Below are 57,671 nucleotides of genomic sequence, written 5' to 3'. Positions count from 1 at the left end.
ATCGTGAAACTCAACACATTCGCGATTACTACGACACACTTTAGGAGATAACGGATGAAACTTGTCAAACGCTCCGACAGTGTGAGCAAAGAAACCAATCAGCTTGGCGTTTCTCGCCGTGCATTCATGAAAAACACCTCGCTTGCTGCTGGTGGTGCGGTTGTAGGTGCAAGTCTTTTTGCACCGGGCATGATGAAGAAAGCACAAGCTAAATCGGTGGATCCAGAAGCGAAAACAGAAGTAAAACGTACCATCTGTTCTCACTGTTCTGTAGGTTGTGGTATCTACGCTGAAGTTCAAAACGGCGTATGGACAGGTCAAGAGCCTGCATTCGACCACCCATTCAACGCTGGTGGACACTGTGCAAAAGGTGCAGCACTGCGCGAACACGGTCACGGTGAGCGTCGTCTGAAATACCCAATGAAGCTTGAAAACGGTAAGTGGAAGAAGCTTTCTTGGGATCAAGCGATCGAAGAAATCGGTAACAAGGTGATGGACATCCGTAAAGAGTCGGGGCCAGATTCCGTTTACTGGTTGGGTAGTGCGAAGCACAACAACGAACAAGCGTACATGTTCCGTAAGATGGCGTCGCTTTGGGGTACCAACAACGTTGACCACCAAGCACGTATCTGTCACTCAACAACCGTAGCAGGTGTTGCAAACACTTGGGGTTACGGTGCGATGACCAACTCTTTCAATGACATGCACAACTGTAAGTCGATGCTGTTCATTGGTTCAAACCCTGCAGAAGCGCACCCAGTTGCGATGCAGCACATCCTAATCGCGAAAGAGAAGAACAACTGTAAGATCGTTGTTGCGGACCCTCGTCGTACTCGTACCGCTGCTAAATCGGATCACTACGTATCTCTACGTCCGGGTTCTGACGTTGCGTTTATTTGGGGCGTGCTATGGCATGTCTTCGCGAACAACTGGGAAGACAAAGAGTTCATCCGTCAACGTGTATTCGGTATGGATGAAATTCGTGCAGAAGTAGCGAAATGGACACCAGCAGAAGTTGAGCGCGTAACTGGCGTTCCTGAGTCTGAAGTTTACCAAACAGCGAAACTGCTTTCTGAAAACCGTCCGGGTTGTATCGTTTGGTGTATGGGTGGTACTCAACACACGACTGGTAACAACAACACACGTGCTTACTGTGTACTTGAGCTTGCGCTAGGTAACATCGGTAAGTCAGGCGGCGGTGCAAACATCTTCCGTGGTCACGATAACGTACAGGGCGCAACTGACCTTGGCGTACTATCTGACACGCTACCAGGCTACTACGGCTTGTCTGAAGGTTCTTGGCGTCACTGGTCGAAAGTGTGGGAAATCGATTACGAATGGATCAAAGGTCGTTTCGATGACAACGCTTACGGCGGTCAAAAACCAATGAACAGTGCAGGTATTCCTGTATCTCGTTGGGTGGATGGTGTTCTTGAAAACAAAGACAACATTCGTCAACGTGAAAACATCCGCGCAATGTTCTACTGGGGTCACGCAGTTAACTCTCAGACTCGTGGTCCTGAGATGAAGAAAGCGATGCAGAAGCTGGATATGATGGTTATTGTTGACCCATACCCAACAGTTGCAGCGGTAATGAACGATCGTACTGACGGCGTTTACCTGCTTCCTGCAACGACTCAGTTTGAAACGCACGGTAGTGTGACAGCATCTAACCGCTCACTTCAGTGGCGTGATCAGGTTATCGAGCCATTATTCGAATCGAAACCTGACCACGAAATCATGTACCTGCTAACTAAAAAGCTAGGTTATGAAGATCTGCTGTTCAAAAACGTACGCGTCGAGAACAACCAGCCTGTGATCGAAGACATCACTCGCGAATTCAACAAAGGCATGTGGACCATCGGTTACACAGGTCAAAGCCCAGAGCGTCTAAAAGCGCACCAACAAAACTGGCACACATTCCACAAGACATCTCTGGAAGCAGAGGGTGGTCCTGTGAATGGTGAGACTTACGGTCTACCTTGGCCATGTTGGGGCACACCAGAGATGAAGCATCCAGGCACACACATTCTGTACGATACGTCTAAGACTGTTGCAGAAGGTGGCGGTAACTTCCGTACGCGTTTCGGTGTTGAGTTTGAAGGTCAAAGCCTACTTGCTGAAGACAGCTACTCAAAAGGCTGTGAAATCAAAGACGGTTACCCAGAGTTCTCTGACAAGCTAATCAAACAGCTTGGTTGGTGGGACGACCTAACGGCTGAAGAAAAAGCAGCAGCGGAAGGTAAAAACTGGAAAACTGACCTGTCTGGCGGTATTCAACGCGTAGCAATCAAGCACGGTTGTATCCCGTTTGGTAACGCGAAAGCGCGCGCGATTGTTTGGACATTCCCAGACCGCGTACCGCTGCACCGTGAGCCGCTATACACGCCTCGTCGTGACCTTGTAACGGATTACCCAACTTGGGACGACAAAGAAGCAATCTTCCGTGTACCAACGCTTTACAAGTCTATCCAGAAAGAAGACAAGTCTGGTGAATACCCAATCATCCTGACTTCTGGTCGCTTGGTTGAGTACGAAGGTGGTGGTGAAGAAACACGTTCAAACCCATGGCTTGCTGAACTTCAACAAGAAATGTTCGTTGAAGTGAACCCGAAAGACGCAAACGATCTTGGCTTCAAAGATGGCGATGACGTTTGGGTCGAAGGCGCAGAAAAAGGTCGCATCAAGGTGAAAGCGATGGTCACTCGTCGTGTTAAACCGGGTCTGGCGTTCATTCCGTTCCACTTCGGCGGTAAGTTCGAAGGTGAAGACCTACGTCCTAAGTACCCAGAAGGTACGGACCCTTATGTTGTTGGTGAAGCAGCCAACACGGCAACCACTTACGGTTACGACCCTGTTACTTTGATGCAGGAAACTAAAGTAACCCTATGTAACATTCGTAAAGCGTAAGGAGTCTGACAATGGCACGAATGAAATTCCTATGTGACACCAAACGCTGTATCGAGTGTAACGGCTGTGTTACTGCATGTAAGAACGAAAACGATGATGCACTTGAGTGGGGCATTCAACGTCGTCGCGTGGTAACACTGAACGACGGTGAACCAGGTGAAAACTCAATCTCTGTTGCTTGTATGCACTGTACAGATGCGCCTTGTATGGCAGTTTGTCCAGCTGACTGTTTCGAGCACACAGAAGACGGCATCGTTCTTCACAACAAAGATCTTTGTATCGGTTGTGGTTACTGTCTGTTTGCTTGTCCATTCGGAGCGCCTCAGTTCCCGAAACAAGCGTCATTCGGTGAGCGTGGCAAAATGGACAAATGTACTTTCTGTGCAGGTGGTCCAAACACAGAACCAGGTTCTCTAGAAGAGCGTGAGAAGTACGGTGCGAACCGTATTGCTGAAGGTAAGCTACCTATGTGTGCGTCACTATGTTCAACAAAAGCACTGCTAGCGGGTGATGCAGAGAAAGTTTCTGACATCTTCCGTCAACGTGTGGTTGAACGCGGTGCGAAAAACGCAGGTTGGACAGACGGTAACGATCTTTCTTACGACGCAACCAAAAGCTAAGTAGGAGAGACACATGTTAAATACTCTTAAACGTGCGTCTCTTGTAATGCTGTCTATGATGACAGCATTACTGCTGACCTTTGCGATGCCAGCGTCTGCGCAAGAAGACACTTCTCCAGTGGTACAACAGGAGATGACACAACTTGCAGGTGCAGACTTCTGGCGTCAGGTCAAAGAGGGGCAAGAAGGCTATACCACGTCGAAATCAGCGGAACACGGTGTGCTGATCAGTACTCCGGGTGAGACTTGGTACATTCTTAAAGAGAAATGGATGTCTCCTGCGGGCGCTGTCGCGATTTTCGGCAGTATCGCAATGGTAATCATGGCTTACGTATTCGTTGGTCCTTTGATGCTAAGCAAGCCACGTACTGGCAAGAAGATGAAACGCTGGTCTCGACTAGACCGAGCCCTACACTGGAGCATGGCGTTTACCTTCTTAACGCTGGCATTCAGTGGTTTGATGCTGGTTTACGGTAAGCACTTCTTGAAGCCGTACGTACCCACTGAGTTCTGGGGCTTCATTGTCATGTTGGCGAAGCAGTACCATAACTACATGGGTCCGCTGTTCTTCATCTTGCTGATGTTTGTTCTACTGAAATGGTGGCGAAAATCTATCCCTAACATGACAGACATCCGTTGGTTCATGAAAATGGGTGGCATGGTTGGTAAACATAAAGGCACGCACCCATCGGCTGGTTTCTCGAACGGTGGTGAAAAGGCGATCTACTGGTTGTTGATCTTCTTCGGTGCTATCGCTGCAGTGAGTGGTTTAATTCTGGATTTCCCAATTTTCGGCCAAACTCGTCGCGATATGGAATTATCTAACCTTGTTCACGCGATTTCGGCACTGATTCTAATCTGTGGCTTTATCTTCCACATCTACATCGGTCTATTCGGTATGGAAGGTGCGTTAGAAGGTATGGTTACCGGTGAAGTTGACGAAACATGGGCGAAAGAACACCACGATCTTTGGTATGAAGAAGTGAAATCCAAAGAAGCGATGGGCGAAACAGATACGGCAAACACGGAACCAAAAGGAGCGAAAGCGAATGAACAAACCTCATAACGGGATTTGGGTTGCGTACATCCTGAGCTGTTTGACTCCGTTTACGTTTTTGATCTCAGGCGTTATCGCAATCATTTACGCGGGCTACCGCTTGGATAAAGGCGAAGACAGTGATGTAGTGAACTCACATTACTACGGCTTGATTCGCACATTCTTCCTGTACTTCACGTTCTTTGTTGTATTGATCGTAACAGTGGCAACATCGAATGGTGTGTTGGTTGGCGTAAGTGACTATTGGGTACACAGCAGCTTGCTAGACACAGTGGCTTACTTCATCCCTTGGGTAGGTATGCTGTTCGCAACGCTTGCGATTCTAGTTTGGTTCCTACGTATGTACCAAGGTATGAACCAACTGCGTAACAATATGCCGCACAGACCGTCTACAGGTCCAAACCTGTAAACCGGAACCTTTGCTCAAAAAGCCTCGCCATCGCGGGGCTTTTTTATGCCTGAAAGACGGAACGACTCCATCAGTTTTTAAACAGAAATTAGAGGCAAATCAGCAGGCTTACGACCATGGTCTAATCCTTATTGCTATTGTTGTTTTTCTATCAGTGTTAAGCTTAATAAAAAAGAGCAACAAGGATCGGTTATGAATTTCCCATACAGAAATATTGTCGTACTTACTGGCGCAGGCATCTCGGCTGAGTCTGGTATTCAAACATTTCGAGCTCAAGATGGTCTCTGGGAGAATCACCGTATCGAGGATGTCGCAACACCGGAAGGCTTCTTGCGTGATCCGGATTTGGTTCAGAGCTTTTATAACCAACGTCGTAAAAAGCTACAAGGTGAAGATATCAAGCCGAATGCGGCCCATATCGCGCTAGGACGCTTAGAAGAGCAGTTGGAAGGCAAAGTGACTATCATCACTCAAAACATCGATAATCTGCACGAGAGAGGCGGTAGCGCTAATATCATTCACATGCACGGTGAATTGCTCAAAGCGCGTTGCAGCGAATCCAATCAAGTCATCGAGCATTCAGAAGACATTGAGACTGGAGAGTTATGCCATTGCTGCCAAATTCCGGCTCAAATGCGTCCACACATTGTTTGGTTCGGTGAAATGCCACTGCGCATGGGTGAGATATATGCGGCACTGGAAGAGGCGGATTTGTTTATTTCTATCGGTACTTCTGGTGTCGTCTATCCAGCCGCAGGCTTTGTACATGACGCGAAGATGCATGGTGCACATACGATTGAAATCAACTTAGAGCCAAGTGCCGTAGAGAGTGAGTTTGAAGAGAAGCGTTACGGTAAAGCAAGTATTGAAGTGCCAAAATTGGTTGACGAAATTCTTGCTCTGGAAAATGAAGCCAGCGCTTAATCAAACGGACAGAACCTTCATTTAAAAAAGGTATCGAGTGATTCGATGCTTTTTTTATTTTGAAACGTTGTATTCTGATGCTTTGCAATTCGAGCAGTATGGATTGAGCCACAAATAGCGATCTACAGATACAAGAAAAGCGACCGAAGCCGCTTTTCTAAACTATTTAGACAGACTGATTAGTTGTCTACTTTTAGCTTTTGGAAGTACTCATCGTAAAGCACGCTTGCTTCACCAACTTCGTCTTGCCATGTACCGCTGTCCATCACTTCTTGTGGTGGGAAGATGCTTGGATCGTTAGCAAATTCTTTCGGTAGTAGATCGTGCGCTGTTTTCACTGGAGTAGGGTAACCAATCTCTAGTGCAATCTTAGCTGCGTTCTCTGGACGTAGTAGGAAGTCGATCATCTTATGAGCTGCATCAACGTTCTTCGCACCAGCTGGAATTGCTAGGCTGTCCATCCAGAAGATAGTGCCTTTCTCCGGCCAGATGATGTCGATGTTCGCGCCTTCTTGACGAGCCATGTAAGCAGAACCATTCCAAAGCATACCAAGTGATACTTCACCTGCTAGGTATGGGTTCGCTGGGAAGTCTGAGTTAAATACCAACACGTTTGGCATTAGCTTTTTCAGTTCTTCGTAAGCCGCTTTGATCTCGTCTGGGTTAGTCGTGTTTGGCGAGTAACCAAGCTTAGTCAATGCAATGTGGAATACTTCGCGAGAGTCATCCATCAGCATTAGTTGACCTTCCCACTTGCTATCCCAGAAATCGTCCCATTTAGAAACCGATGACTTGTCTAGCATGTCAGCATTGATACCAATACCGGTCGCACCCCAAATGTATGGGATAGAGTAGTTGTTGTTCGGGTCGAACGGCTTGTTCAGGAAGTTAGTGTCTAGATCAGCAAAGTGAGACAGTTTCTCTTTGTCGATCTTTTGCAGCATGCCTTCTTTACGCATTTTAGATACGAAATAGGTAGACGGTACTACCAAGTCGTAACCAGAACCTTGAGTTTTCAACTTCGCGTACATGCTTTCGTTAGACTCGTACGTAGAGTAGATAACTTTGATGCCGGTTTCTTTTGTAAAGTCTTCAAGAACTTCGTTTGGAATGTATTCCGACCAGTTGTAGAAATACAGTTCTTGATCAGCAGCCATTGCAGGGGTAGCGATTAGCGTCGCCGCACACAGTGCGCTTGCGTAGAATTTACTTTTCATTTTATTTCCGTTTTGTTCAGCAACAGGACAAATCAATACTAGTAACAGATACTGGTTTGAGCCAAATTGCGATAAGCACAATCCTGTTTATTTGAGCGACGAAAACCAACATTACGACCCAAATAGGCAGTAATGCTTGAACTCGAGTCAAATAAACCTAGCAACATACAATTATATCAGTCAATTACAAAAATAGGCAGCGTATTGCTGCCTATTTTCATTTGGTAGATGGCTTATTAAGCAAGATCAGATTATTGACCCGCTTTAAGCTTTAGGAAGTAGTCTTCGTACTTCACTGTCATGTCGCCAACAGAGTCTTGCCATTCAACGCGGTCAAGGTCTTCTTGAGAAGGGAACAGTGGTGCAACGTCTTTGAATTTAGCGTTAGATTCTGCAACCGCCGTTAGGTAACCCGTATCCGCTGAGATTTGCTCTGCGATTTCTGGACGTAGTAGGAAGTCGATCATCTTGTGAGCTGCTTCTACGTTCTTCGCACCAGAAGAGATTGCGAAGTTATCAACCCAACCGATACCGCCTTCTTTAGGGAATACAAGTTTTAGGTTCATGCCTTCGTTTTGAGCGGCTGCTGCACTACCGTTCCAAAGCATACCAACGCCAACTTCGCCAGACATGTATGGTGCGCCTGGGTTGTCAGAGTTAAATACTAGAACGTTAGGCATTAGCTTTTGTAGCTCTGCGTACGCTTCATCGATTTGTTTTGGATCCGTAGAGTTACCTGAGTACCCCAGTTTGCGCAGTGCAATGTGGAACACTTCACGAGTGTCGTCCATCAGCATTACTTGACCTTCTAGCTCTGGCTTCCATAGGTCAGCCCAGCTTTGGAAGTCGTTTGGATCGTACATGTCTGCGTTAACCGCTAGACCTGTAATCGCAACAACGTGTGGAATAGAGTAGTCGTTATTTGGATCGTAAGGCTTGTCTAGGTAGTTTTTATCTAGGTTGCCGAAGTTTTTCAGCTTAGTCTTGTCGATCTTTTGTAGCATACCTTCGTCTCGCATCTTCGCTACGAAGTACGTTGAAGGTACTACTAGATCATAACCTTGGTTATGAGTTTTTAGCTTTGCATACAAAGTTTCATTCGACTCGTAAGTCGAGTAGATCACTTTGATGCCAGTTTCTTTAGTAAATTGCTCTAGGATATTACTGTTGATGTAAGGACCCCAGTTCATAAATACTAATTCTTTATCATCCGCTGCCGCTGTACCAGAGAACAGAGAAAGCGCACATGCACTACCAGCTAATAGAGTAGCCCATTTTTTCATTGACGTTAGCTCCAAACCAAACGTTGTCCAATTTTGGACGATAGATAGAAAAACAGAATGGCATGTAACCATTCTGTTTCGTGATGTTAACGGGTGCGGATTCTACTTCACTTTTTCTCTTGCTAGCAACTGAGAAATTACTACCAAGACCAAAGAAACAATCAACATCACCGTTGCTAGGGCGTTCACTTCCGGTGAAATGCCCACCTTAACCATTGAGTAAATCTTCAATGGCAAGATTTCGTAAGTTGGACCTGTTACAAACGAGCTGATAATTACGTCGTCCAAAGACAGGGTAAAGCTCAGTAGCCAACCTGCAGCAACCGCTGGTTTAGCAAGAGGAAGGATGATCTGTTTCAAGATAACCCATTCGCTTGCGCCAAGGTCTTTTGCGGCTTCCAACATTTTCACATCAAAGCCATTTAAGCGGCTGTACACTGTTACCACAACGAACGGTAGACAGAAGGTGATGTGAGCAATCAATAGAGTAAAGAAGCCAAGCTGTGCGCCTAATACTAGGAACAGCGCAAGCAATGAAATCGCCATTACAATATCTGGAGACATCATTACGACAAACAGCATGCCGTTTACCGCGCCTTTACCTTTGAACGAGTAACGGAATAGAGCAACAGCCGTCAAGCTGCCAATAATGGTTGCTGCTGTCGCTGAAAATACCGCTACGTTCAATGAATGCCAAGCAGCCTGCATTAGGCTGTCGTTATTTACTAAAGTTTCGTACCATTTCGTGGTGAAACCGCCCCATTTCATACCAAATTTGTTGGCATTAAATGAGTTAACAATTAAGACGATGATTGGCAGATACAAAAATGCATATACCAGCGCCATAAAGCTAAATCTAACTGTGCGTCCCATTAGTCTAGCTCCACTTTCTTATTCAATAGTTTGCCTGCTCTATAGTAAGCGTAAAGCATCACAGCCATTGCGAAGGTGAGGGCGATACTGGTCGCGGCACCAAATGGCCAGTCACGAGCGTTCAATACTTGGCTCTTAATGACGTTACCGATCAGTAGGTTCTTCGCACCGCCAAGAAGGTCAGAGATGTAGAACATACCTAGTGCAGGTAACAGAACCAACAAACAGCCACCGATAATGCCAGGCATTGTCAGAGGTAGAATAACGCGTGTAATGGTTTGAAACTTGTTCGCACCAAGGTCTTTTGCTGCCTCGATGTATGTGTTGTCTAACTTCTCGATTGCCGAGTAAAGCGGCAAAATCATAAATGGAAGCAAGATGTACACAAGACCAATCATTACCGCTGTTTCGGTATACATTAAACGCATCGGCTTATCGATGATTTCCATCGCCATTAACGACTTGTTCAAAATGCCTTGAGTACCTAGAACAATCTTTAAACCGTAAGTACGGATAAGAGAGTTAGTCCAGAACGGTACAATCACCAAGAACAACATGAACGGACGCCATTTTTCAGGCATTTTCGCTACGATGTAAGCAAATGGATAACCAATCACCAAACACAACAAAGTTGCGATGATCGCCATGTAGAAAGAGTGCATCAGCACCTTTGCGTACAAAGGATCAAGTAGGCGAAGATAGTTGTCGAATGTAAACGTTAATTCAATGAGGTTCGCTTCATCACGCGTCAAGAAACTTGTACCGATAATCATTAGGTTTGGTACTAACACAAACAGTGTTAACCAACCAACGATTAGGGTAATGATCGCGTTCTGAAGATTAAGCTTCTTGCTTATCATTTAGTACTACCTCCCAGCTCTCAACCCAAGTAATAGCGACTTTCTGGCCGAGAGAGTGGTCCACATCTGGATCATCTTCGTTAAAGAATTCGCTTACCATCACGCGCATGCCTGAATCCAATTGGATAACAGAATCAAGCGTCATACCTTTATAGGTACGCTCAGTTACGTGACCTACGATGCCTTTTTCTTCAGACTCTTTGATCTCTTCGATTCGTAAGTCTTCTGGGCGAAGTAGTACTTGTAGTTTGTCACCGGCTTGTGCTTCTTGATCGTAGTAAACAACGGATTCAACACCTTCAATCTCTGCACGAATACGTTTCTCGTCGATGCGATCTAGCATGGTTGCGTTGAATACGTTGATCTCACCGATAAAGCGAGCAACAAATAGGTTCTTAGGTTCTTCGTAGATCTCACGCGGAGAGCCGTCTTGTTCGATAACACCGTCGCGCATAACAATAATGCGGTCAGACATCGATAGGGCTTCTTCCTGATCGTGCGTAACGAAGATAAAGGTAATACCAAGTTGACGCTGAAGCTGTTTAAGCTCGATTTGCATTTGCTTACGTAGTTTGTAATCAAGTGCAGATAGAGATTCATCTAGCAGCAGTACTTTTGGCTTGTTCACTACCGCACGCGCAATGGCGATACGTTGTTGCTGACCACCAGAAAGTTGGTGAGGCTTACGCTGTGCCATTTTTTCTAGGCGAACCATGCGTAGCGCATCCATAACTCGTGGCTCAATCTCTGCAGCAGGTGTTTTCTGCATGCGAAGACCAAAAGCAACGTTTTCAAATACGGTCATATGAGGGAAGAGTGCGTAACTCTGAAATACCGTGTTGACGTGCCTTTGCTCTGCAGGAACCTGTGTTACATCTTGGTCATCTAATACGATTTGACCGTTATCTGCCGTCTCAAAGCCCGCGATCATGCGTAAAACTGTTGTTTTACCACAACCAGAAGGACCAAGAATCGTCAGAAACTCACCATGATTAACATCCAGATTTAAATTACCGATGATTTCCTTGCCATCGAAACTTTTGCTAATACCAGATAGACGAACTACTGGCTTTCCTGCTTGCTGTTTAGCGTTCAACGTCTGTATTTCTCCCACGTTCAAATTGGGTTTCGACCAATTGATGTGACATTAGTCATTCACTTTTGAGGCGCGCATCATAATCACCAAAATTGTGAAATCAAAGCATTTTCTTATCTTGAAACAGAAAAAATTTTGCAGGAAAAAGTAAACATTCCTTACCATACTGTTTTTATGGGGGTATTCAATTTTCCGCTATACATAAGCAAGGCATTAATTTCTTCAGCAAATGTTTTCAATTTCATGGATTTGCGAGTGGTTAATTATCGACCAAATAGCAGATTTTGCAAGTATTGAGGCCGACTTATGATTTTAGACATGGAAAGATTTCTTTATAATGACGCCCTTATTAATTAACTGGTTTTCCAGAAAAAATCTTACAAGTTAGCCTTGGATTAAATATGAACAACGATTTTGAGAAAGATTTCAATCTTGGAGGGAGTGTAGAGCGAGCTCTTTCTGGCAAGTATGAACTAAAAGCAGCAGCCGTTTTTAGTGAAGCTTGGCGCACCACCATTCAACAGTTTTTGTCCTTCTCACCTGCGATTATTCTTTTGCTTTTCGTACAGTTGGGTATCTTCTATATCGCACTGCAACTTCAACTGGGTGATCCAGGCGTAATCCTTGATGCTATTCAAGACCCAGAATCTTTCACCACTGACATCGTTTCCGCTATTTATGTGGCTAACTTTAGTTACGAAGTGATCAGCGCGCCAATTTATGCTGGTATCAGCTTAATGGCGATGAGCCACGTTGCTGGGTTACGAACCAAGATCCGTCATGTGGGCAAAGGTCTTCAGTTTACGGTACCAGTGATTCTAGCAACGCTGTTTAGCTTGATGATGCAGGGTGTGGCGGGAATGATTTTCCCATTGCTGTCTCTGTATCTTTCTTTAGCGTTTAGTCATTCTATCTTATTGATTTGTGAGAAAAGAGTGCCGCCAATGCAGTCACTTCTTTTGTCACTTCGTGCAATCAACAAGAAGCTTTTTGTCGTCGCAGGGCTTTACTTAGGCGTGATGTTGATGTTTATTGTTGCTGCAATGTTCTACGGAATTGGCTTGATCTTCGTGCTACCGTTCTTCTTCCATTTGAAGGGAATCCTGTACCGCGAGATGTTTGGTATCAAGTTAAAGATCGTAGCAACACAGCAAAATGATAACGATCACGATGGTAACTCTCAGGTGTTTGATGCCTAAATCTTTAAAATCAATGAGTTTACGAGTGGCGGCTATCACAATAGCCGCCACTTTTGTTTCTGTAGGACCATATTTGCACTACGACCGCGAATATCGTAATGCGATTGACTCGCAGGTGGTACATGGCCCGGTAACACACCCAGACTTGTCTAACCTCCCTTATATTGGTGACATTCCAGATTTCAACTCGATTAAGGACACGAAAGATAAGAAGACAGCGTTCTTCGACTTCCTTCGACCGAAAATAGCGTTAGAAAATCAACGAATCGAGAAAGAACGTGCATTCCTAACGTCTTTAAAAATCGGCAAGGTGAGCGCTGAACAAACCTCTTACGCTGAACGTTTGGCTTCGCTTTACTCTTACCCATTGCAAGAAGGCACGGTGACACAAGTTTGGCTAGATGAAATGTTCAAGCGTGTCAACGTGTTACCAGAGGCGCTGGTTTTAACCCAAGCCGCCAATGAATCTGCGTGGGGAACCTCTCGTTTTGCTACTCAAGCAAACAACTTGTTTGGTCAATGGTGTTATAAGAAGGGCTGCGGAATTGTCCCGGCACATCGTGGGGCAGGAAAAACGCATGAAGTAGAAAAATTCGACACAGTACAAGAGTCGGTGCACGGCTACTTTATGAATGTGAATCGCAACCGTGCTTACGCTGATTTACGCGACATTCGCGCTAACTTAGCAGGGAAACACAAGGATTTGTTATCTGTGGCGACGGCATCAGAGCTAACTCATGGTTTGCTCGCGTATTCCGAACGTGGCATCGCTTACGTTAATGACTTACGTGCGATGATTCGTCACAATAACGCTTACTGGACACAATAGAAGAAATAACGGATCGGATGAAGAAGTTAAGCCTAAGTTTACTAGGCAGTGCGGTACTGGTCTTAGCATCGCCTGCAACTCACGCGCAAGAATACATGTTTACGTATTCTAAGCTCTACACACAATTGAAGAACAATGCGAAAGAAGGACATGACGACGTTAAAGTCGGTGTCTTTTTTGTCGATGCGGAAACCAAGCAACTGTGTGATATAGAAAAAGCATGGATGGAAAAAGAAGAGCATTACGAAGAGTTTGTTATTCCGGCTTCTAAAGAGCTTCCCATTCCGATTGACAAGAACTTGAAGTCTGCGAACCCACTTGTCTTCGTCCAAACGCCGAAAGACACGCGATGTGATTACTCTTTAGTTGTGATGACTAAAGAGCCATTACAGGGTAACGTGTCTTACGAACAACTTACGCCATTGATGCCACAAATGCAGGCTTTGCTTGAAGATCTAGGCGGTATGTTTGCAGGTTGGTTCACTCCAGAGGTAAAAGGTGTGACCATGGAATTTGCGGATGACTTGAATGACACTATCACATTCTCCGATGGCACAGAAAAAGCCATTGTGAATGGTAAAGTTCAGGTGGCTTTGAGTGACATTGGGGTAGGAGGTCATATGACTTTGCCTCAGCCAACGACTCGTGTCCTACCTTATCTACCAAACGCGAAAAAATAATCGTGATTTGATTTTTGAAGAGCTGCAATTGCGGCTCTTTTTTATTTTTATTGCCCATCGCGCTGTTTTAGAGTGCATTTATTGACGACTCGGTCACACAAACATTTAATCCTGCGTAAAAAGCTCGTATAATCCACGCCCCATAGAAACCCATGTTAGGAAGCCCTAGTCGATTTATCGGCGATGTGAGAGCCCGCAATGAACCAAGTAGATACAAGAAAAGAAACCCTAGAATTCAACAAACTTCAGAAGCGTCTAAGAAGAAATGTTGGAAATGCCATTACTGATTACAACATGATCGAAGAAGGCGATGTTGTGATGGCATGTATTAGTGGTGGTAAAGATTCATTTGCGATGCTTGATATCCTGTTGAATCTACAAAAGGCAGCACCAATCAAGTTTGAAGTGGTTGCGGTTAACCTTGACCAGAAACAGCCAGGTTTCCCTGAGCACATTCTTCCAGATTACTTTGAAACACTGAACATTCCTTACTACATCGTAGACAAGGACACTTATTCGGTGGTTAAAGAGAAAGTGCCAGAAGGCAAAACGACTTGCGGCCTATGTTCGCGTCTTCGCCGTGGTACGCTTTACTCTTTCGCTGAGAAGATCGGAGCGACGAAACTAGCACTTGGTCACCACATGGACGACATTGTTGAGACTATGTTCTTGAACATGTTCCATGGCTCACGCCTTAAAGCGATGCCGCCAAAGCTTCGTTCAGACGATGGCCGTAACGTTGTAATTCGTCCGTTGACTTACTGCCGTGAGAAAGACCTGATCAAATACGCAGAGCACAAAGAGTTCCCAATCATTCCTTGTAACCTGTGTGGCTCTCAAGAGAACCTTCAACGTCAATCGATTAAAGCAATGTTGATCGATTGGGATAAGAAAACACCTGGTCGCGTAGAAGCTATCTTCAAGTCAATCCAGAACGTAAGCCCGAGCCAGCTTGCTGACCGTGAATTGTTCGACTTTGAAAACCTTCCACTGGACCGTGAAGGAAATCGCGAAGAATACGAATTCAGTGAAGCTGTAGTTTCTTCGACAAACATCGACGAATCAATGTTCATCGATGTAACCAACATCTAATTCGAAAAGAGGGGGCTAAATCAGCCTCCTTTTTAGTTTGCGTGCTTAGGGCCGTGAACAAAATAAAAAAATCCCCCAACAATTGGGGGATTTTCATTTCTACATTATTTCAAAAACAAGCGCTGTTATGTCGCTGTATTCGGATCGAGCGGACTGATGTAACCGTTTGGTTTTAATGCCAGTACGTCGCAATTGATTTTATCAATCACATGCTCAGCTGTGTTACCAATAAACACCGCCGAAAGCCCCGTACGACCTGTCGTACCAAGAATAACCATTGCAGCATTCAGCTTTTCAGCCGTTGCAGGGATGATGTCTTCTGGTAGTCCTTGTTCAACGATTGTTTGCTCTTCATCCAAACCGTGCTTTTGGCGAAGTGCTTTCATTGCTGTTAGGTGGTGCCCGCGAACTGCATCTGTGTAAGTTGTTGGGTCAAACTCAGGCAATTCAATCGTAATATTCGCCGGAGTAACCGGATAGGCATTAACGAGATACGGTTCAGCATCGAGACGATTGGTGATTTCTTTAAGGCGCTCGACCATTGAATCGTTCAAATCAATGTGCGTGGGGTTTTCCGAACCAACATGAACAGACGCGAGAATCTTCGCGTGCTCTGGCCAATCGGAGTTCTTAATTAGAAGCACAGGGATAGGGCACTTACGTAACAAATGCCAATCTGTAGGAGTGAAAATGACGGATTCTAGAACATCGTGTTTACGCGTTCCCTTAATAACGATGTCGTGACCGCCAGCAAAGACTTCAGCAATGATCGCTTCATAAGGGCGATTATGCCAAACAACACAAACATCAAAGTCGAAGCTATCGTCTAAATACGGTTGGGCTATCTTACGCATCCATTGTTCACGTTGGTGGATAACACCGCGACGCATAGCATCTCTTTCATCGACCGACAGCATTGAGGTCATGTCATACGAAAAATCGTAGATTGACAGAAAGAAAGTGATTCGGCTTCTGGATACACTTTTTCGAGCGAGTTGAACTGCTCTTGCAAGTGCTGGCTGCTCATCATTATTGATGTCAGCAACAACAAGGATCTTACTGTATATACTCATATCTAAGCCCACTTATTATTGTAAAACCAAATACCGAATATAAGGTAAATCAGTATATTGGAGTACACAAGGTACATTTTTACTGTAGCTCAGTTTGAGGAAGAATTTGAGGACTTTCGAAGGGATTTTAGAAGAAATATGATGTAGCTCATTTTCGAGCTACATCAATTGATAGGGCAAATTAGTCTTTGCTGACGCCAGCAAGTTCCATCAATGCATCATGGTCTAAGATGGTGATGTACTTACCTTTTACGCTCAGAATTTCAGATTTCTGGAAGCGGCCAAGTAGGCGACTGATGGTCTCAACTGTCAAGCCAAGGTAGTTACCGATGTCACCACGAGTCATGGTTAGACGGAATTCTCTTGGGCTAAAGCCACGTTGAGAGAAACGTGTCGATAGGTTGTATAGGAAAGCCGCAAGACGCTCTTCAGCGTTCTTTTTAGAAAGAAGAAGGATCATCTCTTGGTCGCCTTTAATTTCGTTACTCATCAGACGCATGATCTGTTGGCGAAGTTTAGGCATCTTTCCTGATAGGTCATCAAGGATTTCGTAAGGAATCTCACAAACCATTGATGTTTCAAGTGCTTGAGCAAAGCTTGGGTGTAGATCGCCTGTGATTGCGTCAAAACCTACAAGGTCACCCGCTAAGTGAAACGCAGTGATTTGCTCATCGCCTTGTTCTGTAATGGTGTAGCTCTTGATAGTACCAGAGCGGATAGCGTACAGAGATTTTAGCTCATCACCTGCTTTAAAAAGCTCTTGGCCTTTTTGGATTGGCTTTTTACGCTCGATGATTTGATCCAACTGATCCAGTTCAGACTCGTTAAGAGTAAACGGAATACACAGTTGGCTAATGCTACAATCTTGGCAATGAATCGCGCAACCGCCTGATTGGATACGCTTTGTTGCAGGTTTTTCAGAAATCATAACAACCTTTCACTATTTGATATACATCAATATTTTATCACTGCTTACTTCTAAAGGGTAGCAAAAAAATTATCGAAAACGACTTTCATATTATATGAAACCAAGCATTCGCATAGCTCCGGCGGCAGTATACACGCCATAACTTATGAGGATTAATGCTGAGATGTTTCTAAATATTAACGACTTTTGCAGTTTCTGAAAATGAGTGGCGCCGTATCCGATCGCGAGCATCGAGGGCAGAGTACCCAAGCCAAACGCCAACATGATTAATCCACCGTTCAATGCGCTCCCTGAAACTGCAGACCATGTGAGTGCTGAGTAGACTAAGCCACATGGTAGCCATCCCCAAATAAAACCAAACGGGAACGCATGCGTCGGATGTTTTAGCGGCAACAGGCGCTTGCCTGCAGGGGAGATAAACTTCCAGATATACTGACCTGCTTTTTCAACAACAAGCAGTCCTTGCCACCATTTGGCAATGTAGAGCGCAACTAAGATCATGAAAATTGCAGCGACAAATCGAAGCCAAGCGAGAGATTGGGTTAAACCGCTCAATTCTGACAGGCCTGATATAGCACCACCAACAATAGCGCCAAACAGAGCGTAGCTAGAAAGCCTGCCAAAATTATAGAAAAGAGGAATAGAAGAAGATGGTTTGTTGTTCGGTGCACCCATGGAGAGTAACGAGGCGATACCGCCACACATTCCCATACAATGACCGGCCCCAACGAGACCGATCATGAACGCGCCAATAAAATCTGGACTCATAGAGTAACGCTATTGTTTTTTATTGTTTGGTTTTTCGTCTTCATCAAGAAGAATGTTGTGACCTTGTCGCTCTAGGTCTTCGAACTGATCACTACGAACGGCCCAAAGGAAGATGGCAACGGCGACACAGACCAATACAATGGCGATAGGGATTAATATGTAAAGACTTTCCATGTTTGATCTCTCACTTACTTCTCTTTAAGCAGTCGCAACGAGTTGGATACAACAATAATAGAGCTTGCTGACATACCCACTACAGCAACGTACGGAGCGACTAAGCCTGCAACTGCCAGTGGCAAAATTAGCAGGTTGTAGCCCAAAGACCAAGCCAAGTTTTCTCGGATTATCTTTCTTGTACGTATTGCAAGCAATCTAGCCTCTAACAGCTTCTCTAAATTGTCACCAAGAAGCGTCATATCTGCAGAAGCTTTAGCGACATCCGTACCACCACCCATCGCAACGGATAGGTGAGCTCCAGCTAGTGTTGGTGCATCATTGATACCATCACCAACCATCATGGTGATGTCGTTTTTATCTAGCCCTTTAAGATACGCGAGTTTGTCTTCTGGTTTTGCCGATGCGATCACATGGTCAATACCCATTTCATTCGCAACAGGCTGCGCATTTTGCAGTGAGTCACCTGTCAACAAGGTTGTTTTGATACCGGCGTCTGCAAAGCGTTGAATGAATGCTTTACTCTCTTTACGAATAGGGTCGCGGTAATAGAAGATCGCAACGTGCTCTTCGGCTACAGAAAGATACACAGCGTTACTCTCATCTCGGTTTTCACCAACTACGAAGGTGGCACTACCGATTTTTACCGTCTTGTTGTGCCATACACCTTGAATACCAGAGCCAATGATGTTTTGAACATCGCTTACGGTAACGTCTTCTTGACCAAAACCAGAGAATGCGCGAGCGATCGGGTGGTTTGCGTGTGCTTCAAGTGCCGATGCAATCGCAAGTGCGCTAGTTTCATTGAAGCCAGCAAAGGTCTGGGTTTGACTAATTTCTATATCGCCTTTAGTCAAGGTGCCGGTCTTATCCACGACAAGATGATTAATCTTACATAGAGTTTCGAATACATGACCTTTACGCAGCAAAATACCAAAGTTGCCCATACGAGAAGTAGCACAAGTTAGTGCGGTTGGGGTTGCCAAAGATAGGGCACATGGGCAAGTGGCCACCAAGACAGACAGCATAATCCAGAACGCATCATCAGGTTTAGTCTGATGCCAGTAGAACCAAGTACCTGCGGAAATGATTAATATCGCGCCTACGAAATAACGAGCCACGACGTCAGCGATTTCAGCGATTTTTGGCTTAGAATGCTGGGCTTCGTCCTGAAGACGAACAATGTTAGAAATCATTGAGTCTGCTTTCGAGTTCGTCACTTCTAACTCAAACGACTCCTCGCCATTCAATGTGCCGGCGTAAACCGCATCTCCGGCTTTCTTAACCACGTGAACCGACTCACCGGTAAGCATCGACTCGTCGATATGGATACGGCCAGAAATCACTTTACCATCGGCAGGAATGTGCTCGCCAGGAAGAACACGGATACGATCGCCTATCTTCAACGTTTTCACTGGGATTTGTTCACCATCTAACGTTGTAGCAATCGCAGGGATGAGCTTAAGAAGGTTACCACTCGCTGCCGCTGCTTTACGACGAGCTCGCATTTCTAAGAATCGGCCAACCAACAAGAAGAAGGTAAACATCGAGATAGATTCAAAGAAAACTTCGCCTTGTTCAGTCACTGTTGCAACTAAGCTCGCCACATAAGCGAAGATCAATGCAATAGAGACTGGAACATCCATCCCAAGCGTTCGACCCCTAATGCTTCGCCATGCATTGAGATAGAAAGGGAGCGCGGAATAGAGGAGTACAGGGGTTGCAAAAATTAAGCTCACCCAGCGGAAGTAATTTTTAAACTCGGGCTCTAAATCACCAAAGACTTCCAAATACAGCGCGACTGCGAGCATCATAACTTGCATGGTGGCGAGACCTGCAATACCCAAACGATAGAGGTACTGTTTCATCGTATGGTGGTAAGCCGCTTCTTGTTTATCTGCTTCAAAAGGGGCGGCTTTGTAACCGAGTTTATGAATGACCGACAGCAGTTCACTAAGTCGAACTTGAGTTTTATCCCAAGCGAGTAGAGCACGGTTAGTCGTGGTGTTTACACGAATGGAGACTAGGCCTTTAACACCCGACACTTGTTTTTCAATCAACCAAGCACAAGCGGCGCATGAGACGCCCTCCAACGAGAGCGTGACTTCAGAAGTGTTCTCATGGTTACGAACAAATTCTGACTGAACGTCCTCGTTGTCATAATGGATAAGGGCTTGGAGTTGCTCAGGGACTAGATCCGCCTTTTCTGCTGGTGCAGTACGGTATTGGTAATAGGAGACAAGACCACTATCGACAATAGTCTGAGCCACGGTTTCACAGCCCGGACAACACATGTCGCGAATTTCACCCAATATTTCTACTTTGAAATCCGTGTTGGCTGGTACATCTTCACCACAGTGATAACAGGATTTACACATAGACTTACTTCATCAAAGTTGTTGGTTGTGCTGGGAACTCGACTCGACCTTGAATCATCCATGCTTTGTTATGTGGTTCAAGTTCGACAAACCAAGGGCCTTGAATGGAGCTTTCAGGCGTTAAACGGTAATTACCAGTCGCATCAGCCGTAAGAAGCTTAGTAAAGTCACGATCTGGTAGAGTACGGTGCGTGAATGTAGCGGTTAGTGCAGGGAAGTGTGGCAATTCTCCTTTGTTGAAGGAGATAACCACCGTGTTGTCATCTGACGAAACGGTAGCGTTAAGACCAAGGTCTCGAGCGACATTCATTTTACTGATGTCGATGTTGATACCTTTGCCTTTTTTATAGTAATCCTCGGCGACCAAAGAAACAGAGTTGTTGGCGAATACGACCACTGTAACGATTGTCCATACCACAACAGTTAGAGGCAGGATGATCAGGAACCACGGCCAAAATTGTTTATACCAAGGCTTTACCATAAAAAAGTTCTCAACAGCTAAATGAAAAAATGTAAGGCTTTAAATTTAAAGGAAAGACAGCCCCTATGAAAGGGGCTGTTATTGAAATGTTACTTATTGTCAGAGTTGCTTAAACTCCAGACGTATGCCGCGACAAGTTGAACTTTGTCTTCGCCTAGAATGTCCTTCCAAGCTGGCATCACACCAGAGCGACCATTCATAACTGTTTCTGTTACTGCAGCGCGTGAATCGCCGAATAACCAGTCTTGGTCAGTAAGGTCAGGTGCGCCTACAGCAGGGTTACCTTTACCATCAGTGCCGTGACAAGCTGCACACACGACAAAGCGAGCTTTACCAGCTTCTGCTTCACGTGCATTCACCTTACGACCAGACAGGCTTAGCGTGTAGCTTACAACTTCTTGAACACCTTGTTCGCCAAGTGCATCTTTCCACGCTGGCATCTGACCGATACGGCCTTGCATGATAGTAGTCACGATAGCCGCTGGCTCACCGCCATACAACCATGCGTCGTCAGTTAGGTTAGGGAAACCTGTCTGACCACGAGCATCAGAACCATGACATTGCGAACAGTTCTGTAGGAACAAACGCTGACCAACTTTAATCGCTTCAGGGTCTTGCGCAATCTCAGGGATAGGGCGTAGACCATCTGCGTTGTGAGCAAGAGCGCGGAATGCTTCACCGAAGTAAGCATCAGCATCATCAAGCTCTTTAGCGTATTGGTTAAGTTGTTTGTTTTCTTGTGCTCGTGCGATGGCTTCTTTTGATTCTTCCAACGTACGTACGGTTTGATCTGAACTCTGCCAGTTAAGGACACCTTTAAAGCTGCCTAGACCTGGAAATAAGGTCAGATATACAGCTGCAAACACAAATGTGCTCACAAATAAGTATGTCCACCATTTAGGTAGAGGGTTGTTAAGCTCGCGAATACCATCGTACTCGTGGCCCATGTCTTCCCCTTCCTCGACGCCCATTTTATCTTTTGCGCACCAAGTAAGGAGAATCGCACAGCCTACCAGCGTACCGACAGTAATCACGATAATCCAGAGACTCCAGAATGTAGTCATTACTTCTTCACTCCTTGGTTATTTGGGGTCGTTTTTTGCTCTTCGTCGGCAAACACCAAGTTAGCATCTTCCTCGAAGCGTGCTTTGCGCTTCTTACCAAATGCCCACCAAACGATGCCAATAAAACTCGCGAAGAGTACAACGGTATAAATACTATGAATTGTACCGAAATCCATATGACCCCCTTACTTCATTGCATGACCAAGAGACTGAAGGTAAGCGATGATTGCATCCATCTCTGTTTTACCTTCTACTTCTTTAGCCGCATTCGCGATTTGTTCATCCGTGTACGGAACACCAAACTGGTTGCGGAAGATTTCTAGTTTCTTCTGCGTTAGTTTGCCGTCTAGTACGTTCTCTTCAAGCCAAGGGAAACCAGGCATGTTTGATTCAGGTACTAGCTCACGTGGATCAATAAGGTGAACACGATGCCATTCGTCAGAGTAACGTCCGCCAACACGAGCCAAATCTGGACCAGTACGCTTAGAACCCCATAGGAATGGGTGTTCCCAAACGCTTTCACCAGCAACAGAGTAGTGACCGTAGCGCTCTGTTTCAGAGCGGAAAGGACGAATCATCTGACTGTGACAAACGTTACAACCTTCACGGATGTAGATGTCACGACCTTCCATTTCCAGAGGAGTATAAGCACGTAGGTTTTCTACAGGCTCCGTCGTTTGCTTCTGGAAAATCAGAGGAGTGATTTCTACAAGCGCACCCCAACTGATTGCAAAGACGATGAAAATTGCCAACAAACCGACATTACGTTCTAGGATTTCGTGGCGATTATTCGAATTATTACTCATTCTTTAATCTCCTTATGCCGGTTGAGGGATAGCTTTTAGGCTTTCTTTAGGAGCAGTTACCGTTTTGTACGTGTTGTATGCCATTAAGAACATACCGAATAGGAAGATGAAACCACCTAGGAAACGCACGAAGTAGAACGGGTAAGATGCTTCTACAGATTCAACAAAGCTGTAAGTTAGTGTGCCGTCAGAGTTAACTGCGCGCCACATTAGGCCTTGCATTACACCAGAGATCCACATTGCTACGATGTAAAGAACAGTACCAATAGTCGCCAACCAGAAGTGAACATTGATTAGGCTAACCGAGTACATGCGCTCTTGACCAAATAGACGTGGAACAAGGTGGTATACAGAACCAATTGAAACCATTGCAACCCAACCTAATGCACCGGAGTGAACGTGACCAATGGTCCAGTCTGTGTAGTGCGATAACGCGTTTACAGTCTTGATTGACATCATTGGACCTTCGAAAGTAGACATACCGTAGAAAGACAATGAAACAATTAGGAAACGCAGGATAGGGTCGTAGCGAAGCTTATGCCATGCGCCAGACAGCGTCATAATACCGTTGATCATACCACCCCAAGACGGAGCGAATAGAACCAAAGACATCACCATACCTAAAGACTGAGTCCAGTCTGGTAGTGCTGTGTAATGCAGGTGGTGAGGGCCAGCCCAAATGTATAGAGAGATCAGTGCCCAAAAGTGAACGATAGATAAACGGTAAGAGTAAACAGGACGTTCAGCTTGTTTAGGGACAAAGTAGTACATCATACCTAGGAAACCAGCGGTCAGTAGGAAACCTACCGCATTGTGTCCGTACCACCATTGAACCATCGCATCCACTGCACCAGAGTAAATCGAGTAAGATTTACCAAGTGACACAGGGATAGCCATGCTGTTCACGATGTGAAGTACTGCTACTGTGAGGATAAAGGCGCCGAAGAACCAGTTAGCCACGTAGATGTGAGAGGTATTACGTTTGACCAATGTTCCGAAGAACACGACCGCGTATGACACCCATACAATCGCGATTGCGATATCGATTGGCCATTCTAGCTCAGCATATTCCTTACCAGAGGTTAAACCTAAAGGTAGGGTGATTGCTGCGGCTAAGATGATTGCTTGCCAACCCCAAAAGGTGAAGGCAACGAGTGGGCCACCAAAAAGACGAGTTTGACAGGTGCGCTGAACGACATAATAAGATGTCGCAAACAGGGCACTGGTACCAAACGCAAAAATTACCGCATTAGTATGCAATGGACGTAAACGACTGTACGTCAACCACGGCGTATCAAAGTTTAGCTGTGGCCAAACTAACTGAGCGGCAATCAAAACACCAACAGCCATACCAACTATGCCCCATAAAATGGTCACAAGGGTAAATTGGCGAACGACTGTATAGTTGTAGTTTTGTTCAAGCTGCTTTACTTGGCTCATTTGCATGCTTCCAATTTCTAATTAACTACACTTTACTTCCAACACGACTTGCGTCGTAACACCACCCAAGTAAACTCTAGAATTCAAGTGTTATCATCACTTTATTTCCATTGCTGACTTTAATAAAAAGTGGCATTTTCAGCGTGACACTATACTTGAATTAACAATTCAATGACAGAGTAGTAACCTTACAAGGCCTCTGGAAATCATTTTTTATTTAAAAAGTTTGAAGTTTGTAACAAGGATATTAGGAATTATGGCTGCACAAAAGTTAACAAAGGCAAGACTTGCACAAATCTTAATCATGCTCAGTCTTTTAATCGGTGCCTTTTTCTGGCGCACCTTTACTTATGAGCAAGATAGAGAGGTCGATTGTTCACAAAAACAGCGATGTGATGTAACAATTGGGGTAGCAAAGATCACTATAAACAAGGCTTCAGAAGGATTTTCGATTGAAAGCTTGGAAACTGATAGTGTAAAAATTGATCTAAATCAATCTGGCAATTTTATTAACTTAGATGATAAATATAAGGAGATTGATTGGAGCGCTATTTCTGAGACAAAAGCAATTAATCTCAAAATAAACGAAAATATTGTCCGAGTTCATTTATAAATCAGATCTGACGCGAGATAATTGTATCTTCTTTGTGCAATTAATACTTTCTTGCCTAGCGCTTAATTTTCGCAATGGTATAACAGTAAAGTGATAAACAATAATAAAACCGTATGCAGTGCCAATCATTATTTACTCATATTACCGATGAATGTTTAGCAATAGAGAAATTTCGCTCTGAGTTGAGTTCGGACAACTTATCCCATCTCATCTGTTATTACACAGAGGAGTATGATTTCAGAAAAATCCAAAACGCGTTCGTTGAACTCTTTCCTGAGGTAACCGTTCACGGAGCTAGCTCATGCCAAGCGATCATGACCAATCATGGGTACCATCAAGGACCTGTTATTGCCGTACTTGCGATTTATGATTCCGGTCAACACGCGTATGGGACGGGCATTGCAACCTATGGGGATAATATAGAAACAAGCGTTGATTACGCACTTAATATGGCGCTTCTTCATGCGAATCGAGTAGGTGAAGTACCGAATCTGATCCTTCTTCACGCAACCCCAGGAAATGAAGAATCAATTATTGAATGTATCGATGAACGCTTTGGCACTTTGGTTCCCATTATTGGTGGTTCGTCAGCCGACAATAATGTTAAAGGGAATTGGTCTGTAATCACTTCACAAGGATACGAGCAGAACGGCGTAAGTCTGACACTATTCTATTCATCCCAACCAGTTGACATCGCTTTTAGTGCAGGGCACTCACCAACAGGCATCACTGGCGTCGCAACAAAAACGAAAGGGCGCTGCCTTTTAGAAATAGACAACCAACCCGCACTAGATGTCTACCGTAAGTGGACCAATCATCAAGAAACGCAATCCGATGAGCAGAGCTTCCTATTTACAAACTCTAGTGCTTACCCTTTGGGACGCATTGCAGGACACCTTTACGAACGGCCTTATTACAAACTGTCTCACCCAATAAGAGAAACAGAGCAGGGTGGTATCGAGCTTTTCACAAATATTGAAGAAGGTGAAGTGTTAACCCTCATGCAAGGAAGTCGCCAGCACCTCGTAGCTAGAGCGGCGAGAGTAGTGAACGCGGCTTTTAATCAAAAGTTAGAAGAGTCTCGAAAAATAGGGGTGATCAATATCTTTTGTGCGGGTCCTATGCTGCACTTAAAGCAGGATATTAATAGTGTTTGTGAACAAATTAACCAGGAATTAGAGAACCTACCTTTTATTTGCCCGTTTACTTTTGGTGAGCAAGGAAGATTTATAGGTGGCGAAAATGGACATGGAAACTTGATGATATCTTCAGCAATTTTCCATAAACCTTATGAAAGATAAATATTTAGAGATATACCAACAAGAAGCGTTACAAGAGGCACTTGTCGAGCTAAAAGAAGCGAGGCAAAGAGAGAAATTACTAGCAGACGAGAACAAAGCAATCTTATCTGCAATTTCCGCAATGAGTGAAGCAAGAAACCGGCATGAGATTTTTTCAGGGCTGAATAATGTTCTGAAAAAGTACATTGATTTTGATGACTTTATCGTAATCACACGTGACAGCCATCGCCAAAGTTTCAAGACTCTTTTATCAACCAATAGTGTATTTGATAGGGTGAATTGGTTACAAGGTAACGCAACAGAGCGAGCGCTTAATGGCGAGTGTATTTTGCTGTTCGAACCGATGCGTTTAAAGGAGTTTGAGAGCCTAAACTCCTTTATAAAAAGTCAGGTAAGTTCCATGCTTTTAAGTGGCATTAGGTCTGAAGTAACGCAAACGATCATCATACTTGTCGGCGCTCAAAAAGGGCATTTCAGTATTGAAAACAAAGAGACGCTCCGACGTTTCAGGCCTTTGATTGAAAGGGCTGTTATCGATATTGAAACTAAAGAAAAGTTACAACGTATCGTAGAAGTCCGCACCTCGCAACTTGCAAAAGCAAGAGAAGAAGCGGAAAGAGCAAACCAATCTAAGTCCGAGTTCCTGGCCATGATGAGCCATGAGATTCGAACTCCATTAAACTCGGTTTTAGGCATGCTCGATATATTGAGACAATCGACTTTAACCGAAGACCAATCAGAAGTTCTTAATCAGATGGAGCGCTCAGCTGATCTGCTTCTCGCAATCATTAGCGATATTCTCGACTTGTCAAAAATAGAGTCTGGTAGCTTTCATTTGAATGAACAGTGGACTGATTTAAGTGACGCCGTAACCCTTATTATTTCTCAACAAAAACAAGTGGCTACAGCTAAGAATTTGTGTTTTGAGTTCGATTGTAACCTTGATAAAAACAAGCAATATTGGATTGATTCAACACGCTTGTCTCAAATTCTCTTTAACTTGATTGGCAACGCAAGCAAATTTACTGACTTTGGTGGCATCGAAATCTCTGTGATTGAAAAAGATAGCGAGCTCATGATTTCTGTTGCTGATACCGGCATCGGAATTCCAAAAGCTAAGATTGGCCATCTTTTCACGGCTTTTCATCAAGGCGACAGTTCAATAACACGAAGGTTTGGTGGTACTGGTTTGGGGCTCGCTATAACCAAACATCTGGTTGAGATGATGCGCGGAACAATCAGCGTAAAAAGTGAAGAGAACGTTGGCTCACACTTTAAAATCAGGATTCCGGTGTTAACCAGGAATAATCAAGAAAGGCCCGTAAAGATAGAGCAAAATCATCCATCAAAAGCGATGAATCTTCTTGTCGTAGAAGACACAGAATCAAACCAACTAGTCATTAAGCTTATTTTAAACAAGCTTGGGCATAACGTTTTTATCGCCAGTAATGGTGCAGAAGCTTTAACGTTCTTGGAAGAACAACGACAAAGTATCGATATCATTTTAATGGACGTCTCAATGCCAGTAATGGATGGGATAACTGCAACAAGGTTGATCAGACAAAAAGGAATCAGCACACCAATCATTGCTTTGACCGCGCATGCGCTTGAGAGTGACAAAATAACATGTATGAAAGCTGGCATGGACGGCTTTGTTTCGAAGCCAGTACGAAGACAAGATATCTACGAAGCAATCCAATCACTAGTAGAACTCGCGTAGCGCATTAATATAGATCTTAACAATCGTAAGATTATTAAGATCTATATTAAGTATTTTATGCACCCTAGATGTCATCTTTAGAAATCCGTTTTAGAAAACTGACGCAATTCTAAAACGTACATAAAAGTTAGAAAAATAGTTAGAGTAATCTCTCCAGGTGCTGTATTGTTACACAGTGACTTCAATGGAGAGAAAAATGCTAAGGCTAGTCAAAACCTCACCTACAATTCCGATCTATAAAGATACACAAGCAATCATTGATGAAAATGGTGAGGCTAAGGTATCCACTCATGGCACTCCAGTTAACTATCAAGGGTTGAAACTGTTATACGATGATAATGAACCAATATTCATCGCTAACGCTTACCTCCTATACCTCAGAATTTCAGTTAATAGAAAAGACATATCTCCTACTGAGCGAGCACTCAAATCTTTCTTCCAAGTCATGCATGAAAATAACTTAAAGTGGGATGAACACTTGCATGTGGATGATGACAAAAACCCTATTTTCTCCTATCGAAATGTGTTGCAAGCAAATGTTGATAACGGGCATTACACTGATGAAACTGCTAGCAACTACTTAGGATGTATTCGAGGTTTTTATAAATTTCTCAAGAAGTTCTTTTACATCGATCAACTGCCCTTCGCAATTACTGGAACCAATGCATACGGCAAAGATATTACTGATTGCACAATAAAGAAGCTAAGCAAAGAAACAAAGTTAAGACCTATTAGTGACAGGCATATTGAGTACATATTCGAACATTTGTCACTGATCCCACTCGAAGCTCGATTAGCGATGCTTCTCTCCCTTTTTAGTGGACTGAGGCGAACTGAATCAATCACTCTTAGAAAGCGCCACATAGCGATCCCTAGAAGTTTTGAAGGCGAAACCTTATCCGATATATCAATAGGTCGGAGAACTGGAGTTAAAACCAAAAACGGAAAAGAACGGAATATCTCTATTCCTTTTCGAATCGCTCAGCTTTTTAATCAATATCACAACAGCCTTCGCTACAAAGAAAGATTGAGTCTTTGGCTTGAATTAGAAGACGTTGAGAGTGAACGCGACCATCCCGCCCTGCTAAATCGAGAGGGTGAGATTTACAATCCCAATACAATCAACCGTTACTGGTCGATTATCGCAAATAAAATTATGGACGAAGATGATCCACGGTTTTATCACGTTTGGCATCACTTACGAGTAACATTTGGCTGTCGAAAAATGAGCACGTTACTAGATCATGGCTTTAGTTATAGCCAAGCCTTAGTGCTTTTGAAAGAAGAGATGGGACACAGCAATATATCAACAACACAGCTCTATCTAACTCACTGGACGGGTAATCAGGCTAGCAGAGAGATGATTGATGTTATGGGGGATTTGGTTGAAAAAATCATGAACAACAATGAATTATGGATAGCATAAGTGGATAAAGTAATAGTAATTCAAGGGAACAAAACGGTTGATCTCATGGTGGATTACAAAGGTGTCTTGCATGAGAGTGAGATCATCATATTGTATGAATCAATGAAAGAGTTTGAACCTAGACTAAACACTGGTCTAAGGCAGACCCTCAATCGATTGATTGCACACTCAGACGAACAAGCACCACCGCTAAGCTATGAGAATGTTAAGTCCTACCTATTAAGCATCAATGAGCAATTGGAAGCTGGCGACAGCGGAAAGCGAGTATATCGAGCTAACCTAAAAAAGTTTTTCACTTCGATTAACTTTGGGGATGAGATTACTCACTTAGTATCTGAGCGGAAGGGGCGTAAGCGAAAATTTGAAGCAACACCATCGGAAAGAGTACCGTTGGGTAATACAGAGCGTCGAACTAGCTCGTACAAGGCAAAGCATAAATCCCTAGGTTTGAGCTGCGAGCAAGCTCAACTGCCATCGGAGAGTAACGTTTCAAAGCTTCACCCATTAATATTAAAGTTGAAAAACTCCAACAATAAGTTGGTAACTATCGACTTGCGAGAAGACTTTGATTCCCCCTTTATCAGCGACTCTGAGCTTCAAAAATACGCAAAACACATTCATGACAGTCCTCTGAGGGACGCATCAAAGGTTACTTACCTTGGTGCTTTGAAGCAACTAATCCAATACAACAACGAGGTTACAAAGCGTCCTGAGTTTTACAATAAAGAGTCTTTTCAATCTTTTATAGCGTCTTTATACGATGAGATGACAAAGGGAGCGAAGATAAAGCCAGAAAGTATCGAAAGAAAGCAAGCTTACTTAAGTGCTGGCTTCGAGCTAATTGGTCTACCTAAAATACTGAGGGCTGATAGGTTCAAACTGAAAACAGGCGGAAACGATTTACAAACCGATAACTACGATGACACTTCTTGGATAGCGACTATTCGAGCTTTGATACCAGAGCATCAACGTCTGTATAAACAAGTTTGCAATAACACCATGTCTTATGAGCAGGATTTTAACGACTTCATTTCTTGTTCATGCTTATTGCTGACGGTCTATACAGCGATGACCTTTGCTGAACTCAATTCTTTGATTTATGAAGAGTTCGACACTGAGTACTCAAAACTCGGCTCAAAAGATTTTGTTTTTAATGCTATTAAGTATCGCTCTAGTAAGTCAAATGACTACAACAGTTTTGTTGCGAGAAGAAGCTCAAAAACCCTTGTGGTGCGTTTGATGGAGGTTATTGAGCAAACTAAGAAGAAATTTGGCATTCAGTCACAGCAAGTATTGTTTTACCTGCATGGCAGTGAAGCGACTGAAATCTCATCACATGATGTAGGTCTTTTTGCTACAAAACTAGTTAAACGAAATCGGATTTTACAGGGGCTACTTAACAAGCGCTCTAAATACAAATTAAATCTGCAACGATTACGTTCATCAGTAATTCACAGGATTTCATCTCAGCGAGGTGAAGCTAGCGGAGTTATTGCAGGGCGACATAGGTTATCAGTCCATCGTGGATACAACTACTCGAAGGTCAGTAATGAAACGGCACACAAGGAAATGACCCAGACAGCTCATGCGCTAGAAAAACACGCAAGAGGAATAAAGATTAGCATTGCTGTTGAAGAGGGAAAGAACCTTTATAACCCCAAGATTATTGACGAAAAAGAGAAACAAGAATCTGGAGTGGCTGATCTAAAGAACGGTGGCACATGTAAAGGTTTAGAAACCGCTGAAAGCAAAGAGTTTCAAAAGAGCCTAGACAGGAACCCGCTGCTTTCTGATGAAGATAAGAAGCTGATGGGCTGTGGGTTCATCATCAAGTGTTTTGGGTGCGCAAATTTTGCTGTTGTAGATGAAGTGAACGACATCTGGAAACTGCTTTCTTTCGAATCTATTTTAAACGACTCAATTAATTACCATGTTAGCTTCGCTCACTTTATCGAAAAGCAGGGTGAATTGAAGGGAAAGCTCCAAATTATCAAAGGCAAACTCACTCCAAAAAAATTAGCGACGGCAATTAAGAAACTTGATAAACAAGGCTTGCACCCGCTTTGGGATGGGATGTATGCCGTATTAGATAAGATGGATATCTAAATGCTCGCCACCTAAACAAAACACATATTTCGTTAGACAAAGCTGTAGTTTTGCTTAATACATTACAATACTGACAACAGGAAAGTTGATGTCCTTACTTAATTACGAAGATCTGTACAGTGGTAAAGATTGCATCCTCGATGGCGGGGAATCGATTAACCAATTTAAAGCTAGAAAATGGTCATTCGAAGAATATAACTTAGATCATTCAGATGCGTCTGTATATTATGTGTCTTGGAAACCTGAGTATGAAGACATCCCAATTTATCGTGATTTAAAGGTTCGATCAGCATACCTGCTATATGGTTCGAATGACAAACTATTCACCTCGAAACTCAGAAAAAAGAACGTGACTCTCAGGGCAATCAGGCTCTGCCAAATGCTTGTAAAGGATATCATTGATAATTGGGAAGTGGTGCCTGATACGCTAGCAGCACTAGCGCACCCGATTTTCTTTGAGAAGGTTAAAGAGTACCTGAGATCCAGAAAATACTCTCAAACCTCATGCGAGGGGCATCTAACAAGTTATACGACATTAAGCGATGCTAATGACTTCTTGCCTTCGAACTTGCAACTAGTCTTTCCGATCCAGAACCGTAACGCTTTGGCTAAGGAATTAGCAAATGGAGGCACAGGCAACCATCCCACCATTATCCCAGAGTTATATGGACAAACGCTCGGCAAATTAATTGAATTAGTCGAGTGGTATCACCTACAGTTCACCAGTGACGGCAAGCCTCAACTTGGACAAATGGGTTCGCCACTAGATCTTGTGGAATTTCGCAGGGTTGCCATTGGTTTAGGCTATACAACATGTATGGCGTTTAGTGGAATGCGAGTGAGTGAAGCAGTGTTTTTACACGAGGCTTCTTACGAAACGGTCGATTTTGAAGGGGTAACCACTTCACTTCTGAATTCATCCACGGTGAAATTGGAGCAAGGGGCTGTTAGAGAAGATGTCTGGGTTTGTGCTGAAATTTGTGAAAAGGCAATAGAGGTCATTGGATTAGCGAATGGTGGTGACTGGAAACACTTGCCAACTAATTACAATAAGTTGGGGATAATTAATCTAAATAAGTCCAATCTAAATAGCTGCCTTACTCAATTCAAAGCTCAACACTTGCAGCCAGAGTATAAGAGAGAATGGGATACTTCTTATAACTTACTAAACAGTAACGTCAATAATGACCCACGAAAGTTAAGGGAAGACGGGACGTTCTACTGGAATTTCATTAACCATACTTGGCGCAGAAGCTTTGCACATTTTGCTGTAGGTAACGATCTATCTTGCTTAGGTGCCTTAAAGCAGCAGTTGAAACATATTTTCATTGGCATGTCTATGATATACACCTCGACTAGTGATGTACTTGCTTTGATGCAAGTAAAAACAGACCCCAAGCTGTTGAGGGAATTGGATGCAAGCCGAAAAACCTATAACGAAAAGTACCTGTCTAAAGTGGTTTCTGGTGCAGCGTCAGGAGGATTTGCGGAAAATCTAATGGTTGAAGGGGAGCCAAGAGTTTTAACTGATAAGGAGTTTGCCTCTTTAGAGAAAAACAACCATACAGCGTCACGTTCTACAGGGTTTGGTCGGTGCTTTGGTAATGAGAAATGCTCAGTATCACATGTTTTTCAGCCTAGCTCTTGCGTATCTAATGGTTGCGAGAACCTAAGCATCACGAGAGAAGAGGCTCAGCGTTGGAAGAAGTTGCATGATGCTTGCGTGAAACTTATCAGTAAAATGCTTGCAAATAGCACAATCAACAAACACACGTTAGGTCGTGAGCTTAGCGACTTGCGAGCGGCGGAGCATGTAATGAGGAAACACAATATTGAGTTCACTGAGTTCGTTATTACGCCTTCGTAAAAGAAACTAAATCTGTAACAGGATTGGTGATATGACTAGAAATAAAAAAAAACTAAGAGCAGCACTGGAAGAGCTAAAGCAAGGCGGCGCTAAAATCAATCCGTCTGCTGTAGAGAAAAAGGCTGGCGTATCGAACGGCTCTCTACGTTATTACACTGACTTATATGAAGAGGTATGTGAGCTTAAGACGAGCAAGCCAGAGAAGAAAACCGCTAGAGAAATTAGAACCGAGACTTTGAAGAACAGTAAAAATAAGGCTCTAAAAGCCAAACGTGAAGTGCAAGCTGAACTTTCAGAGTTAAAAAAACAGATTAAAGTGGAACGTATGGAACATGCCGATACGATAGCAAACCTCACTTGGGCGCTGCATAAGGCACAACATAGAAGAGCTATGGACGACATTGGTGCAGCAAATAGCGTAAAAAAAATAGAGAAAGAATAGATGAGGAGTTACAGAAAGACTTCTCAGGGGATGTTGGTGCCTCAATAGAGTGGGGTGATAATAGGGTTCGAAGTTTCACTTTACTTTGAACAAAGCGATTTAGGAGTTAAAGAGCATTAAATATTCTGTAAATATGCCCTGCGCTTATCTTTTTTCAGTTAAAATAACTAAGGAATCAAGCAGATTGCATAGCAAAACAACCCTCTTGCTTACTGTGTGATTTATGCACTGTTGGTAAAATGTACTTTTGAATTGAAAGTATATGATATGCCAATAGAGTTCCCTAAGCCGAAACGTTTAACAAGTGCTGGATATGCCCCAGTTCAAGATGATGTCCCTCTCGCTCCTCCAACTCCAACCCCAGCGCTTGAACCTGAGCCTGTAGCGGGGTTTGAGTGCCGTATTAAGATCTATGCACCAAAGTCCGATCTGTCTAGCCTGAAATTAGGTGTCTTCTCTCTTAGTAAGTCAGATAATGAGGAGAGCATTAAACGCTGGCGCTCTGAAGAGGCGTTAGACTCGGCAAGGTATACCGTGCTCACAGGAGAGTGTCATGTCGAAGAGTCAAAAAAGCTGACTCATGAGTTTCATCAGAACTTTGGCATCAGCACATCCTTTGACGTTACGCCAAGATCTATCGGCTCAGGGTACTTTAATGCTGAGTTTATTCCCTTGTTGCCATCCCTAGAGAGCGAGTCTAAATTAGGTTGGGCTTTGCATGGTTTCTATTACTACTTCTACGAAGGTAAGTTGTTGTATGAACTCGATATACTAGGTGACGGAAAGTGGGGATGGCGTATTACTCAATCTTCATCGTCTGATGGTATATCTAGCACCCCTGTAAGCGATCAGGTTTTTAGTTCTCTACTGGTTCCTGTGAAAGTTGAAGGAAAAGAACCAGAGAAACAACACATACTCTATTCCCGTGGTAAGTTGACCAACGAGCAATTGAGCGAAGTGAGCATGGTTTGGCTCGACGAAAATGCGACACTGATTGACACAGCTCTCCTTGTTTCTTCTTTACAACAGCCTCTTCTACCAAGAGAAGCTCTTTCTGACATCAACGATACCGCTGACAAAGAAATTCAAACGCATAAAGTGAATATGAAGGATAATGGACAGCATGAAAGTTGGAGTGACATTGCAGGGTATTACGACCTTAGCCCGAAAGAACTCCTCAAATTAAATCCATCATTCGAACAAGATCCGATGGCTTTAAGAGCTGGCGATGTTCTTATTGTTGAAAAATCGGATGTTGTCGATAAGACTCAAGAAATCAAAGAGTCTCCCTCTCCGTTAACGGAGATAAAAGTTGGCGAGAGCTATGTATTAGGTAATACATGGGGGAAGTACAATCAGCCACTGCTTTCTTCGTCAATGAAAAACATCTTTGAACTTCAAGGTATTTCTCAGACAACACCAGTTCTCAATGTAAAAAAAATCGAAGAAAAAATACTACGGATTGGGGTGTTCTTTGATGGTACTGGACAAAACCATCTGAATGATCTTTACAAAGAAACACGTGGGGTGAAATCACGCACCAATGTGGCACGGCTATTTGAAATTTACCCATTAGATGATGAGACCAATAAAATTTATGTTGCTGGGGTCGGGACTGTGGATGGGGCGTGGCAAAATCCAACCTTGATAGATGAAGGAAAAGATGAAATCGCTTTAGCTCAAGCATTTGGTGTAAGCCCCAATAATTTAGAGAAAACATCGACGTTCATTGATACGGCTTATAACCTTGTCGCTGACGATACAGGTGCATTTTACAAGTGGCAAAACTGGATAAAGCAATTTTATGAAATTATCACTGATTTGATCCGTCAGCAAAAACACGAAGCGATAACTCATATTGAGTTTGATGTCTTTGGTTTTAGTCGCGGAGCGGCTTTAGCTCGCCATTTTGTTAATGCCGTTAAAGATGGATTACCTGACTATAACAAGCCGCGTGATGGTGAAGCATTCGGTGAAGTTTTCCCGAACTTATTAGCACACCAAGATGATATCAGTAGCCAACCTAAACATGGTTACTATCCTGACGAGACGCGCACCTGTAGCGTTCGTTTTGTTGGGCTATTCGATACCGTAGGCTCGTTCTATCTCGCTGGAAACAACGATGAAGGTAATTTTGAACTAGGACTTGATACTAGTTGTGCGGAGCGTGTATTCCAGATAAGCGCCCATCACGAATACAGAAAGAACTTCCCTCTAACATCACTGCTACCTAGCGATGGCATTCTACCTTCTAACTTTTATGAGGAAGTCTTTGCTGGCTGTCACACAGACATTGGTGGCGGTTATCCTTCAAAAGAGCAGTATGCAAAGCAAGGTTTACCTGAAAGGTATGGAATGCCTCTGTCTGCAACTTATAATCGTGAGTTAATAAAAACAGAATCCATAAGGCAAGAGATACAAGCACAACAGAATGTTTATGGAGCCGCTGCATACAGCGAGCGCCTATACAAGCAAGCTCAAGACGCTTGGAATTTGGAATGCAGCACTAAGGGTTTATATGGTGTTGTGACACTGGTGAATGGCATCCTTTACTATTACGAGTTACAGCCTATTAGCAATGCTCTTTCGGCTTTGCCATTAGAAAGAATGAAACAGCAGGCAGAGGTCGCAGGTGTGAATTGGGATGACGAAAAGCTCGCCTATCCGCAAGATTTTAATCAATTGACAGGATGTGACGTGGCTTTAAAAACGTTGAACGAAAAGTTATTAGCTCAACCGTTAGGAAGCATTGCACCGATACATTGGCAAGGTGAGATTAGCCAGTATGGAAAGGAATGGATACATCGTCCTCATGATGCACTCATCAACGCAGGGTGTGAGACTGCAATGGACAGTCTTGTTAATGCGGTAACGAAAGAAGGAAACCAACTCAAGCGAGTGGTATTTGATAATGAAGTATAGATTTTTAATTGCTGTAAGCATGTGCTTTTTACTTAATGGTTGCTTTGAGAGTAAGCCTGTTTCAGTTGCGAGCATTGGCAATGCAGGGACTTTAGGTGGTCCTCATTTTATTCGTGATATGTGGGTCAGTGATACATATGGTGGAGGAGCAAACTTTGCGTATGGAAGCGTTCAGGGTTGTTGTGCTAGCGCAGACATTGGCATAGGAATCCCTAGCGCTATAAAAGGCGAATGGGAAAATGGAGTTGGTGGCGGCTCATCCCGTGAAAAGTGGCAAAAGCGTTGGAAGCCAGAATGGGGTAATTTTGATGAGAATTATGATACTAAATGGTTTCGAATTGATGATGTGATAGACAGTGAGCTTGCCAAACAAAAAATAGAAACAATGAACCATTACTACAAGAACCATCATGCAAACCCAGTCATGAAGCTTCTTGTAAATAATGATAGGGTCTTGCTTTTGTATGCTTATGGTTGTACTCCAGAAATAAACGATGACTGCACGGTTAGAGAGGGAGCAGACCCTAACGGGTGGGTTCAAGTAGCACCTTATAGCAAGCATAAGAACTCAACAGTGGTTGTTCTCTATGAAGGCAGAGGTGAAGTGTCAGACAGCCCATTTGCAGATAAGACACCTTAGAGCGCAGCATTGAACACAAATTAGAAAGCCTAATGAAAAGCCGAACCTTAGCGATGGGTTCGGCTTTTTGAGCCTATTCTTGCTCGTTATGAGGATCTAATTTATCTTCCAGAAGGAGTCTTTGTTTATTGTTATGAATTTGCTTCACATTGTGTTCTAACAATTCTAACTCGATATCACCCTCAGTTAAGTCTGTTCTGTAACTCAAACAAGCAATATCTCCGCCTTTTTTAAGGTATAGATCTAACTCTCTTATTGCTTTTGCCAGTGCGGGAACGTGCTCAACAGAAGCCTTGTTTTTACGTAGCATTTCCTCAGCCATCTCTTGATACAAAGATTGTTTTTTGGCTTCTAGTTGGGCTTTCAGAACCTTTTCAGAACCTTCATAAGCAACTTTCTCTTCTTCGGATTTAGCTTCTTCTCTTAACTTTTGGATGCCAATGTATACAACATACAATTCACCGAGCTTTACACCTACATTTAAAAGGTTTCCTATAGCCTCGGTCATAAGATTTACTGTATCAATATTGGCAATAATATCAAAGAAGATGGAACCATTACCTGCGCCAGAAATACGGATGTCTTCAGGTGAGCGATGGGTTGCTAACGCAAAACCTCGGCTGATACTAAACCATGTTTTAGCCCAGTGATTAAGCTTTGCCATATCAGAAATAGAAGCATCACCTTGAAAAGTTACTCTTAAGGAAGCTTCACCATCACTCAGAGTTTTTGCCTCATCGACTAGAACGGACTCAGTATCTGTGATTTTAGGTATTGTTTGAACCATAACCGTAAATAACTGTTTTGCAGTTTGAATGTATCGTTTCGCCATACCTAATGACTGTACGATAAACTGCAAGGATTGTCCCGAATGAAACATATTCGAATAATGGTTCTTCGAATCTTCACCTAATAGTTGATCAACGTTGAGCTTTACGAGCATAGATTTCTGAGCTTTTGTTAGTGCCTTCGTAGAAATGTCAGTGCTTGTAGCTAATAGTGAGTCATATATTTCGTCTTTCATCTCCTGGGGAATGCCAGAAGCAGAAGTAATGCGTTTGATACTATCATCTAAGTATCCTAAATAGGCTACCCGTTGTTCGTTTTCTACAAACCAAACAGCCAAATCATAAGTTTCCTTTAGTTCCATTTCTAACCTATTATCATGGTTTTAGTGTGGTTATTATTCCATCCATGTCATATATAGGCAATTCTAAATATTAGGGTTCTTACTTTTACTTGTGGTGATGTTGGTTACGCCAGAACACGAAGCTATATCTTGATAGTTTTTTCAAGGAAAACCGAGCTTGAAAACATAATAAATGGCAAAAAGATCTAGTTGTTAGAAAAATACAAAAGCTCTTGCTGGCTAAAGTATAACTAATTGAAAATTAAAGTAAACGTTAGTAGAGAACTATTTAACTTTAGTTAAATAGTTCTTCTGATAACGTAGTTTATGGTAAATAGATTATGGTTAAATTAGAAAAGTAGCTTTCAGGGCAGTTACCATAAGGCTTTTCTAAGGATTTTTCTAACATCTAATATCAGGGGTGTTTATGGTAAATCACCATTATGTTTAATGACACCTACAAAAAGCGCTGTATTTTAAAATCTGAGAGGGATAGGAGACCAAACTAGAGAAGAATTGGCATACGTGGACACTTCATTTAACTATTCTGGGTTTTCATTCAATTCATAACCCACAATCTTCGTTAACTTCTTGTCTACGCTGCTTTTAGGGTTGCTCAATACGCAATTTTAAGCTCATGAACCAAGTTTAACTTCATAAATACACGCTTTTCAGTATAAGAAATTACCTGATTCATATGTTAGGTTCATGTAGTAGGTGTCAGCATCAAGCGATACTCGGCTCTCATTTCTCAGAAACATAAAGTTGGTTCAAACCAGTTACTTTAAATTTGCCTTTAGTCTCTCTAACGAACGTTTGCTTGGGTGATTTGGAGCCAATGAATAAACACTAATAAGAACAAGTGATTTACACAATTCATAAAAATATTGAGGATATCAAATTAGTATGGGGAAAGTAGTCGTACGCTAATACTATTTGAGAAATATCTTATCGCAAAGTAGGCAACGGATAGAGCAGGCCGAGTTTGATACAGATAGCTTTCAAAAATTATCTAATGGACCCCTTTTTAAACTATCTCTGTTAAGCGTACATCTGTTTGCCGCCTCCGATAAGATCCCCTCGCATCGGGGTAGGTTCTGGTCGAGTATGTTCGAACGCTTCGGATATGTGAAAGCGACTATCAAGTTTCTCAATGATGACTTCCCTTGCTAGGTCAGGTTTTAAACTGGGTGGATGTTCCTCTTGATTTACAGGAGAGCCTGGAGTTGCTTCTTGTTCTTTTGACGTATTGTCTCCCGGCTTAACTAGATTATCTAATATGTATTCATCTACTTGTTCCTTCGCTTTCCCCTTAAAGATATCAATTGCATAGTCTATAAGGTCTTTCTGAGTTTTTGTTCCGCCTGTAAATATTTCAGTAACAACATTCCACATAGGTCCAAAGAACACCTGAGCGGCTCTATATTCGTCTTGCCTTGATATGAGTTCTAGTTCGGCTTCGCTGTATTCTCGTTGAGGTCCCCTTGTATTAGCGCTTATTGTAGGGCCTTTGTCTGGAGGACTGATTTTTGTTGTCTCACCCACTAACCGACATCGATCGGGAGTCTGAATCGGTTGTTCAGTAATGTTTGTTAGAAACAGCTGAGATTTGGTTAGCGATTTTCTGTATTCATTTAGAAATTGAGTCATTACTGCTCACCCACAATTGCTGATAGATAAAGGTCGAGATAAAAATCAGTCTCCTCAGTATCGCTAAAAGGAGAATTACTATCTAACGAATTGCCTATAACTTGAAGCTTCCACATTTCAGTTCTTGGGTCGACATTGTGCAGCGCTGAGCCACGAAATACTTGGTCTTTACCGCCTTTACCGTCGTTTCCAAAAGGTAATACCCTACCTAAATATATACTCCTATCGTCGTCATCAACTGACATAGAAGGCGGTTCAATTTTAACACGCCATGATTTTTTACTACTTCCAACCGAGACTCCTCTCATACGGACATAGTCTAATCCACTAAATAAATCGTCGGGCATTGTGAATTGAATTAGGCCGCTCCCGATAGAGCTTTGTTCCCAACCGCCTGTTTCTGAGCCTGATTTTTTTATAGTGCAGTCATTTTTAATCGAAACACGAATCACGATATCTTGGTCGGAAATTAGCCGCTGTTGTAAAACTAAGACTAATTGACGTGTCCAAGATTTCAACTTATCGAGGCTATCTAATGATGTCGGCGTAATGTTCGGAAAAGACGGTAAGCTTAGTTCATTTTGTTGGTCGAAATTAATCCCATATATCGGAGTGACAGCATCTCTAACAGATAGTAAGCGGTGATATGCACTAGCTAGATCAACATCAAACTGCTCTTTGATTGAATCGAACCTTTTTTTGTAATTTGTAGGGGAGCCATCCATCGCCATCCTACCATTAATGACTTTCTGAGCATCTAGTTCTGTATTGTATTTAGCTTCGATAGTACTTTTGCGAACTTCTTCCAATATTTGTTGGGATTTGTGTAATTCAATCTTCGCTTGAATTGTTTCACTTTCGAATCTTAAATTCTCGTACTCGATAGTATCTGTGCTACCGATATAGTTTTCTAACAACTGCTCAATAAAATCTTTACGCTGAGTTACTCTCTCTAATTCAAATTTGCCAGACTCATAACTAATGGTAAAAAGACCTTTGTTTATCTCTTTTAAAGTTTCGTCATGTATTTTTCTTTGTTTATAAGTAGATAGTACCACTCTAAAAAAATTCTCTTGTATCTCGTAGGCTAATTTACGGCTATCTGTACACCTGTCCAGTAACGAAATTGCTTCGCTAAGGTTCTTCTCGAGTTGTAGTTTTTTGAATTTTACATGTTGACTAAAATCGGCAGCATTGACTGCTTCGAAAGCATTAATGTCAATTGGATCTAATAGTGAGTAACCGTTTTCAGTTTTGAAATCATCTAATTGACCACCGACTGTACTTATTAGTTCAGACCAAGACATTGTCATAATACCTTCCTTATTTACCATAAGACGTGCAATGAGAGTTACGTGCGATAGTGTTTTCTTATTCTTCAGTTGAATGTAACAAGTATGAATATAGGAAACTTTTAAAACCTTATGCAATTTGATCTGTTAAATCAGACACCAAGCACAATAATGTGAAACGATATTTGTAATTTTTTACATCTAAACTAGCTTTTGGAGGGCAACTATATCAATAACTGGATATCTACACGTCAGTGGCTGAGAGGGGCGATATTAACTTGATACATTTTATAATAGCAGTAGCTATCGTTGGTCTTAGCTCCAGTTCATATGCTAATTGCTATAAAGCAGCCAAAAACGACATTGCGTATTGTAGCTATAAACGTTTTGATGTTTGGCTGGCATGTAGACAGAGAGGAGCTATTCTAGCAACAGCAGAACTAGGGCCAGATAGTGGTTCGGAAGATACGTCGAACAGAAACTATTTCCTAGACCAAACGGCAAGTGAGCTTGCGTGTCAACAGTGGTCTGACAGCACATATGCATCGCATCATAAAGGCTATGATGTAGGACACCTTATTGCGATTGACCATTTTGACGATAGCTACGTAGATGCACTGGAAACTAACGTGATGGTAAACATGGTTCCTCAGGCAACTTCATTTAATAGAAATGGAGCTTGGAAAAAAACGGAATCTCTAACGGAATGTTTTCGAGATGAAAAGTCGTATGGCTCACTCACTATTTATGCTGGTGTAATATACGGTAACGACATAAGTAATGATTACTACTCTGTAAGCCACGGCTTACCAAATACTCCTGACTACCTATGGAAGCTAATATTTTTCAATAGAATAAACTCTTACGACCTTTGGGTTATGAGTAACAAGGATGAATCTACAGCAAAAACATTATCTCAATCGAGAAGAACAATAGACTCTCTAATACAAACACTAGAGGGAGAAGGTGAGAGTTACTATAATCCTGTTATTTTCGAACTATTGAAGATACGTGTAAAAAAACCTAAGCAGATTGAACTAAAGAACAACTCACATTGTAGACAAAGAATTGGCTGAGGAAACACCTGATATGGCAACTAAGACTGAACTCATAAGCAAGCTTGAGAATAATACAAGCAACAAATATTTGTACAGCATAATAAAGTTGTCAGCGGTATTCTTTGTTATAGCAATGGTTGCAAGTCACTTTGGGCTAACAACAATGTCTACTGACCTAGGAATGATTTCAGACAATACGTTCATAGCACATATAACATTTATTGGTTTTATTATTCTAGTTAATGAGAGGATTGTTGAAGCCTTCAAACGAACCTTTAGAAGGCGTACTTCATCTGAGTATTTAAATGAACTATCAAGAGCGCAAGATGAACTAGCGGTGAACCCAACAGACGAGGCCTTGAAAGATAGAGTTAGAGTCTGGACTAGTGTAGTCAATGACTATTCAGCAGAAACGGGAAGAATGTGCTTAGTTGCTTCTCTGTTGGTTGGATGTAGCCTCGCGTCCGTCGGTGCGGTGAGAGTACTCGGTGGTCTCGAAGACTCTAGTCAGTTTGCGAGCCCAATACATATAATGCTGTTTGATAGTATCGATGTCGTATTAACTGGTTGGATTATTTCAGGTGGGTCTGAAGGCTGGACAAATTTTCTATATAACGTGAAGTCAATGATTCCTGTTCATGATAAATAAGTACAGTTTGAGCGATGCTAGACACAATTCCACACTACAATCCATCAACGATGTTGGAAGTTCAAGCAATTGATACGGAGTTGTGTGTTCTATGTAAACTATTCCTAGTAGATTGCTATTAAGTTAACCACAACGATAGCTTACAATTTAGAGAGTCGTTTAGATGGATAAGTAGATGAACTTGTCATCTTGATTATACTCTATCACCCCTATACCTTCACAGGCAGAAATCCTGATGTCTATCTCACAAAACGAAAATAACAGCCACTAGTAATCAATTTTGATTTGCCTTTCTTGTGTGGCAGAAGTATTCCGCTTTTCGATTAAACATGCTAAATTATCAGCAATTTAGCATTGTTGCATATTTATAAAGTCCCGCATGAAATTTAAAGCTCTCAAAGCATATAGAGGTGATGCATTTGTAATTACTCACCAAAACTACGCACTTCTTATCGATGGAGGTATGCCTTCCACTTCTGGAGATATCAAACGAGAAGTTGAAGGGCTAGAGATTAGCGCTGTAATCGTGACTCATGTTGATAATGACCACATTGGAGGAATCGCACAATTTCTCAAGTCGACAAAGCATAGCTTAGCAAATACAGATTTCTATATGAATCACCCAGATCTGGCATCCAGATATAGTGGCACCAAGGTTGCGTACCACCACGGAGACAGTTTTAAAAAAATCATTGAAAAACACTCCCGGAGTATGAATCCCTTAGCACAAGGTCAACGCTTTAAGATTCGCGATATCGCAATAGAAGTATTGTCACCTATGGAAGAAGATATCGATGAGCTTCATAAAAATTGGAATGCTAGTAAAATAATCGAAGATGACAAGTTGACATATTCAAAAAGACAGAAAAACAATGGAGATATCATTAATCGTAGTTCTATATCGGTTATATGCAGCCATGAAGAGTTTAAATTACTTCTGTTAGGCGACTCACACCCGGATGTAATTGAAAATTATCTTATAAATGGTGGCTATTCAAAAGATAACCGTCTTGATATAGATCTTGTAAAGCTATCTCACCATGGAAGCAAGCACAATACTACGGAGTCTCTATTAAAAATTTTGAATTGCTCAAGCTTTTATATATCTACGAATGGTGGAGTTTACAACCATCCCGATGATGAAACTTTAGATATGCTTGACCGACGCGCCCAAGAGTTAGGTTTGAATTTTGATATATATTTTAACTATGACATCATAAGAAAGTTGGAAAAGAGAAGTAGTAAAAAATTTAGCAATTTGAATTTTATATTGAAACAAGAGATTTCGAAAACATGTTTGAAATAGACGTCCATTCAAATGTTTTATCTTCTAATATATTTATAGATGAAGAATTCGTAGGAAGTGGTGTTCCATTCTTACATGAAGGTAAGAACTACATTATAACTAGTGGGCATGTTGTTTACGGAGTAGATTTTGATCGAAATCTAGATAAAGAAACAATCATAGAAGTGGTTATAGATAATAAAACTTTCGTTGTGATGGATGTAATCGGTGATATAAAAACTTCAAAAGAATGTGAGGTTTCGATACTAGTTCTTGAAAGTAAGTCAATAGAAGATATTAACCTAATCGACATCAAATTTTGCGATAGGATTTCCAATGAGTTACTCATAGAAAACTGCCGCCTCGTGGTTAAGCCTATTCAGGATGATCAAGAATCAGTTATTGTTCACAAGTTAAACGATAAGCCGCTCAATGACTATGGTTATTATATTCGGGTAGAAAAGGACACTTTTCATGATATCAAAAATGGTGACGTAGGGGCCTCAGCTTACGCTGGCGTATCTGGTTCTGGGCTTTTTTATTGTGCTAAAGATAAACTTTATCTTGCAGGTATAATAGATTCGATTCCAAACGTTAGCCTCTCTGACGGACTAGTCCAAATTACAAACACGAAGCACCTCCATAGATTTTTAAATGATGTAGAAGTGACGTCTTGTTTAGAGTTAAGTCAAGACACTAATGCCCTAAAGGAAATACTTGATAAGTGTACAAATCAAGTAAACGATGCCACTATAGATAGTTGGATTGCATCAAACTCTAACGAGAGGGAAGTTAAGCAATTAAATAAAAAAACAAGCTATTTGTTTCCCGAAGATTTTGTAGACAACGAGCGCAGGAAAATTGTCTGGAATTATCTTAGTGGTAATTTATTAAAGGAATACTGGTCGATAGCTAGATTAGATTTGAGTAGTGCCTATCAATGCGCTTATAAGGTTGCTTCAAACGACTCTATGATTGAATATTTTAATACTCGAAAAGAAGCATCAGAAAAATATAAAAACATTTGTAATAGACATAAATCAACGATGTCATCCACATTGGTTAAAAAAGGTGCGTCTGTTGTCGAATCAAATTTAGTAAGTAATAGAGATATTGCTCAATGGCTGCTTATATGTGATTTAGCATTTATCGATGAGGCAAACAACTAAATGGATCAAATAGATAAACAAATAGTTCAACTCTCAGAAAGAAGCACGATATTATCTAGCGCTAACTCATTTGAAATACAGATATATTTACTACTCATTATCATTTACGAGTGTACTGAAAAACAAGCTAACGCTCCGTATAATAAACTGTCGTTTGTATTCTCTGCTTATATCAACGATCTTCCTAGTGATTTTGGACACAAAACAAAAGACTTAATACCAAGTTGGCCGATATATGACCTAAAAAAGCACATCATTTACGGTGATGCAAATAAATTATGGGAAGTCAAAGTTAATAAAGGAAAAGTGCTGATTAGCAAGACAAAATTTACAAATGAGATGTACGTTAATATTGTCGAAAATAAAATATTCAACGATGCTGTGAGCAAAATCAGAAATTTATGCAAAACACCAGTATCAAAAATAGATAGGCAACGGTTAGTTTAGATGATTAAGATTAAAAACGTTAGTTGTGAGATAAGAACAAAAAACAGCCTTGAAAAATATGGGTTCAGTCATGATTTTGACGATAACCTTAATGTGATTCTAGGGGATAATTCAAGTGGTAAAAGTACGATTTTATCATGCATTTATTATTGTCTTGGTATGGAGCAGTTATTAGGTGGAAATAAATCCGATATACTAGATAAGTGCCTCTGGAAACAGTTTGATATCCTAGAGAATACATACTATGTCTCTGAGTCTTACGCTTTTCTAACAATTCAAAACTCTCTTGGTAATATTGCAAAAATTCGACGTAGAATTAGCCGAACTCCGGGGCAAAAGAATAATACATTGCTAGTCGATACTGGTGAAAGAAAATCCACTCTGTTTATCCACTCTACTGGAGATCATGAGAGTCATGATGGCTTCTATAACTGGTTAAAACAGTTTATGGATATTAATTTACCTTATCTCGAAGACGATGAGGGAAATACAGTTAAGTCTATCTACTTACAGAATGTTATGTCTACATGCCTTATAGAACAAACTAGAGGGTGGTCAGATTTCCTTGCACAATCACCATTTTTTGGCATTAGAGACGTAAAGACTAAAGTAGTTGAACATTCTTTGGGTCTGGAAAGTCTAACAAGTGATATACAAAAGAGCTTGCTTGAAGCACAACAATCAGAACTGAAACTTTCGTGGAAAAACGAATATAACCAATGTTCCAAACGACTATTTGAACATAACATATTAATTGATGGGTTAACTGACAAACATAAGCCTATACTCAGCAAAAATATTGCTGCTAAGTTATTCATTAAGATTGAAGAGGGGATTCTACCTTTTCTTGATTACAAAACCCACTTAGAATCCGAGTATGAATTGGCTAGGAAGCTTGCATTAGAAACTAATGACATAAAGACAGACGAACAAAGTAAGTTTTTAACAGTTGTTAGAAATCTTAACAAGCAAATTAGAACAATTGAGCACAAAATTATCTCTGAGAAATATAATAGAGATAGCTATAAGAAAATCATAAATAAATTGGATAAGGATTTAGAAAATGTTTCGGGCATTAAAAAGGTTGGCCGTTTCAATGATTTTCAACGTATCAATAGTTGCCCAGTTTGTGACTCAAATCTAGATAATCCAGAAGATATATGTAAGGAAAGGGTAGATATAGACAAATCCCTCTCGTTTATGAAAACTGAGAAGAGCTTATATTCTACACAACTAAAAAATGTTGATGAATTAATCGAAAAGCTAGAAGCATCTCTTGGTTACTACCAGCAAAACTTAGAAGAGCAAAAAGAGCAACTACGGTTAATCACGGACGACATAAACACTACTAGCGAAATAAAGCGCTCACAAATTTATAAGGAAATTCATCTAAAACAGAAGGTTACTGAGTTTAAAAAGATTCAATCTGAATTTGATGCTTTCATTCGTAAGATGATGGATATCAATACTAATCTTTTAGCAAACAAAAAACTCTTAGATGATTTGAAGAGTGTTGAGCATAGAGACGAAGTCAAGATTAGAGAGTTTGAATCTCGTTTCAAATCCCTTCTTAGTATATTTGAGTATAAAAGCAATAAAATAAATTACGTTAAAATAAGAGATAATTATCCAGCAAAGCTATTTCCATTTATAGCAATGTTTGACAATGAAACCACGACTTATAACACTCAGCCGATACGATTAAGTTCTTCAGCGAGCGACTTTATAAGGTCAGAATGGGCCTACTACTTATCGTTATCTACTTGTTCTGTTAATCATCCCGGATTTGTATTATTTGACGAACCGGGTCAACATGCAATGAAAATGACTAGTATGAAGAAACTGTTGAATACGGCTGCTCATCATGGAAAACAAACAATCTTTGCTATTTCTAAAAATTTATCAAATGATAACGCTGAACTCGTTGATGAAGGTGTGGATGTACGTGTACTGGGTGATTTGTTCGGTCATATTGAATCTCAGAAGATAAAGATCATTGATATCGACGAGAAGAACGAAAGCAAATGTATTCGTAAGCTAGATTAATCTTAATTATACAATTTATCTATTTTGTTCATAGGCATCTTTACAATCATGACAGATGCCTAGTATTTGAAAATGACAATATTGAGAGGAACTCAAGATGCCAAAGGTCGTGTTAGATACCAATATTCTTCGCGAAAATAGTATCGACAAAAGTGATATGGTGATACTCGCTCGCTTATCCAGAGAAAGCGTTGTAGATGTATACATACCTAATATTGTAAAAAGAGAATACCTTAGCCAACAATTTATTGATCTCTCAGATCATTGTCAAAAGATCTCTAGCTCATTGCAGGCTATTCGGAAAAAGACGAATAGTTCACATCCAAATCATCAATACCTCGAAGAAATGAATATTCAGTTACAACAATTTAAAGATGGGCTAGAGGCACCGATTAAATCCAATTTTGATGATTGGATGAAGGTAAACTGTATTAAAGAAGTGCCTTTTAACCCAGAAGATATAGTTTCGATTATCGATGATTACTTTTCAGGTGGTGGTGTTTTTAAGAAAGTGAAACACCGTGATGATTTTCCTGACGCTATGATATCAAAGGGGATTCTTTCACTAGCCGAAAATGAGCCCGTAACAGTTCTTTGTAAAGATGGAAACTTTCACGACAAACTCACTAAATACGACAATATCAGCGTGTTCAGAACATTACGCGAGTTTCTAGATAGTCCGCAAGTATCAGTGATTCTGAGTGAGCTGAATCAAAAATCAGAAAAAATTGAATTGGTTAAGGGAGTCCTCGCGTCAGCCGAGTCACAAAAAGTATTGATAAAGTATATTAGTTCTGAAGGGGTAGGTATTGAAGATGTCTATCTTACTGGCGATAACCTTTCCGGTACAGATAATCTCCTTCTAGAAAGCTCTTATAATTCAGATATACAACATATAGACGTTTCTTCAATCAATAATGTGAATCTTGGTGAGATTAGATATATTAACGATGATATGTATAGTATTGATATTCAATTTGGAGCCAATGCCCTTGTTAATTATGCAGCATATTACGGAGACTATGTCGCTCTAGATGAGATGAGTCAGGAACACGTTGATATAGATAGCATGAATGGTGATGGTTATTGTGAATGCTCGGAACTAAGAGCGGTCAACTTCTCTGGTGCTATTGAGATTTACTTAAACACTCATTTAACCCCAGATGATCTAGCTGTTCACATGCAATACTTTAGCGCTAACAACACTAATGTGTCCGGGGTCATTGAAGTGATCAGTGGAGCCATATTGGAATAAAGCACAGCGTGGATTTAATCTGACATGCGAATTCAAGATATATAACGTTTATCACTTTTTCTTTAAGTTACTTTGTAACATATAAAATCGCCTAGAATCGATTAATCTAGACAAAGTGAATAGTAGATATCGCTTAAGCTAACTTCAGCACACGTACTTTTGATACTAGACCAAAAGTGGAAGTTAGGTGTTTATCAGAAAACGCTGCTGGCATCTCAGGCCCAATATCGCCGCAAACATACCAGTTTGCACCAGACTTATGTGAGTGCGCTTTCATCCATCGTAATGGGCCCTTATTTGTTAGACGTATATTCACGGGTAAATCTTGAGCCAACAATCTTGAGAGTTATTGCGCCAATATTTCTAAGCAAGTGCAACCTTCGTATCGTTATTTATATACTGGTGCGAATAGAAAAGACTAAAGGTGTCAAAGTACAAAATTTTCATCATTATTTTGTCGCACATAAAAGGACTTATTACGTTTGAGATCTAACTCGCATTCTAAATGAAAGTTTGAGGAACGAACAGAAGCAACATTAGCTAGGGTATTGCTGCCACAATTTCTGAAAAATACTCAGATAAGCCAATTCTAAACTGACGTGTTGAGTTGGCCGCATTTTTGTAAACTCGACCTTTTGAATCTAATTCCATCACACTGCAGTTAGCCCAGTGCCTAGAGCTTTTATTGAAGTTTAGTTGGCCTAATAAGTTTCCAGCAACTTTTAGGTCCTCTTTGGAAGAACGATTAGACACTAGGTAGTGTATAGTTAACCCCAAAGCTTGCCAAACCTGCGGAGACAACTGATAACCAGAGCGATGATTAGTAAAAGCCTCCCTCTGTGGTTTGAGCCACTCCCTCATAAAGGCGATAATTAGTTCGATATAACCCTCAGAAAGTACGGAAGAAATACTTTTACCTGAAGGAAGAGTTACGTCCTTTGACATCTTTCCATATTCTTGTGTCCCAACACCAGCCACAGCACCGACTATCAACTTAAATAGAATATACGGTGTTGTGATGTAACGCTCTGATACTTTTACATGCTTTGCGTCAAATTTAACACCACCATACGACTCGAGTTCCGTTTCTACAATAAACTTCTCAATAAATGGTTTTAGTGGGTAATTTTTATCAGATATAAAGCCTTTGCCATCAACTAGGTGAGGCAGGCTAATCGAAGTATCGAAAGTATGGAGCTGTTTAAATAGTTCAATAATATCGTCACTGCTCAAGCCTCGCTGTTCATCGAAAATCACTCGAACTTCAACATTCTCAACAGCTAGGCGCTGTCTAAGCTCGCTCTTTGAGTTAGCCTCTTTGACACTAAGCCTTGAACTAAATAGAAACGTTTTAAGTCCCAGAGCCTTACATATAGCAACTAGCCCCAAGATGTTACCCACAATAAAAGTATCCGTAGGGTCGTATTTTAGTAGTGAGGTGCGGCTCAAAGATTCGGTAAAGCTAGGTTTGCCCAAAACTGCAAATGTTAGCGTCAACGGGGCGCTAATCGAATGATTGAATATTGAATTCTCTAAGCTTGTTTGGATTGCTTGAACCTTATCAACATTTGTTGCATTAACCGCAGCATCAGCAACCCAACTGAGTTCAGGCAGAAGCTTACCGACCGAGAAATAGGCACCAATTTCCACCATTGGCATTGATGTAATCAGAGTTTTTAAAGTTCGCTTTTCCGATGAAAGTAATACACCACTGATTTTGTTTTCTAAAAGTTTCAAGTCTTTTCATCCATTTACCTAACTATAGCAGTCTAGAACAAATTTTAAAGTTGATCAGACGTGCATGTCGGATCAATAATGAGGGAAAGGGTTGTAAAAAATTCAGTTTTAAAATGCCCGTTTTTTTAGCCGCACTATAGAGAATTGCCACATGACAAATAAAGATACTGACAGCTTAAGAGAAATTTCGGATGAAGATTTAGAAACATCCATTGTCGATAGCTTGGTTGAAAGATATGAAGATAAAGAAAGTAATAGTTATCTAGCAAGCTCTCAACAACTGGTAAAAACGGCAACCACAGTACTCTCACAAAAACAAGTTGATGATGTTTTTAAATCCAAGGCACGGTACTACTCGGGAGTTAGAGCAGTCCAAACAACTTTGAAGCACCTAGTTATATACGTTTCTCCTCAACTCGCTCGCGATATGCTGAAGTTCTCTCAAAGAGGTGCGATAAATACGAAAAACAAAAACCGTAAGCTGAGTAAAGCTAAGGTTAAGAAGTACGCTGAGGATATGAAGAATGGTCAATGGTGCTTAACTGGGGAGCCCATCATCATTTCAAGTGACGGAGAAATACTAAATGGCCACCACCGCCTGGAAGCATCACACGAAGCTGGAGTAGGGTTTATTGCGCCTATAACCTATGGTGTAACAGACGAATTATCCTTTGCCCATATTGACGTTGGTAACATGCGCTCAAGATCGCAGGTTCTCGAAATGGCAGGGGTGAAGGTGAACGCCAACGTGTTGTCTCGTGTAGCTATGTTGTCGAAAGCATTCGAAATAACTAGTAACCCTTATGCATTCAGAGGGACTCAGGGAACCTCTTTTCAGCCAGCGGAAATATTGGCTTACGTTGAAGAAAATGAAGAACTTGCCTTGTCTGTGGACTTCGTAGCGAAAGTCGTTAAACGGCATAGACTAGAAAGCCAAGCATCGGAAGCAATATACGCGTTTGCTCATTGTTTGATAAAGCAAAAGCTTAAAGATGTATCTAATATAAATACGTTACCTCTGTCCCCGGAAGAATATCTAACCCGAATCATTTCATCGCTAGGTCTAGAATCAGAAGACGATATAGAATTCCAAGTCAGAAATTATCTTCAGTCTCTGGTCACCGAGTCCAGTTCATACTCATTACTCTGCAAGTTGTCTGCGATATTCAAAGGGTGGAACATGCATCTGGGAATTCCAGTGGTAGGAAATAAAGTAAGTGTCCGCCGAGTAGCTCGCTTTAAAAAAGACGAAGATGGGAACAAAATTCCATTGCCATCCGCGGGTAATATTAATGAGGCATTTACAGTCCCTTGTTTAAAAAAAGGAGTGACTCCAAAGAGAATTTTACAGCAAGCTAATATGAAGAATTCGAGTAAATCATATCGATAGCCAATCGGTATGTGTTCTTTCTCAACCACTTTATCTTGCCGCAAGAACTTCACTGGAGGCACATCCTAACTATATATCTAAGTGCTTGGTAATAGTGCACAAGCGTTGATTGAAGGCGAATATGAGCATTACTAGCTTTGTCATTCGCCTCATCTGAAGTTCCTCTTCCTTTGAGCCAATTCGCGAATTAGCTCATCTGCAAGCAAGTCTTCAACTTTTATGGCAGTCGAATTGTCAACATATTGAATGATATCCATGACAGCCAAAATATTGCGTTCATACAGTTTTTGGTAGCTTTTTAGTTCGCTCGCAAGACGATCTGCTTTACTTCTATAAGCTGCGCCAGTTCTCCCCTTAACCAACATTGCTTTCTCTTCAACAGTCAATTCTCGCTTACCATCTTGATGGTTATTATGCTGGCGAAGTTTATACTCATTGATGATGTCCCTACGGGAAGTCAGTGTGCTGATTCCACCCTTGATGATGCCTTTAGCCTTAAGACGTGCGTGGAGTGTAGATGGCTGAATAGGTGACTTCTCAAGCCCCTCACTAACCATGGCTTGCAGTTCTGCCTTGATATAGGCAGTAAGCTCTACCCCTTGAATTACTTTGTCATCTGCATTGCGACTGCGTGGTGTCTTAGCCATCAGTAATTTCCTTTTGTTCAGAATCTCTCTCTATGCGTTTCTGTTCAATAAAAAAAAGATCAGCAAGGGTATGCGGAGTCTTACCAACTAACATTTGTTCGTTAATTCTCGTCATAATTGAGCCTATCGGGTTGTCTGGGTTGTCCGACAGGAGATCTACCAGTTTCTTGGCTCTTTGGGCCATAATGGCATCAACTTCGAGCAGCTCTAGTACAAGAAGTGCTTCTTCTTGCTCATCTAGGGCCAAATTATAGTTAGAATCATATTCAACTAGTTTTCTAAGTACAATAATTTCATCTTGCTTGACCGCTAGGCGTCGTGACACTTCCTTAGCTTCGCCTAAGCGACCTGTAAGAGTGAAGTAGCCACATGGAAGGCCCGACTGACATTTCATTGCATGAGGGCAACCCCAGCGTGCTACATCACGTGTACAACCACCAAACGGAAGAGGGTGAAGCTTGGCATGTCGCTGCAACAATTCTTCTGCTTTTTCCATCAAGCCTTTCTGAACGAGTTTTTCGTACGCGACTTTAAGCTCAGGGAGGAACGCATCAGACATTGCACCTGCCATGTAATCAGCTACTTCAGCGCTTGTTTCACCAAAGGTTTGCATATTCTGCTTAAGGTTGTGCTCCAAGCTTAGCTTAGGGTTTAGTGCAATTGAAGTCGACGCTTTAACGTTGGCGACACCTGTGTTTTTGGTTGGTCGAACTGATTTGGCAAGAGCTGCCATTCGGCGACTAACCTCTGACTTCGGCGTTTCCTTGACTGCCGGAATAGTAAGCTTTGGTTGAAGTGGGGGGGGACCTTCAGGATCAATGAGGGATAGCTGATCATCACCTGAAAAAAACTTATTATTCTGATTGTAAGTCTTCTCAAGCATTGTTACTGCCAAAGAAGCTGTTTTATAGGACTGTGATTCAGCTTGATGCTGGTAATGCTTGTTCTGAGTAATGTCTACACGCCCCATCAAAACTGCTTGAATGTGGTCAGTCACTCCAGCGATCGCCAAAAACGTGTTTATATTATGCCTTGGTACGTGCTTTTTCAGCCTGATACGAGACCCGTCATCTTCGAATAGCTCGAAGTAATCGAAGATAGATTTACGCTTATTCGAGCCGCCTAACCAAGCATCAATGGAGCTCTCATCTAGAGGCACTATATTTTGTAACGACACAAAATCCGAGACAATGCTAAACGCTCCTTCCGGTATGATGAACATCAACTTTTCATACTCAAAATGCTCCCAGTCGCCACTGTCTTTTAACGACAATATACACTGATGTCCCTTATTGAAGTTTTTAGATTTGGCATAGCGTTGATAGACATAATCATTCAACTGTTGTTTTGAAAAATAATATTTTTTTAACTGCTTATGGACAGGAACAACGATAGGCTTGTGACCTGAGAATTTAAGCATTGATGTACATATGGACCTATGTAGAACATTTCGGCCACCTCCAGTGCCTGTAAACATGATGCCATCAAGCTCCCGACATTCTACTAACTCATTAGGAAGTTCATAAATCTTACTAGGTAAGAAGTTGGTGAAATTAACATCTCTAAAGTTTTTGAGCGTCTCACGGAATCCAGCAGTCAGTTCTTCCACCTGTTTGTATATCTTCTCAACAACAGAGTAGGAGGAGGGAGCTAGCCAATGAACTCGCCAACCAGCTTTTTTTGCACCAAGATACTCGATACCAAGCTTGTAAGTAGGCCAACCTTGGTCAATGGCGTGCTGGCGTTTCACATCATCTGTAATCTCTCTTTTTATCAACGAATCCATGTTCAGCGACATGATTTCTTGAAATCGAAAACCACAGACGATACAAAGAAGTAACATGTTATAAAAGATACGTTGATAGTTGTTCTCAGCCAAAACCATTAATTCAATAACAGCCATGAATGCACGAATAGAGATCAAACTACTATCGTTAGTCTCGTCAGGACTTAATTGATTGGCCTTCCTTTTCGCTTTTGTTTCAACAGATGTGTTGCGATATTCGTACTTATTTTCAACTTCGATATTAACGGTGAACAAGTCGTATTGACGAAGTCGCTTAATGATATTAACGGCAACATCACAATAGTCACTTACATTGGAAGGACTGCTCGAATTCACTTTGTGACGGTCCATAGCAGCATGGATAATATCAGCGGTAAGATGCATGGGGTGGGTCAGGTGTGTTGTTGTAACCATTTCCCAATACCAACGTTTCATTACTTGCAATGGTTTATCAAGTGTTGAGCCTGATGGTAATCCGCTAGATGTACAGACCAAATGCATGTGATAAGCACGCATAAAGTCTTGAAAATCCTTTGAGATTTCCATTTTATTTAAACCTTTAACGCGACTTGATACTTCATCCCACTTAAATCCGTGATCTTTAGTTTCTTTTAGCCACGCAACTCCTTTCTCTCCGAAATGCCAAGACCCAGCGTTCCAATCCAATTGTCCAACTGCATTGTATACTGCAAGGCGCTCCTCGAATTTGGCCTTAAATTTCTCCACATATGCATCAAGGTTCCTTGCTTGCTTACTTTTAAGGATAGTTACCTCAGAGTCCATTTATACAACCTCATCCTTTGCATTTATCAGTTGAATTCGAGTCAACACTTGAAGGACATGGTCTTTCCTACGAACTATTTCAGTCATTAACGGGTGGTGCACTAGACCCGCATCATCAGCAACGTCCCGAATTTCATCTATCTCATCAAAGAATGAATCGAGTACTTTCCGATGGAAACCATCAGTAAAAGGCATAAAGTACGGACACCCGTAACAACCACGACCTTGAGAGAAAGGGCAGATATTTTCTTCGTAATTGCAACCACCAATATGATGGTGTAGCTTTCCACCAATCGAGGCAGCAACGCGTCTACCTTTCCAATCTCTACTGTGGATTAAGTTTCCAGTAAACATCAAAGCCATCATGTTTTTAAAAATGGGATTGCGGCCTAGAGCCTGTTCTCGAATATCGGACGTTTCTGGAGTAGCCGCAATGTATTTGTCGGCAACGTTATAGTTTGAGTGACCTAAGATGTAAGCAATCTCTGGGGCACTCGCCCCATTCATTGCCAAAGAGTGACCTACGTTATGGCGGAACAGACTCGCGGGGTATATCGGTAGGAGGTAACCGCCATTTTTTACTGCATCTTGAATATCCTTGGTAGAGAACTTGAGAAGCATGTTCTTAATCGATTTATCTACCATCTTGATTGATGATGCTTGAGGTTGGAACAAAGCATCATTATCTCCAACACCACTTAGAAACTTATACAGAGTGACTAGTTTCCCAAGCTCTTCTGGAATGGCAACACGAACACGGTCAATAGTTAGTTTTGTTTTCTTGGCATAAGGTACTAGTAGCGAATAGCGCATCCCATGGGCATTTTCGGTATCCACAACATAATCACCGCCAGCCATTTTACCGATTTGTACAGGACGTGCCCCAGTGTAGTAGACTATGCCAGTAATAATGCAGTCCTTTAAAACATCTAGGTTGACGACTTTCTTTACCTTCTCTAAGTGCGTAGCCTTAGCTTCTTTACCATTTAGCTTCGGGCATAGATTTGATGACCATAGCTGTAGCCCATTCTCAATCATTAGGCATACTTCATCAGGGATAACAAGGTCGAGATTCTGATAACGTCCCCAGTGATTATTGCGAGGGCGGGGCACTTCCAGCAGCAAATCTTCAAGGTCAACTTTGTCTCCAGTTCTTTTAAAGAAGTTACCTCGCTCCAGTTTGCGTAAGGCATAGAGCGTGTAATAGAACTGATGATTGTCAGTGTGCTTTCGGTCAATCTTAGCGACTAGTTGATGTAGTATCGCGATTAGACTCTCTCTACTGACGTTTTCAATTTGGGAGAAGGTCAAAGCAACAAACGATGCGAATCTATCTGCAACGCTTGCCGAGTTCTCTTTGATATACTCAATAGTTAGATACTTTATGAGCGTGATTGTTTCTGGCAACAAATTGCGAAAATGCCTTCCGCTACTGAAGAGAATAGCTTTATTCTGACCAGAGAATCGGTACCTCCAATCACTAGAAGTTAGACTCAGAAACTGGTCATCAAACTCAGTGGCATTCAAGAGGAGCAGCCTTAGCGGAAGCTTCTTGATATCGGCAATCCATTGAAGCTGCTTAGAAGTGAAGAAGGAGGATGTCTGTTTCGATGTAAGTCGCTCTTGCACGGATTCATTAGTTAAATAAGTCATAAAGAAATTCTTCATCATATTTATTGTTTTCTGAATGGTTGTTAATCGATTTCACTTCGTTTTTCACAACAGAGCTTTCTGGTATGACAGCCTGCCAATCAGAGCGCCTTATTCGCCTCTTATTACTCTCATTACTTACCAGCTCAATGAAGCGTGAGGCATATTTAAGAGGAACCTTACTCTTCACTGACCAACCACCCAAAGAACGAAGCTTTTCTACTGCAGCATCCAGCTCACCATTCATCCTAGCTCGAATACCATAATCACGAGCGCTCGTTAAACTCTCTTCAAGAACTTCGTTGTAGATAAACTTCAGAGTGATATATGCCCATGTGTGTCGACCGACGTGAGGAGTTAACTTCACCATGCAATCGATATTCTCTTTACCTCCCTTGCGATAGTCGGGGTAAAGGGCAATAAAAGCAGGGTCTATAATGTCGCGGTAGATAGATCGTATTCCATCGTAAGATATAGGGTCTAAGTTGCCTCTATCTTTG

General features: G+C 41.8%; 51 protein-coding genes (2 of these 51 cut by a window edge). 27 read left to right on the top strand and 24 right to left on the bottom strand.

Features of this window, described 5'->3' with window-relative positions; all coding sequences use genetic code 11:
• The 6 genes from A9237_RS00470 to cobB all read left to right on the top strand — a co-directional run.
• Positions 1-44, top strand: partial view of a twin-arginine translocation signal domain-containing protein gene (locus tag A9237_RS00470; protein ID WP_078607091.1) — the end only. 157 nt of this gene lie to the left of the window's left edge; the window shows 44 of its 201 coding nt (coding positions 158-201); its start codon lies off the left edge, out of view; its stop codon occupies positions 42-44.
• Positions 45-54: 10 nt separating this feature from the next.
• Positions 55-2,910 (top strand): formate dehydrogenase subunit alpha, encoded by a 2,856-nt coding sequence (locus tag A9237_RS00465; RefSeq protein WP_033006499.1) that lies wholly within the window; start codon positions 55-57, stop codon positions 2,908-2,910.
• Between the two features lie 11 nt (positions 2,911-2,921).
• Positions 2,922-3,530, top strand: coding sequence for a formate dehydrogenase FDH3 subunit beta (fdh3B, locus tag A9237_RS00460; protein WP_005427693.1), 609 nt, complete (start codon positions 2,922-2,924; stop codon positions 3,528-3,530).
• Positions 3,531-3,543: 13 nt separating this feature from the next.
• Positions 3,544-4,596 (top strand): formate dehydrogenase subunit gamma, encoded by a 1,053-nt coding sequence (locus A9237_RS00455; RefSeq protein WP_009706095.1) that lies wholly within the window; start codon positions 3,544-3,546, stop codon positions 4,594-4,596.
• Complete coding sequence (locus A9237_RS00450; protein ID WP_009706096.1) at positions 4,580-4,996, top strand: membrane protein; 417 nt, start codon at positions 4,580-4,582, stop codon at positions 4,994-4,996. The genes A9237_RS00455 and A9237_RS00450 overlap by 17 nt, the downstream gene beginning before the upstream one ends.
• A 192-nt stretch (positions 4,997-5,188) precedes the next feature.
• On the top strand, positions 5,189-5,920 hold the full coding sequence (cobB, locus tag A9237_RS00440) for a Sir2 family NAD+-dependent deacetylase (protein WP_020197411.1): 732 nt from the start codon (positions 5,189-5,191) through the stop codon (positions 5,918-5,920).
• 179 nt (positions 5,921-6,099) lie between these two features.
• Here cobB and A9237_RS00435 read toward each other — a convergent pair whose 3' ends face one another.
• From A9237_RS00435 to potA, 5 genes are all read right to left on the bottom strand, one after another.
• Positions 6,100-7,137, bottom strand: coding sequence for an extracellular solute-binding protein (locus A9237_RS00435; protein ID WP_005528441.1), 1,038 nt, complete (start codon positions 7,135-7,137; stop codon positions 6,100-6,102).
• 251 nt (positions 7,138-7,388) lie between these two features.
• Complete coding sequence (locus tag A9237_RS00430; RefSeq protein ID WP_009706099.1) at positions 7,389-8,420, bottom strand: extracellular solute-binding protein; 1,032 nt, start codon at positions 8,418-8,420, stop codon at positions 7,389-7,391.
• A gap of 102 nt (positions 8,421-8,522) precedes the next feature.
• Positions 8,523-9,293: a spermidine/putrescine ABC transporter permease PotC gene (gene potC, locus A9237_RS00425; protein ID WP_005389180.1), complete on the bottom strand. Its 771-nt coding sequence runs from the start codon at positions 9,291-9,293 to the stop codon at positions 8,523-8,525.
• Positions 9,293-10,153: a spermidine/putrescine ABC transporter permease PotB gene (gene potB, locus A9237_RS00420; protein WP_005441590.1), complete on the bottom strand. Its 861-nt coding sequence runs from the start codon at positions 10,151-10,153 to the stop codon at positions 9,293-9,295. Before potB ends, potC begins: the two co-directional genes overlap by 1 nt.
• Positions 10,134-11,249, bottom strand: coding sequence for a spermidine/putrescine ABC transporter ATP-binding protein PotA (gene potA, locus A9237_RS00415; RefSeq protein ID WP_009706100.1), 1,116 nt, complete (start codon positions 11,247-11,249; stop codon positions 10,134-10,136). Before potA ends, potB begins: the two co-directional genes overlap by 20 nt.
• A 401-nt stretch (positions 11,250-11,650) precedes the next feature.
• Between potA and A9237_RS00410 the strand changes: the two genes are divergently transcribed.
• The 4 genes from A9237_RS00410 to ttcA all read left to right on the top strand — a co-directional run bounded on the left by A9237_RS00410 (position 11,651) and on the right by ttcA (position 15,049).
• The gene (locus A9237_RS00410) at positions 11,651-12,448 is read left to right on the top strand and encodes a DUF2189 domain-containing protein (RefSeq protein WP_005441595.1); all 798 of its coding nucleotides are present in this window, start codon (positions 11,651-11,653) and stop codon (positions 12,446-12,448) included.
• On the top strand, positions 12,441-13,277 hold the full coding sequence (locus A9237_RS00405) for a glucosaminidase domain-containing protein (protein WP_078607087.1): 837 nt from the start codon (positions 12,441-12,443) through the stop codon (positions 13,275-13,277). Before A9237_RS00410 ends, A9237_RS00405 begins: the two co-directional genes overlap by 8 nt.
• A 17-nt stretch (positions 13,278-13,294) precedes the next feature.
• Positions 13,295-13,957: a DUF2987 domain-containing protein gene (locus A9237_RS00400; protein WP_078607085.1), complete on the top strand. Its 663-nt coding sequence runs from the start codon at positions 13,295-13,297 to the stop codon at positions 13,955-13,957.
• A 198-nt stretch (positions 13,958-14,155) separates the two neighbouring features.
• Positions 14,156-15,049: a tRNA 2-thiocytidine(32) synthetase TtcA gene (gene ttcA, locus A9237_RS00395; protein ID WP_005441601.1), complete on the top strand. Its 894-nt coding sequence runs from the start codon at positions 14,156-14,158 to the stop codon at positions 15,047-15,049.
• Between the two features lie 125 nt (positions 15,050-15,174).
• Here ttcA and uspE read toward each other — a convergent pair whose 3' ends face one another.
• The 10 genes from uspE to ccoN form a co-directional block, all read right to left on the bottom strand.
• A complete protein-coding gene (uspE, locus tag A9237_RS00390) occupies positions 15,175-16,122 on the bottom strand; it encodes a universal stress protein UspE (protein ID WP_005441604.1) in 948 nt (315 codons plus the stop codon).
• 181 nt (positions 16,123-16,303) lie between these two features.
• Positions 16,304-17,050 (bottom strand): FNR family transcription factor, encoded by a 747-nt coding sequence (locus tag A9237_RS00385; protein ID WP_005429849.1) that lies wholly within the window; start codon positions 17,048-17,050, stop codon positions 16,304-16,306.
• A gap of 90 nt (positions 17,051-17,140) precedes the next feature.
• On the bottom strand, positions 17,141-17,818 hold the full coding sequence (locus A9237_RS00380; RefSeq protein WP_078607083.1) for a sulfite exporter TauE/SafE family protein: 678 nt from the start codon (positions 17,816-17,818) through the stop codon (positions 17,141-17,143).
• Between the two features lie 9 nt (positions 17,819-17,827).
• Positions 17,828-17,992: a cbb3-type cytochrome oxidase assembly protein CcoS gene (gene ccoS / locus A9237_RS00375; protein WP_005429857.1), complete on the bottom strand. Its 165-nt coding sequence runs from the start codon at positions 17,990-17,992 to the stop codon at positions 17,828-17,830.
• Between the two features lie 14 nt (positions 17,993-18,006).
• A complete protein-coding gene (locus A9237_RS00370) occupies positions 18,007-20,370 on the bottom strand; it encodes a heavy metal translocating P-type ATPase (protein ID WP_078607081.1) in 2,364 nt (787 codons plus the stop codon).
• 4 nt (positions 20,371-20,374) lie between these two features.
• On the bottom strand, positions 20,375-20,851 hold the full coding sequence (locus A9237_RS00365) for a FixH family protein (RefSeq protein WP_078607079.1): 477 nt from the start codon (positions 20,849-20,851) through the stop codon (positions 20,375-20,377).
• A gap of 89 nt (positions 20,852-20,940) precedes the next feature.
• Positions 20,941-21,915, bottom strand: a complete 975-nt coding sequence (gene ccoP / locus A9237_RS00360) for a cytochrome-c oxidase, cbb3-type subunit III (RefSeq protein WP_005441609.1) — start codon at positions 21,913-21,915, stop codon at positions 20,941-20,943.
• Positions 21,915-22,091 (bottom strand): cbb3-type cytochrome oxidase subunit 3, encoded by a 177-nt coding sequence (locus A9237_RS00355; protein WP_009706108.1) that lies wholly within the window; start codon positions 22,089-22,091, stop codon positions 21,915-21,917. The genes ccoP and A9237_RS00355 overlap by 1 nt, the downstream gene beginning before the upstream one ends.
• 9 nt (positions 22,092-22,100) lie before the next feature.
• Complete coding sequence (gene ccoO, locus A9237_RS00350) at positions 22,101-22,721, bottom strand: cytochrome-c oxidase, cbb3-type subunit II (protein ID WP_005441610.1); 621 nt, start codon at positions 22,719-22,721, stop codon at positions 22,101-22,103.
• A 12-nt stretch (positions 22,722-22,733) separates the two neighbouring features.
• A complete protein-coding gene (gene ccoN / locus A9237_RS00345) occupies positions 22,734-24,161 on the bottom strand; it encodes a cytochrome-c oxidase, cbb3-type subunit I (RefSeq protein WP_009706109.1) in 1,428 nt (475 codons plus the stop codon).
• Between the two features lie 256 nt (positions 24,162-24,417).
• On the opposite strand from ccoN, the gene A9237_RS00340 reads away from it, so the two are divergent.
• The 9 genes from A9237_RS00340 (at position 24,418) to A9237_RS00300 (ending at position 37,198) form a co-directional block, all read left to right on the top strand.
• Positions 24,418-24,774: a hypothetical protein gene (locus tag A9237_RS00340; protein WP_078607077.1), complete on the top strand. Its 357-nt coding sequence runs from the start codon at positions 24,418-24,420 to the stop codon at positions 24,772-24,774.
• Between the two features lie 113 nt (positions 24,775-24,887).
• Positions 24,888-26,075 (top strand): FIST signal transduction protein, encoded by a 1,188-nt coding sequence (locus A9237_RS00335; protein WP_078607075.1) that lies wholly within the window; start codon positions 24,888-24,890, stop codon positions 26,073-26,075.
• Complete coding sequence (locus A9237_RS00330; RefSeq protein WP_078607073.1) at positions 26,065-27,795, top strand: response regulator; 1,731 nt, start codon at positions 26,065-26,067, stop codon at positions 27,793-27,795. The genes A9237_RS00335 and A9237_RS00330 overlap by 11 nt, the downstream gene beginning before the upstream one ends.
• Positions 27,796-27,991: 196 nt before the next feature.
• A complete protein-coding gene (locus A9237_RS00325; protein ID WP_167371674.1) occupies positions 27,992-29,221 on the top strand; it encodes a tyrosine-type recombinase/integrase in 1,230 nt (409 codons plus the stop codon).
• Positions 29,222-31,327 (top strand): hypothetical protein, encoded by a 2,106-nt coding sequence (locus A9237_RS00320; RefSeq protein ID WP_078607069.1) that lies wholly within the window; start codon positions 29,222-29,224, stop codon positions 31,325-31,327.
• An 88-nt stretch (positions 31,328-31,415) separates the two neighbouring features.
• On the top strand, positions 31,416-33,194 hold the full coding sequence (locus tag A9237_RS00315) for a hypothetical protein (protein ID WP_078607068.1): 1,779 nt from the start codon (positions 31,416-31,418) through the stop codon (positions 33,192-33,194).
• A gap of 31 nt (positions 33,195-33,225) precedes the next feature.
• On the top strand, positions 33,226-33,636 hold the full coding sequence (locus A9237_RS00310; RefSeq protein WP_078607066.1) for a hypothetical protein: 411 nt from the start codon (positions 33,226-33,228) through the stop codon (positions 33,634-33,636).
• A gap of 267 nt (positions 33,637-33,903) precedes the next feature.
• Entirely contained in the window at positions 33,904-36,558 is a 2,655-nt protein-coding gene (locus A9237_RS00305) for a phospholipase effector Tle1 domain-containing protein (protein ID WP_237358418.1), read from the top strand.
• Complete coding sequence (locus A9237_RS00300; RefSeq protein WP_078607062.1) at positions 36,548-37,198, top strand: hypothetical protein; 651 nt, start codon at positions 36,548-36,550, stop codon at positions 37,196-37,198. Before A9237_RS00305 ends, A9237_RS00300 begins: the two co-directional genes overlap by 11 nt.
• 73 nt (positions 37,199-37,271) lie before the next feature.
• On the opposite strand, the gene A9237_RS00295 is transcribed toward A9237_RS00300, so the two are convergent.
• The 3 genes from A9237_RS00295 to A9237_RS00285 all read right to left on the bottom strand — a co-directional run bounded on the left by A9237_RS00295 (position 37,272) and on the right by A9237_RS00285 (position 41,290).
• Positions 37,272-38,348, bottom strand: a complete 1,077-nt coding sequence (locus A9237_RS00295) for a hypothetical protein (RefSeq protein ID WP_078607060.1) — start codon at positions 38,346-38,348, stop codon at positions 37,272-37,274.
• A gap of 1,020 nt (positions 38,349-39,368) precedes the next feature.
• Positions 39,369-39,977 carry a hypothetical protein gene (locus A9237_RS00290; RefSeq protein WP_078607058.1) on the bottom strand — a complete coding sequence of 203 codons (609 nt, stop codon included), beginning with the start codon at positions 39,975-39,977 and terminating at the stop codon, positions 39,369-39,371.
• Positions 39,977-41,290 carry a hypothetical protein gene (locus tag A9237_RS00285; RefSeq protein WP_078607056.1) on the bottom strand — a complete coding sequence of 438 codons (1,314 nt, stop codon included), beginning with the start codon at positions 41,288-41,290 and terminating at the stop codon, positions 39,977-39,979. Before A9237_RS00285 ends, A9237_RS00290 begins: the two co-directional genes overlap by 1 nt.
• 233 nt (positions 41,291-41,523) lie before the next feature.
• Here A9237_RS00285 and A9237_RS00280 point away from each other — a divergent pair, with 233 nt between their 5' ends.
• From A9237_RS00280 to A9237_RS00250, 7 genes are all read left to right on the top strand, one after another.
• A complete protein-coding gene (locus tag A9237_RS00280) occupies positions 41,524-42,345 on the top strand; it encodes a DNA/RNA non-specific endonuclease (RefSeq protein WP_217349276.1) in 822 nt (273 codons plus the stop codon).
• Between the two features lie 13 nt (positions 42,346-42,358).
• Entirely contained in the window at positions 42,359-42,976 is a 618-nt protein-coding gene (locus A9237_RS00275) for a hypothetical protein (protein WP_078607052.1), read from the top strand.
• Positions 42,977-43,355: 379 nt separating this feature from the next.
• On the top strand, positions 43,356-44,282 hold the full coding sequence (locus A9237_RS00270; protein ID WP_078607051.1) for a ComEC/Rec2 family competence protein: 927 nt from the start codon (positions 43,356-43,358) through the stop codon (positions 44,280-44,282).
• Positions 44,270-45,430, top strand: coding sequence for a hypothetical protein (locus tag A9237_RS00265; protein WP_078607050.1), 1,161 nt, complete (start codon positions 44,270-44,272; stop codon positions 45,428-45,430). Before A9237_RS00270 ends, A9237_RS00265 begins: the two co-directional genes overlap by 13 nt.
• Positions 45,431-45,877, top strand: a complete 447-nt coding sequence (locus tag A9237_RS00260; RefSeq protein WP_078607048.1) for a hypothetical protein — start codon at positions 45,431-45,433, stop codon at positions 45,875-45,877.
• A complete protein-coding gene (locus A9237_RS00255) occupies positions 45,878-47,923 on the top strand; it encodes a hypothetical protein (RefSeq protein ID WP_078607045.1) in 2,046 nt (681 codons plus the stop codon).
• A 97-nt stretch (positions 47,924-48,020) separates the two neighbouring features.
• Positions 48,021-49,178 carry a PIN domain-containing protein gene (locus A9237_RS00250; protein WP_078607042.1) on the top strand — a complete coding sequence of 386 codons (1,158 nt, stop codon included), beginning with the start codon at positions 48,021-48,023 and terminating at the stop codon, positions 49,176-49,178.
• A 133-nt stretch (positions 49,179-49,311) separates the two neighbouring features.
• On the opposite strand, the gene A9237_RS26910 is transcribed toward A9237_RS00250, so the two are convergent.
• Together A9237_RS26910 and A9237_RS00245 are read right to left on the bottom strand one after the other, a co-directional pair.
• Complete coding sequence (locus tag A9237_RS26910) at positions 49,312-49,494, bottom strand: hypothetical protein (protein ID WP_217349275.1); 183 nt, start codon at positions 49,492-49,494, stop codon at positions 49,312-49,314.
• A gap of 224 nt (positions 49,495-49,718) precedes the next feature.
• A complete protein-coding gene (locus A9237_RS00245; protein WP_078607040.1) occupies positions 49,719-50,915 on the bottom strand; it encodes a hypothetical protein in 1,197 nt (398 codons plus the stop codon).
• 151 nt (positions 50,916-51,066) lie between these two features.
• Here A9237_RS00245 and A9237_RS00240 point away from each other — a divergent pair, with 151 nt between their 5' ends.
• Complete coding sequence (locus tag A9237_RS00240) at positions 51,067-52,305, top strand: ParB N-terminal domain-containing protein (RefSeq protein WP_078607038.1); 1,239 nt, start codon at positions 51,067-51,069, stop codon at positions 52,303-52,305.
• Positions 52,306-52,454: 149 nt separating this feature from the next.
• Here the strand turns inward: A9237_RS00240 and A9237_RS00235 are convergent, their stop codons facing one another.
• The 4 genes in view from A9237_RS00235 to A9237_RS00220 are tightly spaced (each overlapping or abutting the next) and all read right to left on the bottom strand, a layout consistent with a single transcriptional unit that may run on beyond the window.
• Positions 52,455-52,952, bottom strand: coding sequence for a hypothetical protein (locus A9237_RS00235; protein WP_078607035.1), 498 nt, complete (start codon positions 52,950-52,952; stop codon positions 52,455-52,457).
• Positions 52,945-55,521, bottom strand: a complete 2,577-nt coding sequence (locus A9237_RS00230; protein ID WP_078607033.1) for a hypothetical protein — start codon at positions 55,519-55,521, stop codon at positions 52,945-52,947. The genes A9237_RS00235 and A9237_RS00230 overlap by 8 nt, the downstream gene beginning before the upstream one ends.
• The gene (locus tag A9237_RS00225; RefSeq protein ID WP_237358416.1) at positions 55,522-57,174 is read right to left on the bottom strand and encodes a site-specific integrase; all 1,653 of its coding nucleotides are present in this window, start codon (positions 57,172-57,174) and stop codon (positions 55,522-55,524) included.
• Positions 57,158-57,671: the final stretch of a site-specific integrase gene (locus A9237_RS00220; RefSeq protein ID WP_237358414.1), read on the bottom strand. It continues 572 nt past the right edge of the window; only the last 514 of its 1,086 coding nucleotides appear in the window; its start codon lies beyond the right edge, outside the window — the gene reads right to left on this strand; its stop codon occupies positions 57,158-57,160. The genes A9237_RS00225 and A9237_RS00220 overlap by 17 nt, the downstream gene beginning before the upstream one ends.

Origin of the sequence: Vibrio owensii, assembly GCF_002021755.1 — a bacterium.
GTDB classification, from domain to species: Bacteria; Pseudomonadota; Gammaproteobacteria; order Enterobacterales; family Vibrionaceae; genus Vibrio; species Vibrio owensii.
Note: the sequence above shows the minus strand (reverse complement) of the source record. Positions and strands in the feature narration are given on the sequence as shown.

What these genes read in the sequence shown, in the direction of transcription:
- fdh3B (WP_005427693.1), top strand. Translation starts at nt 2,922, where the DNA reads ATGGCACGAATGAAATTCCTATGTGACACCAAACGCTGTATCGAGTGT.
- A9237_RS00335 (WP_078607075.1), top strand. Translation starts at nt 24,888, where the DNA reads ATGCAGTGCCAATCATTATTTACTCATATTACCGATGAATGTTTAGCA.
- uspE (WP_005441604.1), bottom strand. Translation starts at nt 16,122, where the DNA reads ATGAGTATATACAGTAAGATCCTTGTTGTTGCTGACATCAATAATGAT.
- A9237_RS00230 (WP_078607033.1), bottom strand. Translation starts at nt 55,521, where the DNA reads ATGGACTCTGAGGTAACTATCCTTAAAAGTAAGCAAGCAAGGAACCTT.
- ccoS (WP_005429857.1), bottom strand. Translation starts at nt 17,992, where the DNA reads ATGGAAAGTCTTTACATATTAATCCCTATCGCCATTGTATTGGTCTGT.
- A9237_RS00305 (WP_237358418.1), top strand. Translation starts at nt 33,904, where the DNA reads ATGCCAATAGAGTTCCCTAAGCCGAAACGTTTAACAAGTGCTGGATAT.
- A9237_RS00265 (WP_078607050.1), top strand. Translation starts at nt 44,270, where the DNA reads ATGTTTGAAATAGACGTCCATTCAAATGTTTTATCTTCTAATATATTT.
- cobB (WP_020197411.1), top strand. Translation starts at nt 5,189, where the DNA reads ATGAATTTCCCATACAGAAATATTGTCGTACTTACTGGCGCAGGCATC.
- A9237_RS00455 (WP_009706095.1), top strand. Translation starts at nt 3,544, where the DNA reads ATGTTAAATACTCTTAAACGTGCGTCTCTTGTAATGCTGTCTATGATG.
- ttcA (WP_005441601.1), top strand. Translation starts at nt 14,156, where the DNA reads ATGAACCAAGTAGATACAAGAAAAGAAACCCTAGAATTCAACAAACTT.
- potB (WP_005441590.1), bottom strand. Translation starts at nt 10,153, where the DNA reads ATGATAAGCAAGAAGCTTAATCTTCAGAACGCGATCATTACCCTAATC.
- A9237_RS00365 (WP_078607079.1), bottom strand. Translation starts at nt 20,851, where the DNA reads ATGGTAAAGCCTTGGTATAAACAATTTTGGCCGTGGTTCCTGATCATC.
- A9237_RS00235 (WP_078607035.1), bottom strand. Translation starts at nt 52,952, where the DNA reads ATGGCTAAGACACCACGCAGTCGCAATGCAGATGACAAAGTAATTCAA.
- A9237_RS00250 (WP_078607042.1), top strand. Translation starts at nt 48,021, where the DNA reads ATGCCAAAGGTCGTGTTAGATACCAATATTCTTCGCGAAAATAGTATC.
- A9237_RS00285 (WP_078607056.1), bottom strand. Translation starts at nt 41,290, where the DNA reads ATGACAATGTCTTGGTCTGAACTAATAAGTACAGTCGGTGGTCAATTA.
- A9237_RS00260 (WP_078607048.1), top strand. Translation starts at nt 45,431, where the DNA reads ATGGATCAAATAGATAAACAAATAGTTCAACTCTCAGAAAGAAGCACG.
- A9237_RS00315 (WP_078607068.1), top strand. Translation starts at nt 31,416, where the DNA reads ATGTCCTTACTTAATTACGAAGATCTGTACAGTGGTAAAGATTGCATC.
- A9237_RS00430 (WP_009706099.1), bottom strand. Translation starts at nt 8,420, where the DNA reads ATGAAAAAATGGGCTACTCTATTAGCTGGTAGTGCATGTGCGCTTTCT.
- A9237_RS00450 (WP_009706096.1), top strand. Translation starts at nt 4,580, where the DNA reads ATGAACAAACCTCATAACGGGATTTGGGTTGCGTACATCCTGAGCTGT.
- A9237_RS00255 (WP_078607045.1), top strand. Translation starts at nt 45,878, where the DNA reads ATGATTAAGATTAAAAACGTTAGTTGTGAGATAAGAACAAAAAACAGC.
- A9237_RS00370 (WP_078607081.1), bottom strand. Translation starts at nt 20,370, where the DNA reads ATGTGTAAATCCTGTTATCACTGTGGTGAAGATGTACCAGCCAACACG.
- A9237_RS00400 (WP_078607085.1), top strand. Translation starts at nt 13,295, where the DNA reads ATGAAGAAGTTAAGCCTAAGTTTACTAGGCAGTGCGGTACTGGTCTTA.
- A9237_RS00435 (WP_005528441.1), bottom strand. Translation starts at nt 7,137, where the DNA reads ATGAAAAGTAAATTCTACGCAAGCGCACTGTGTGCGGCGACGCTAATC.
- A9237_RS00410 (WP_005441595.1), top strand. Translation starts at nt 11,651, where the DNA reads ATGAACAACGATTTTGAGAAAGATTTCAATCTTGGAGGGAGTGTAGAG.
- A9237_RS00240 (WP_078607038.1), top strand. Translation starts at nt 51,067, where the DNA reads ATGACAAATAAAGATACTGACAGCTTAAGAGAAATTTCGGATGAAGAT.
- A9237_RS00295 (WP_078607060.1), bottom strand. Translation starts at nt 38,348, where the DNA reads ATGGAACTAAAGGAAACTTATGATTTGGCTGTTTGGTTTGTAGAAAAC.
- A9237_RS00380 (WP_078607083.1), bottom strand. Translation starts at nt 17,818, where the DNA reads ATGAGTCCAGATTTTATTGGCGCGTTCATGATCGGTCTCGTTGGGGCC.
- A9237_RS00300 (WP_078607062.1), top strand. Translation starts at nt 36,548, where the DNA reads ATGAAGTATAGATTTTTAATTGCTGTAAGCATGTGCTTTTTACTTAAT.
- A9237_RS00355 (WP_009706108.1), bottom strand. Translation starts at nt 22,091, where the DNA reads ATGGATTTCGGTACAATTCATAGTATTTATACCGTTGTACTCTTCGCG.
- A9237_RS00465 (WP_033006499.1), top strand. Translation starts at nt 55, where the DNA reads ATGAAACTTGTCAAACGCTCCGACAGTGTGAGCAAAGAAACCAATCAG.
- A9237_RS00340 (WP_078607077.1), top strand. Translation starts at nt 24,418, where the DNA reads ATGGCTGCACAAAAGTTAACAAAGGCAAGACTTGCACAAATCTTAATC.
- A9237_RS00290 (WP_078607058.1), bottom strand. Translation starts at nt 39,977, where the DNA reads ATGACTCAATTTCTAAATGAATACAGAAAATCGCTAACCAAATCTCAG.
- A9237_RS00310 (WP_078607066.1), top strand. Translation starts at nt 33,226, where the DNA reads ATGACTAGAAATAAAAAAAAACTAAGAGCAGCACTGGAAGAGCTAAAG.
- A9237_RS00385 (WP_005429849.1), bottom strand. Translation starts at nt 17,050, where the DNA reads ATGATTTCTGAAAAACCTGCAACAAAGCGTATCCAATCAGGCGGTTGC.
- ccoO (WP_005441610.1), bottom strand. Translation starts at nt 22,721, where the DNA reads ATGAGTAATAATTCGAATAATCGCCACGAAATCCTAGAACGTAATGTC.
- A9237_RS00405 (WP_078607087.1), top strand. Translation starts at nt 12,441, where the DNA reads ATGCCTAAATCTTTAAAATCAATGAGTTTACGAGTGGCGGCTATCACA.
- A9237_RS00325 (WP_167371674.1), top strand. Translation starts at nt 27,992, where the DNA reads ATGCTAAGGCTAGTCAAAACCTCACCTACAATTCCGATCTATAAAGAT.
- potC (WP_005389180.1), bottom strand. Translation starts at nt 9,293, where the DNA reads ATGGGACGCACAGTTAGATTTAGCTTTATGGCGCTGGTATATGCATTT.
- A9237_RS00225 (WP_237358416.1), bottom strand. Translation starts at nt 57,174, where the DNA reads ATGACTTATTTAACTAATGAATCCGTGCAAGAGCGACTTACATCGAAA.
- ccoN (WP_009706109.1), bottom strand. Translation starts at nt 24,161, where the DNA reads ATGAGCCAAGTAAAGCAGCTTGAACAAAACTACAACTATACAGTCGTT.
- ccoP (WP_005441609.1), bottom strand. Translation starts at nt 21,915, where the DNA reads ATGACTACATTCTGGAGTCTCTGGATTATCGTGATTACTGTCGGTACG.
- A9237_RS00275 (WP_078607052.1), top strand. Translation starts at nt 42,359, where the DNA reads ATGGCAACTAAGACTGAACTCATAAGCAAGCTTGAGAATAATACAAGC.
- A9237_RS00270 (WP_078607051.1), top strand. Translation starts at nt 43,356, where the DNA reads ATGAAATTTAAAGCTCTCAAAGCATATAGAGGTGATGCATTTGTAATT.
- A9237_RS00330 (WP_078607073.1), top strand. Translation starts at nt 26,065, where the DNA reads ATGAAAGATAAATATTTAGAGATATACCAACAAGAAGCGTTACAAGAG.